The organism is Novosphingobium sp. BL-52-GroH (assembly GCF_044813085.1).
Taxonomy (GTDB): Bacteria; Pseudomonadota; Alphaproteobacteria; order Sphingomonadales; family Sphingomonadaceae; genus Novosphingobium.
Genome location: NZ_CP171151.1, coordinates 170,993 through 228,663 on the forward strand (window position 1 = coordinate 170,993; position 57,671 = coordinate 228,663).

A 57,671-nucleotide genomic window follows, 5' to 3' on the forward strand; every position below is an offset into this window, starting at 1 on the left:
CGGATGCGCGAACGGCCGAAGTCGCCCGGCTGATCCTGCATCCGGTCGCAACGAACCGGCTCGCCGCGATGCCCGGCAGGCTTGCCGGGCAGGCCGGCGTCGATCTGCTGCCACGCTGGGCACGCGCGCTCCATGGCCTGTCCCCCTCGCCGCTTCGGACGCCGCTGGTGCGGGCGGGCACGCTGGGGTCGCGCAGGCGCTGCGCTGGGCGTTCAAGTGATGGAACGTCACGAGCAGCAGCTACGCGACCTTCACTGCGCGATGCACGAACATGACGTAATCGCGGGAGCGCCGGCCACGGGCCAGATGCACGGGATTGCTCGAAGGTTGGTTGCCCCCCGATAAGATGAAGAACGGGCTCACGACTTTGAACCGGGCCCAGCATCAATGGAGGACAACCGTGGATCAGCATATAGGACTCGATGTTTCACTGAAAGACACTTCGATTTCGGTTCGTCAGGATGGCAAACGCGTTTGGCGCGGCAAGTGTCCGTCCGATCCAAAACTGCTTGCAGAAGTGATCCGCAAACGCGCCCCGAATGCAAAGCGTGTGGTATTTGAGACAGGGCCTCTTTCGGTGTGGTTTTTTCATGCGCTGACTGGGGAAGGTTTGCCAGCGATTTGCATAGACGCTCGCCATGCCAAGGCGGCTCTCGACATGGCTGCGAACAAGACCGATGCGAACGATGCCGACGGTTTAGCGCATTTGGCCGAGGTGGGTTTCTATCGGGAGGTCCGCGTCAAAGGCTTCGACAGCATGCTCATGAGGACGCTGATCTCCGCCCGGCGCCAACTTATGAAGATGCGGGCGCAAATGTCGAACCAGATACGCGGGCTGCTGAAGACTTTCGGCCCTGTGGTTCCCAAAGGCGCCGGCAGCGTCGTTGAACGAAACGTCATTTCGCTTCTGGAAGACGACGACAATCTGGCGCGTATCATCCTGCCGCTTCTTAAGGCCTGGGGTGACATTCGGCTTCGCGTGACGGAGTTGACGAAGCAATTGGTCGTCATGGCTGGTGCAGACCAGCGCTGCCGCTTGCTCACCTCGGTGCCTGGAGTGGGCACGGTCACAGCCACGGCCTTTGCAGCTGCGGTCGAGGATTCCATCAATTTCAAGAACTCGCGCGCCGTAGGCGCCTGGGTCGGGCTAACACCGAAGCGATATCAATCTGGCGAGGTTGATTACGAAGGTCACATCTCGCGGCGTGGCGCCGCCAGACTACGCACGCTGCTGTACGAGGCAGCGTCTGTAATCTTGAACAGGTCGTCCGAGACCAATGCGTTGCGAACGTGGGCCTTGGCGCTGAAAGAGCGGCTAGGATTCAAACGAGCAGCCGTTTCCGTAAACTGGCAGTGATCATGCACTCGATGCTGAAGACCGGCGAGTTGTTTGATCCGAATGCAGGAGCCGCAGTGACCGCCTGATCAGCGGAACACCAAAGCCATCATCCGCTACCCATTTATCCGTTAGCGCCCTGTCGGGCGTGTCGAGCCGTCCCTGCCGGGACGCAGTTGAGATCATTCCGCGAAGCGGGAAGCAACTGCATTGCAGCAGATTGCGTCACGAACATAGGAAGATCTCGGCTACGGAACCCATCCTGCGGCGATCGAGATTGTGTCGACCGCGTAGACGACCCTGTTCCCGGCACACGCATGGCATCACGTTTGAACGATTTGTGGGCAGGCCTTGGCGGAGGGGCGATTAGACGGCCCGCGTCTCAAGGCGATTTCGAGAAGGCCGCGCGGCTGCGCGGCCGGATCAGCCTGTGCGCGGCACGCCTGCCGGCACGCCGGCACAGGACGTCGATCCCTCCGGTCTCGTTCGGTAACAACTGGGAGCGATGGGGCTGGGCACGAGCCGGCAGCACGTAAAGCCTCCTGCGGGATAGACACCGCCGAAGAAACCGGACCTGATGACGAAGGGGCGCCGGCGGGCTAGAAAGGTCCGGGACTGATCTGCGGGGCCGTACGAAGGATAACTTCTATAGGTCTTCCGGGAACGCGCATGCTGCTGGAGGCTTGTTTCCTCGATAACGGAACCGGCCATCCGCGCCCGATGTTCTTCATGATAAAGGAAACGAACATGTCCAGAAGCGATCCGGAAACCCCTCGCGGCCCCCTGGGAGACGCGCGCCCAGACTCGTTTGATCCGCACGAGCAGAACGAGAGTGGCCAGAAGCCCGAGAACCTGAAAGACCGACCGTCGGAAAGCACTGTGACGCCCGAAGACTACCCGGAGGACCAGCGCGCCAAGGGAGCTTGACGAAGGCGGCGTCACCCGGCCCAGCCGCCCGGTGACGTCGGCCTTTCGCGATGCCACCATCAACACAGATCAATCAAATTTAGCCGGCGCCCCCCTTTCTTTCGCTTTCTCCATGCGTTGTGAAGTCAGCATAGCCGCCGAATTGCGCAGGCGGCGGACTTGATAGGCAAGGAGCGCACTTTGATTGACATAACCAAGCGAGTTGGGCCCCGTCACTGGACGATGCGCGCCGCAACCGACGATCGGCCCGCCCGCGTCTCAGGTGCGGCGTGAATCTGGCGTTCACCGCAGTCCGCATCGCGCAAACCCTTGCCGAGTCGTCCATTGCATTCCTGGCAGACGACGAGCAGCAGGCCGAGGCGCTGGCCGACGCCGTCCGGGCGCTGGCGCCGCAAGGGCATGTCGTCCACGTGCCCTCAAGCGACGCACTTCCGGGGGAGGCGGCTCCCGCGACGCCGGCGAACGCGGGGCGGCGCGTGTCAGCTCTGCGGGCACTTCGACTGGCGCAAAGCACCTCCATCGCCTGCATCCTGAGCGGAGAAGCCGCAGCGCGGCGCTATCCCGCGCCTGACGCGTTCGACAGCGCCCCGCCCATGCTGCACCCTGGTGACGAGGCGGACACCCGATCGTTCGCGATACAACTCGAAGAGCTGGGGTATTTCGCGGACGACCGCGTCGACGAGCCGGGCGAAATGGCGGTGCGCGGCGAGGTCATAGATATCTTTCCCGCAGACGCCAGCGGCCCGGCACGTATCGAAGTGGTAGCAGGAAGGATTGCCGCGATCCGGTCGTATGACCCGGTGACCCAGCGCACAGTCGGCGATTTGGAGCATCTGGAGATCGGCCGTGCCGCCGAACCGGCGATCGGCGAGCCTACGTCTATTCTCGCCCACCTGACTCCGGGCATACTTGCTCTGTCCGGCCACGCCGACCATCGCCGCAGGCGTTTCATCCAACTTGCCCGCGACGCCGCCGGCAGCGCGCCCCATCGCCTGGATGCGATAGACGATGCCGCGTGGAAGATGGCTGGCAAAGCTTGGACGCGGCAATCGTTCGACGCGGAATTCGAGCCGGTACCACGCTTCGCTAGTGGCCGCTCACCGCTTTCCGCCATGGTGCGTTTCGTGAAGCCGCTTCTAGCGGAGGGACGCGCGTTCGTGCTGGCAGGCAGCACCCGAGACCTGCGTTTCCTTCACCCCAAGGTGGCCCTGCGCCTGTCGCTGGAATTCGTGGAACTCGACGGATTGTCGGCGCTGCAAGAACTGCCCACCGGCTGCGGCGGCAGCCTTACGGCCCCGATCGACGCCGGATACGTCGACGAGCAAATCGTCCTGGTCGCGGCGGCGGACCTGATGGGCAGTCGCGCTCTGATCGGCGATGGCGGTCCGACGGCTGTAAATTCCTGGCATGGTGGCATCGCAGTGCGCAGCGGCGACGTGGTGATCCACGAGGACCATGGGGTCGGGCGTGTGCTGGGCCTGGAGTCTTCGTCGGTTGGCGGCGAGAGCGGCGAACAGCCTGCGGTCGAGCGGATCGTGCTCGAGTACGCAAGTGGTGGCCGACGTCTTGTCCCTGTCGATGAGGCCGACCGGATTTGGCGTTACGGCGGCGACGGCGACGTCGTGGCTCTGGACAAGCTCGATGGCCCGTCCTGGCACGAGCGCCGGGCGGCGATCAATGCTGCGATCGACGAGAGCGCGGAGGCTCTGACGCTTTTGGCGCGTGAACGCGAGACGCTTATCGCGCCGGTCTTAAAGCCCGACCCTGCCGCCTACGAGCGCTTCGCGGGCGGCTTCCCCTTCAACGAAACGGCTGACCAGGCGCGAGCCATCGTAGCCGTCCGCGACGATCTGGCCAGTGGGCGGCCGATGAACAGGCTGGTCATCGGTGATGTTGGCTATGGCAAGACCGAGGTTGCCCTGCGGGCCGCCGCGCTGGCTGCGCTGGCCGGCTTCCAGGTCGTGGTCGCCGCGCCGACCACCGTGCTGGTGCGGCAGCACCTTGAGACGTTCCGCCGCCGCTTCGAGGGGACGAAGATCGAGGTCGCCGGCCTGTCGCGGCTAAGCACCGCCGCAGAACGGAAGGCTACGAGGGCGGGGCTCGAAGATGGCGCGATCGGTATTGTCGTCGGCACGGGGGCGGTAATGGCAAAGGGTGTTAACTACGCCCGGCTGGGTCTGGTGGTGATCGACGAGGAGCAACGCTTCGGCGCCGCCGACAAGGCTCGCCTCCGCGGCCTCGGCACCGTCCATATCCTCAGCCTCAGCGCGACGCCGATCCCGCGCACGTTGCAGGCGGCTCTGGTGGGTCTTCAGAAGATGTCGGTCATCGCCACGCCTCCCGCCCGGCGCCAGCCTATCCGCACCAGCATCACCCAGTACGACGACGTGCTTGTCCGCACCGCGCTCGCCCGCGAAAAGGGTCGGGGAGGGCAAAGTTTCGTGGTCGTGCCGCGTATTGAGGACATGGCGAAAGTCGCCGAAAAGATCCGACGCGCGGCTCCCGACCTGACCCTGATCCAGGCGCACGGCAAGATGTCGCCCGGCGAAATCGACGAGGTCATGGTCGGCTTCGGCGCTGGCCGGGGGGACATCCTGCTGGCGACCAACATCATCGAAGCCGGTCTCGACGTGCCGCGCGCCAACACCATGATCGTGTGGCGCGCCGATCGCTTCGGCCTGGCACAACTGCACCAGCTGCGCGGTCGCGTCGGGCGCGGCAACCGGCGCGGGCAGGCCATCCTGCTGATCGAAAGCGAGAACGCGATCGGCGCGCGCACGCTCAAGCGGCTGCGTACGCTCGCCGCCTTCGACCGGATGGGCGCGGGCTTTGCGATCAGCGGCCAGGACCTGGACATGCGCGGCGCGGGCGACCTAGTCGGCGAGGACCAGGCCGGCCACATGAAGCTGATCGGCGTCGATCTCTACCAGCATCTGCTTCGCATCGCGCTCCAGGCCGCGCGTGGCGAGAACGCCGAGCGATGGGGCCCCGACCTCAACTTCGGGCGCCCTGCCGGAAAGCTGGATCCCGGAGGCGGACCTGCGGCTGTCGCTCTACGTCCGACTGGCACGGATCGAGACCGACGATGCTCTCGATGCCTTCGAGGAAGAACTGCTCGATCGCTTCGGACCGCTGCCTGCCGAGATGGCCATGCTGCTGGCCCATGCCCACATCCGCCTGGCCGCGCGGGCTTTGCGGATCGCGCGCATAGACGCGGGCCCGGCTGCGATCGCATTCACGCCGCGCCACGATTGCGCGCTTGAAGTCGCGGGTACAGGCCTAGCTGAAAGCAAGGGTCGTTGGATCCTTGCCGAGGTAATATCGAGCGAGGCCGAGCGTGTCGCGCGCGTCGAAAGTCTGCTCGACGGGTTCGGAAGCTGACGGGCGGCCGCGTCCGGCCGTGCCTGAGGTGAGATTATCTTTCGGCCGTGCTGGGTCTTTATACGCGCGGCGATCGTTTCATTTGCAAAAGCGGCCACATCCTACCGGATCGGCAGCACATCCGAAAACATGGAGAGCAGGAATGGCAACGGTGAACGACGACGCGCCATCCACTACGTCGAAATCCCGCGAGACCCACGATGCTGCGGTACAGGCGCTTGCGGAAACGCGGGGCGACACCCTGATCGGGCGGACCGTGACGATCAACCGGCCCCGCGCGGAACTCTACGCCTACTGGCGCGACTTCGCGCAGTTGCCAACGTTCATGGACAACGTCGAGCGGGTCGACGTGCTGTCGCCGACACGCTCGCACTGGGTGGTCAAGGCCCCCGGCGACAGGACCGTCGAATGGGACGCGACCGTAACCGAGGAAGCGGAAGGCGAACTCATCGCTTGGGCCTCGACCGAAGATGCAGACGTTCCCAACAGTGGCCGCATCGAATTCCGCGACGCCGGCGATCGCGGCACCATCGTCACCGCGACGATCGTCTACGACCCACCCGCAGGCGTGGTGGGCAAGCTCATCGCCAAGATGTTTCAGCGCGAACCTGCCATCCAGGCGCGGCGCGACTTGCGGCGGTTCAAGCAGCTGATGGAAACCGGCGAAGTCGCCACTTCGTCGCGCACCCGCGCACAGCTTCAAGAGGAGAAAGCCTGATGCGCGCGCTCACCTGGCACGGCAAGCATGACGTCCGCGTCGACACGGTCGACGATCCCGAGATCCTCAATCCACGCGACGCGATCATCAAGATTACTTCGACCGCGATCTGCGGATCGGACCTTCACCTCTACGACGGGTATATCCCCACGATGAAGGCGGGGGACATCCTCGGCCACGAGTTCATGGGTGAAGTCGTCGAGACCGGCCCAGGATCGACGCTGGTCAAGGGCCAGCGCGTCGTCGTTCCCTTCACCATCGCCTGCGGCAGCTGCTACCACTGCGGCAAGCACCAGTACTCCGCTTGCGACAACGGTAATCCCGCCGACAACCAGGACATCGGCATGGAGCTGTACGGCCAGCCGATGTCGGGTCTGTTCGGCTACAGCCACCTAACAGGCGGCTATGCCGGCGGCCAGGCGGAATACGTGCGCGTGCCGTTCTCCGACGTCGGCCCGATCGTCGTGCCTGACGGGCTGGACGACGACGAGGTGCTGTTCCTGTCTGACATCCTGCCCACGGGCTGGCAGGCGGCCGAGAACGCCGACATCGAGCCAGGCGACACCGTCGCGGTGTGGGGCTGCGGCCCGGTCGGCCTGTTCGCCGTGCAGTCCGCCTTCCTGATGGGCGCGGCTCGCGTGATCGCCATCGATCACTTCCCCCACCGGCTGGAACTGGCGCGCAAGTTCGGGGCAGAGACCATCAACTTCGAGGAAACGAAGACCTACGAAGCGCTGATGGAGATGACCGGTGGCATCGGGCCCGACGCCGTCATCGACGCGGTGGGCCTGGAAGCCCACGGCTTCTTCGTCGATAACGTGGTGGACCAGATCAAGGCTTCGATGTTCCTGGGCACCGATCGCATTCACTCGATCCGCCAGGCGATTGTCGCCTGCCGTAAGGGCGGCCGCGTCTCTATGCCTGCCGTATACGGCGGCATCGTCGACAAGTTCCCGCTCGGCGCCTTCATGGAAAAAGGGCTGACGCTCAAGACCGGCCAGACCAGCGTGCAGCACTACATGCCGGGGCTGCTCAACGCGATCGTCGAGGGGAAGATCGACACGACCTTCCTGATCTCGCACCGCATGAGTCTGGAGGACGCGCCCAAGGGATACAAGATGTTCCACGACAACCAAAACAAAGTCACCAAGGTCGTGCTCAAGCCCGGCTTCACCCAAACCGCCGTCGCGGCAGAATAGGAAAAGCATCATGGCGGACAAATTTGCGATCGTGACCGGCGCCTCCACCGGCATCGGCTTCGAACTGGCGAGCCTCGCCGCCGAAAACGGTTACGACCTGCTGGTCGTCGCGGACGAAGGACTGATCGAGGCGGCCGCGCGGGACTTTCGGCTGCACGGCGTTCAGGTAGATGCGCTTCAGGCGGATCTGTCTACGACGGAAGGCGTCGATATCCTGCTGGCCGCCACTTCCGGCCGCCGCATCGATGTGCTCTGCGCCAATGCGGGCCGTGGCCTGGGACACGGTTTCCTCGACCAGGGTCTTGCCGACTGGCGCCGGGTGATCGATACCAACATCACCGGCACGCTCTATCTGCTGCAGCAGGTGCTCAAGGGAATGGTAGCGCGCGACGATGGCAAGGTGCTGATCACCGGGTCCATCGCCGGGTTCATTCCGGGCAGCTTCCAGGCGGTCTACAACGGCACCAAGGCCTTCGTGGACAGCTTTGCGGATGCGCTGCGCAACGAGATCAAGGAGGCGAAGGGCGTGACGGTCACCACGCTCATGCCCGGCCCGGTCGAGACCGAGTTCTTCGAACGCGCCGACATGCTCGACACCAGCGTCGGCGCGTCCAAGAGCAAGAGCGATCCCGCCGACGTCGCCCGCGACGGGTGGACTGCGATGATGAACGGCGATGCCCACATCGTTTCGGGCTGGAAAAACAAGATCCAGGCAGCCGTGGCGCACGTCACCCCCGCGGGAATCCTAGCCGAGCAGCATCGCAAGATGGCGCAGCCCGGCTCGGCTCCCAGTGACGATGGCGGACCTCGATAGAATGATGCCGATCTGAGGCATCGCGAACCAAAGGACAGAGACATGAACACCACGATAGAGCGCACATTCGAAAGTCGCCGCGACGCCGAGCTGGCTGTCGAGCGACTGGTCCAGGAATATGGCTTCGAGCGAACCGACGTGTTCGTAACATCGGCAGGCGATGAAAACAGCGCAGGCGAAACGCTCAGCGGCGGCGACACTGCGACCCATCTGGAGTCGGAGCGCATGGACGCACAGCTTTCCGATCCGATATCCGTTTCGGTGGACGTCAACGACGATGCCCGCGCCGCTATAGTGAACCGCTTATTCGACGAAATTACCGCCGGCTAGGAGGTGCCCTTGTCGGTTTTTGGGAACTCCATACAAGGAACGAGGCTCATGCGCCCGCTGAACAAAAGCCGAGCGCCATCGACCCCGCGCCAATTGCCGCCGCTCCCTTCGCACGAGCGGGTGCAGGAACTGCTGTTCGAAGCTGCCAGGTCGGGGCGAGACGACATGATTCCTATCCTGCTGGATGCCGGGGCGGATATCGAGGGCTTTGATACGAAGGGGCACTCCGCTCTGGTCCTTGCCACTTATCATGGTTTAGAGGAAACCGCCGCGCTGCTGCTGGATCGCGGCGCCGACCCGAACGGCGCGACGGCGAGTGGCAGCCCGCTGATGGGGGTCGCCTTCAAAGGACATATGGTCATCGCCAGGCGGCTGCTCGCCGCCGGTGCGGACCCAAACCAGCGCAACGCCGCAGGACAGACCGCGATTATGATGAGCGCCCTGTTCGACCGGCGCGAGGTCATCGAACTCCTCCTGACCGCGGGCGCCGATATCGATGCAGTAGATACGGCAGGCAACGATGCGGTCAGCCTTGCGCGAATGCAGGGCAACGAAAGCCGCGCCCGATGGCTCACCGACCGCCGGGAGGAGCACCTTCCAGCATAAAAGTGGGGCATTGCCCAAACCATTAAGCGACAGGAGCGATATTCATGAGCGACGTTTCGATAGGCACGGGCTCGAGCAAAAAGCAATCCGGGGGGAAGGGCTAGGCGCGCAAGCCGAGACCGAGCACGACATCGACCGGGGCCTAGCAGGTGCCGAAGCCAAGCCATTTGCCCCTCGGCCCGGGACCAGGGAAAATGATTCCAAGGCGTCTGTGTCCAAAGATTGTGAAAACCACTCTGCCGTTGAAGGCGCTGCGAACCTGATCTCCGGGAGACGGAACGCAGGGCGGGAATAGCGAAGCCATACGCACTTGGCTGCAACATCATGAGTCGGTGACCAAGTCAATCGGAACTAAAGTAAGCCTTATTGTATGTTGTTTGTCCGACAAAAGGGCGAAGCATGGCAAATGACAGCGGGCGTCCGACGCTACCGGTGGTTTTGGGTCCTGAAGGACGTGAGTATTTAGGGCGGCAGGTGCGTCGGCGGCGGGTATCCCGCTCGATATCGGAGCGGTGTCGGATCATCCTACGCTGCGCGGACGGCATCCAGAGCAAGGTCGTAGCGGGCAAGTTGGGATTGCATGAGCACACAGTGGGCAAATGCCGCCGGCGCTTTCTTCAGGATCCTCTCGAAGCGCTGCTGGACGAGGCTCGACAAGGAAGGCCTAGAACGATGGAGGATGATCAGGTCGCAGCCGTGGTGAGCGAACATTGCGTTCAAAGCCTGATGACCCGGTTCGCTGGTCGATCCGCCCTATGCCGGGCCCAACCGACTTTTCACATACGACGATCCCGCGCATCTGGACGGCTTTCGGGCTTCAGCCACATCGTTCAGAGACGTTCAGCTGTCGAACGATCCGCCGTTCGTCGACAAGGTTCGCGATATCGTCGGCCTTTATCTATCGCCGCCCACCGTGCGCTGGTGCTCAGCGTGGACGAGAAGGGCCAGATCCAACCGCTCGATCGCGAGCCGCCCATCCTGCCGATGATGCTGGCATGCCCAAGCATCTCACGAGCAGCTATGTCCGCCATGGCACCACCTCGCTCTTCGCGGCGATCGATATCGCCTCGGGCTTTGTCATCGGCAAATGCTGCGAGCAGCATCGCGCCGCTGAGGTTCTCGACTTCCTCAAGCAGCTTCATGCGCAGCTGCCGCCAATCTGGAGGTCACATCATCATGGACAATTAGGCGACCCATAACCGTGCTGGTCCGGGCATGGTTGGCTCGCCGGCGGCACTACCATGTTCATTTCACGCCAACCTCCGCATCCTGGATCAACAGGTCGAACGCTGGTTTGCGGAGCTTACCCGCAAGCAATTACGCCGGGGCGGTCATACGTCCACGAGCAAGCTGGAGAAGGACATCCGAACCTTCATCGAACCCCACAACCAGAACTCAAAGCCGTACCGATTGAGAAAACCGGCTGACTAAATCCTCGCCTGCTAGACGCCAGAACGCACCTTATGGGGCGATTTAGATTCAGATGACTAGGCGCAACAAGCCTAAGAAGCGAGCGTTAATCCTTCATGGAACCCTTTCGCTTAATCATTGGGCCGGATGACAACGCAACCGCGTTGCAGCTGAGTGCGCGCGCGGTCATACTGTTTGCCTTTGGGGTTCTTTGCATACGCATCGCTGGCCGAAGAACCTTCGCACAATATGCTCCGCTTGATATTGTCGTCGCTCTGATCGCATGTTCGAACATCAGCCGGGTCATGACCGGGAAGGCAGCCTTCTTTCCGGCGTTAAGTGCGACACTCGTCCTGGTCATTCTGCATCGGCTTTTAGGGCATGCAACCCTGCATTGGGGCCTTCTGTCGTGGTTGGTGAAGGCAAGGCCGATCAAAATCATCGAGGACGGTGAGGTCGACGACGAGGCTTTGCGACGCGCCGAACTAAGCCGGGAGGACATGCTGGAAGCCATTCGGCTCGAGCAGGTGGAGAACCCTGAAGATGTTGCCGCGGCGAGCGTCGAGGGGAGCGGAAAGGTCAGCGTGGTTCCAAAAAACACTCGCTAAGCGGGGCGGGGAGTGCCTAAAAATGGCCCGGCTCTTAATGGGGCGCGGACCGTGTACGCGAAGGCGCGCCATTAGCAGGTGCTCGTAACCGTGGATGCCCTGACCGTGAATGCCACAAATTCCAAGCCACATAGATCGCCAGGGGAACCGCCATGACCACCATCGTGACCCGGGTGGCGAACTTCCCCTTTCTGGTTCCGGAGTTTTCAAAGGGATCAGTGGGAATGCTCACATCTTTCCTCCAACGCCGTCACTTTGGTCCAGCCAGACAGTTGGGTTCCGGGGTCGATGAGGCCCAAATGGAACTGGACATGGATCCAGGTTCTTGCCCCGGCCGCGTCGTTCATTGAAAAGTAGCCCTCGGCGTCCGGCCGTCGGACCCAACCGATCGGCAGATATCAGAGTACATCCGATGCTGTGCCGCCTTTGATGACACAAGTCTCGCACATCCCACAGACGTCCACGCAGAGCGCGCGTATCGGCCCGACCATACAGAGCACGTCGACCGCCAAACTTCCATCGCCCTTCAAAGCTTCAGCGGCCCATGGAATGGCCGCTATGGATGATTCTGCGCCTTTGATGTACGTGTCAAAGCAATCGCGTTCATCGCTCCTGATTTCCGAAAAAGCGTCGATGCATGAACCGCACACCGCCAGACAGAGCCCGGTCTGCCCCACCTTCCCAGACGGTACGGGCCCCGGAATTCCGGTGGGGATTGCAGGATATCGAAATCCCAGCCTGCGCCGCCTCTCTTCCCTAACGGGGTGCCTGTCGGTCAAAGTTTGTAATGACTCCCCCTTTTCAGCGAGGGACTGCCCACAGACATTACTTTAGGACTACAGTGACCCGAAATCTAGATTATAATTTCTCTTTTTTAATCAATATCGTGATAATAAACGCTCCACTGTCGGAGCAGCCGTATTCTGTTTGCCGTCTTCGTTCTTGATGTCTCCTCCAGAGCTTCGCGAATTTTACCAGTCTAACCGTCCGTAAGATGCTCAATTCCCACAAATTCTACCCGCGCCTTGTCGAGGGCGCGGATAATTTCGTCGAGCTTGGCTTGCATCGCGGCTCCGTCACGGTTCTGGCTGTTCTGAATCAGGAACACCGCCAGGAAGGTCAGCACCGTCGTCGCGGTATTCACGACAAGCTGCCGTGTCTGAATAGTGCAACGGGGGCCCGCTGACCGCCCAAATGAGGATCAACAGTGTCGAGATGATACAGGCCAGCGCCTGTCTCATAAGCTGGGCACATTTGGTGGCAATCTTGGTGAAAATCTGATCCGTCTCCGACCGCGGTTGCGCCCCCGGCCCCCGTTGCCCGATCAATCGCCTGTCTTGGAGTGCGGCGCAGCCACTGGCTTCGATTCAGGTGATTCCCGCTGTCGAAGAAAGATCGACAGAACCACGAGAACGGCTGTGGAGAGGAACTCGCTCTGCCAGTTCTGGAAGGATTCAAACCAAAGCTGTGCGTCGCCGAGATAGGCGATTGGACCGAGGGGTACCTCGCCGTGCTCGACAGCTTCCTCGGCGGCAGCCCGCGCGCTTTGTATCCAGTGCACCGCGAACGATACCAGGAACAGAATGGCCAGAGCCAATCCCAACGAACGCGCATAGATGGCGCGCCAGACGGGCCCCCAGCTCAGGACAGAAGGAGCTCCGGCCTTTGTCGCGTCGCTCTCAAGATGGGCGTCCCGGGGCGGCGCATCGGGATCTTTCGATTCGGCTGAGCCGCGTTGAATCAGAAATGCCGTGAGGACGACATAAGCCGACATCTGGAGGAACTCGCTTTCCCAATTCTCGAACACCGAGGACAGGAACTCGGGGCTGAGTGCGTAGGCAGAAAGTGACAATACCGGCTGTCCATGGCGCCGCGCGTCTTCGACAGCGACATGCCACCCGGTAAGCCACTGTGCCGTAATGCTGGCCAGGAACAGGGCCAAGAGTACGAGCGTGAGACCATTGTCCCGTAAGCGGCGCATCAGGGTCCTCTTTTTCTGCTTCTGGATTGCCATTCTATCAACGCGCCAGACACAAAGAGGTTCTGAAAGCTCGGGCTTCACTCACGATTGTTGAGTTGGGCGAACCATTGGTCCGGGGAAAGGTGCGTGCTCGCTGCCGTCTCTGCAGCCATGCTTTGGGCCATCGTATCGAGCGCCCAGCACCCTTTTTCGTCACTCTGCGCCGCTACCGCGTCCTCGGGAATCCACAACGTGTAATCGCGCATATGGGCGTCCGCAGCCGTGAACAGGACGCAGATGTCGGTGGCGATGCCGGTGATAACAAGGTGGCGAACCCCGAGCTTTGGCAAAAGGACCGGGAGGTTTGTGGCATAGAACCCGGAAAACTGTGGTTTGATTATGAAGAAGTCCTCTGCGGCCGGCCTCAAAAGAGCCGTGACCGGATTATCATGTTCCAGGGCGCGATCGATCAGCAGGGAGCGCTCGGAATGCCATTCCCCGAAATTGTCGTTCACATAAACGATGGGCCAGCCCTTTTGCTCGAAAGCGTCCTTGAGACGTCGCACGGCCGTAGCTGCCTTCAGCGCCTTGGGCTGCAGGATATCCGCGCCCTCGAAGTCGAAGCCATTGATCATGTCGATGATCAGGAGCGCTGCGCGGTCGCCCTCCTGATCCTCGTCCGGGGCTTTGGGAGGGCGATCAGCCGCCATGATCAGACGGATGGGGCAAAGACCGACATCCGCTTGAGCCCAGGCAGACCTCCTCCGGGCGAAAACGCATTGATGCCCTGCACGGCATGGGTCAGCCCTTCAGCTTGGCCGCTGCTGCATCCAGCTTCTGGCGACTGTTTCCGACCCTCTCGATCAAGTTCTGTGCCTGATCCCGCGTGATCCCGTGCTTGCCGGCAAAATGATCGAGTTCGTAGCCTTCCTCCCCCGCAACAGTGCGTCTGTCTGACCCTCCGCGCTTTGTCTTGTCGTCGGTCATGACCTCTTCTCCCATTCACGTTTTACGCATTTTCAATTCTCCATGTGAGGTCTTGTTCCCGAAACGCTTGTGGCGTTTCCAAGCACCCGAATATGGAGGAAAAAGGTAGCTTGCGCCTCCATCCTGACCGGCGAGGCGGCAATTCTTCCGATATCAAGCACGGCCCGCCTTGTATGACGAAACGTTGCGGAGTCTCCGCCATTGCAAAATTCGGGTCGCCGCTAAGCCGGCAAGAAAGAAAAGGACGAACAGATGAAGCACTTGGCAGGCGCTCTTGGCATTCTTGCTGCGAGTGTGTCGCTCGCCGCGACGCCCGTAGAGGCTCAACATTACAACAACCGCGACCATGGGCGTGGCGGGACGAGCCACTCCCAGCGCATCGACAGCCGCCACGAATGGCGCGGTGATCGCGACAAGAATTGGGATCCAGCCCAAAGTTATCATAGCGGCAACCACACGGAACGGCGCCTCGGTCGCAACGACCGCATCTACCGAGGCCGCGACGGACGCGCCTATTGCCGTCGTTCAGACGGTACGACCGGTCTTGTCGTGGGCGCTCTGGGCGGTGCCGCCCTCGCCAAGTTGGTTGGTGGTAATACCTTGGGAACACTTGCAGGCGGCGCGGGCGGCGCCCTGATCGGCCGCGAGGTCGATCGCGGCGGAGTGAAATGTCGCTGAAGCCAATGAGCGCAAATCTATGACAAGGAAGGGGGCGATTCTATGGCGTCCCCTCGCTTTTGGGAGGCTTTCAACATGATCCGGATCAGAGACGAAGATAAGCCGTTCTATGTAGTGTCAGCCGACGAACTGGACGGGATCGTCCGTGCCGCGCAGCGCGGCGCACTTCTCGATCTCGTGTCCATGCAGCGACAGCCTCGCTCCGGGATTCTTGTTAGATTTGCCTCGCGCGACCAAGCCGCGCGTGCGCAGCTTCATTTAGCCCCCGCGCCCGTATCGTCGCGGCCCGCCGCTGTCGTTCTTTTCCGGACTCATAAACGCCGACCACTGCGATCGCAGCGCAGTGGTCAGATTGAACAAGCCGTGAATTGATCAGCAATCTCTGTCTGGAGCATGTGTCACCTGGCATGGGGCGACATCCGCTGGATATGAGAATGGCTTGCGCCAAGCGCTCGAAGGCCCATAGTTGGCCTAGAGCATAATTTACCGCTTCGGACAAATGCACCATGAACGATGATGCTGAGCGCCTCGCGGCCTTGGAAGCGGAGATCGCCCACAAGAGGGCGATCCTGGAAAGCAGCCTCGATTTCGCTATCATCGCTACAGATCGATCGGGCATTGTAACCGACTGGAATAGCGGTGCCAGACATATCTTTGGCTGGCATGCGGAGGAAATGTGGGGCCAGACAGCAGAGCGCATTTTTACGCCAGAGGATGTCGCGGTCGATCGCATCGACACCGAAATGAAATTGGCGCTGAAGGACGGGCGCGCCAGCGACGAGCGTTGGCACCTGCGAAAGGATGGAAGCAGATTCTGGGCATCCGGTGAGATGATGCCCCTTCGCGACGAGGCCGGTGCCCACCTCGGTTTCATCAAGATTGTGCGCGATCGTACCGCAGAGCATCGAGCCGGTCATAAGCTACGCCAGACCGAAGCTAGCTTGCTTCGCGCGCAGGATGTCGGCGGATTGGGCGTGTTCTCCATAACGGATGACGGGATGCTGCGCGCATCTGCGGCCTTTTGTCGTATGTTTGGCGTGCCTGAAAGCGACATTCTACCGACATCCGAGATCGATCAATTGGTGCTGCCGGAAGATCGGGAGATCGCCTCCACGGTGCAGACCCGCGCCGATGGCACCGCTGCCCGCAACGTGACGTATCGAATTTGCCGCGCCGACACCGGCGAGTTGCGCTGGATCGCCCGAACCGGCGAGGTGGAATACGATGTCGACGGGAACCCTGTTAGCTTTGCCGGCACCGTGCGAGATGTAACCCAGGACAGGATCGCCATTCGTAAGTTGGAGGAGAAGGAGCGCCAAGCGCGCGCTTTCGCGGACGAACGCAGGTTCATCACCGACCTCCTGGTGGCTCAGAGGGCCCAGACCGATCCTGACGAGGTGATGCGTCTTTCGGCGGCCGAGCTTGCCAAGCGTCTTCCAGCGAGTCGAATAGGCTTCTACCGCATGGCGGGAGGGCATCAGGTCAATTATGGCCCCAGCGTCACGGATGGAACTCTACGCCCGCTCGCCGGTCTGCGCGCAACCGACGAATTCGGAAAGCGCGTCGAACAACAGCGGCGCTCGGGAGAAACCCTGGTTTTCACTGACAGTCGCAACGACCCCGTAGGCGGGCTGGAGCGTTTTGCCGATCAAGGTGTGCTCTCCGGAATTTGCCTGTCGATCTTTAGCGACCGCCGCTGGCTGGGGGGCTTTTACCTGCATCACCGGGCCGTTCGCGTCTGGACTCAGGCTGAGATTTCTCTTGCCCGCGAAGTGGCGGAACTGACTTGGCTGGCCGTCGAACGGGTTGAGGCGATGATCCGTATGGCCGGTCGTATCGAACATCAGGACGCCGCCCTCGGCCGCGTGGCTACCGAGCTACAGGAAGAGACCGCCCTGCGCGCCGAGGCTGAAACTCAGTTGCGACAGCTGCAGAAAATGGAAGCGATCGGTCAACTCACCGGTGGGATTGCGCACGACTTCAATAATATGCTCGGCGTGGTGATTGGCGGCCTCAATCTCGCAACCCGGCGCCTGGCGCGGGGCGAAACGGATATCTCAAAGTATCTTGATGCGGCGCTGGACGGCGCAACCCGGGCTGCCAGCCTGACCCAGCGCCTGCTGGCGTTTTCCCGTCAGCAGCCGCTGGCGCCTGAGCCCATCGATGCCAATAGACTCGTGTCCGGCCTGTCCGAGTTGTTGGCCCGAACGTTGGGCGAAACTATTGCGCTGGAGACGGTGCTGAGCGCGGGTTTGTGGAAGATCAACGCGGACGCAAACCAGCTTGAGAACGTCCTGGTCAATATGGCGGTCAACGCCCGCGACGCCATGCCAGGTGGCGGCAAGGTTACAATCGAGACGCACAACGCCTATGTCGATGCCGCATATGCCCGCGAGTACGAACTGGAAATCGGCCAGTACGTACTGATATGCGTAACCGACACCGGAACCGGCATGGCTCCCGAGGTTATTACTAAAGCCTTTGAGCCGTTCTATACGACTAAACCGAGTGGAAAGGGTACGGGTCTGGGCCTTAGCCAGGTATTCGGTTTTGTCCGTCAATCCGGCGGACATGTGAAGGTCTATTCGGAACTTGAGCACGGAACCACCTTCAAGATCTATCTTCCGCGATTTTTTGGTGAAGCGACCATTCCGGTAATCAGGTCGGGCAATGGTCCTTTACGCCGAGGCGATGTGACCGAGGTTATCCTGGTGGTGGAAGACGAGCAGCGTCTGCGGGACTTTACGGTGGAGGCCCTGCGCGAACTCGGTTACACCGTTGTGCACGCCGAAAACGGCACCGATGCATTGTCGCTCATGGAGGCGGGCCAGGCGGTCAGCCTGCTGCTTACGGACATCGTCATGCCGGGAATGACGGGCCGACAGTTGGCCGACCACACGCTTGGTTTGCAGCCAGATTTGAAAGTGCTGTTCATGACCGGCTACACCCGAAATGCAGTGGTTCACAACGGTGTGATCGATCCTGGAACCAATTTCCTTTCCAAGCCATTCAGCGTCGATAATCTCGGAAATATCGTGCGGCGCGTACTCGAAAGCTAGCTCAGGATCCAAACTTCTTCGCTTCGACGATTCACCTATGTCTTCATAAGGGGACGGCCTCGGTCTTATTGCGGCCTTTAACCGCAGCGCAGATGGACCTCCTTTGGAGTCTCTTTCTGGACTCCAGAAAGAGGCCAAGCGAGGATCGCGTGGAGATGATCGCGCCAAACGAACGGCGCCGGAATCGCGATCATAAAGGCGGAGCCTGTCGCTGCGCCGGCGGTGCCCGGGCCCCAGAAGGGGCATCAACCCGTTTCGTCGCCGCTGCCGGCTGCGCTGGAGGGACTGATCCGCCTGCATCCACGCGACCGCCCCGAGGGGAACGACATGGCGGCATATAAAGTTGCGCGATGCTAACCCATGCAGCCAACGCGGCCCCTCTTCGTCATCGTGGATCGATGCCCGTGGCGCGATAATCGTCGCGCACGATATCGGTGGAGCTGGCGATTTCGCAACCGGCGTGCGATGGGCGCTTCAAGTTTGGCCTCTAGCACTCTAACCCTGGCTGCCGTAAGTCCTCGATAACATTAGGCGAGAAAGCAGATGGCGCTGGTTAAGAAATCCACACTTGCATCCCGGACCAACCTGCCGGCGGCACCAGCGAACCCGTCACCTATGGCGCAAGCGCCCAAGACCGTTGGTCGCAAGACATCGCCGGCGAACGAAACTTCGGCCGCACAGCGTGTCGATGCAGCGACTCAGGAGCTGGCGAGCGGCTTGGGCGAGGCATCCGCTGCCGCGGCGGAACTGCAGCGGACGATGGACCAGATTTCGAGCGGCGCCGAAGAAGCAGCAGGGGCCGCGCAGGAATCTCTCGGCCTCATCGCTGCGCTCGGCGTGAGCTTTCGGGAAGCCCGTGCCCGCGCCGAGGATTCACGCCGCCAGACCGACGCGACCGCGAGCAATTTCGCCGAGATCGGTGCGCAGATCGAAGTGTCGGTGGCTGCCATCGAGCTGAGCGCGCAGCGTCAGCTGGCGACAGTCGAACTGGTCGCCTCCCTGGAACATTCGGCCAGCCGCATCGACGAAATCGGTGCTAGCGTGGCCGACGTCGCCGACCAGACCAGCTTGCTCGCGCTCAACGCCACAATCGAGGCCGCGCGAGCCGGTGAAAGTGGCGCAGGCTTCTCCATCGTCGCCGATGAAGTGCGCCTGCTGGCCGAAAGCTCAGAGGCTGGCGCGGGCGTCATTCGGCGACTGGCCGGCAGCATCGGAGAAGAGATCAAGCGGATCGCGGAAAAGATCCGCGCTGCGTCCGCTTTGGCGACCAGCGAAGCGCAAGCGGGGCACGGCGTCGTCGCCCGACTTGTGGCGGACCGCGAGGCACTTAGCGGACTTGGCCGTAGTGCCGAGGAAATTCTACAAACGGCTGTGGAAGCCGAAAGCGCGATGCGAGAAGCGGAAAAGGGTGCCGAACAGGTCGCCAGCGCCGCAGAGGAGCAGTCAGCCGCCGCCGCCGAGGCCCAGCAAGCGATCGAACAGCAAGGCGCCTCTCTCGAGGAAAGCCAGCAGACCGCTGAGGCCCTCAGTACTCTTACCGAGGAGTTGCAGGACGCTGACGTATCTGCCGTGATCGTCGAGCAAGTGGCCGCGGCGGCCGAGCAGCTTTCGGCGACTGTGCAGGAACTGTCCGGAGCCTCGGGCCAGATTCTCGTCGCGATTGAGCAGATAAGCCGTGGCACACACGTTCAAGCTTCGGCCACGGGGCAGGCCAATATCGCAATGGTGCAGATCGAAAAGTCGGCGCAGCTCGCACAATCACACTCGGAAGCCGCCCGCGGGCAGATCGGCACGATAGTCACGTCCGTTAGCGAGAGCCAAGTTCAGATCGAAGAACTCGTGACGGGAGTCGTTGCAGCTATTGCAGAGATCAACGAGGTGCTCGCACATTTATCGGCGCTCAACGAGACCAGCCGACAAATCGAGAAGATCGCGGACACCCTGACCCTCATTTCTGTGCAGACCAACATGCTTGCAGTGAGCGGGGCCGTGGAGGCGACCCGCGCCGGGGCCTCGGGACGAGGCTTTGCAATCGTGACAACCGACATCCGCAAGCTTTCGCGGGAATCCGCAGAAAGCGCCGCCCAAGCCAAGGATGGCGTACGGTTGATCCAGGACCAGATCGCATCAATCCGCCGCGACCTCGATCAGGTGGTAGGGGCCGCCGAAGCGGAGATTGCACGCAACCGTGCGATGCTAGAGCGCTTTGGATTTGTCGCAAAGGAACTCCAGGCGGCGCAGGCGTTGAACGCCGTTATAGTCTCCAGCGCCGACGACATGCTTCGCTCAGCCCGCGAAGTTCAGAGCGGCACTAACCAGATCGCCGAGGCCGCGGACTTGGCGGCCGCCGCCACGCGTGAGGCGGGCGCCGCCGCGCGCCAGCAGGCGCAGGGTGCAGAAGCGCTGGCGGCCGCCATCGAGGATATCGCATCGATTGCCACCGTTCTCGCGTCGAACGCGGCCTGATACCTTGGTTAACTCGCTTGAAGCCGATGCTCGAACGCTGACTTTCAGCGTCGGCTCCGAATTGCTGGGCATGGAAGCCTCGCTGGTGCAGGAGATCACTCCCCTCCCCCGCCTCGCCCGCATGCCTCATGCGCCTGAAGCCCTGATGGGCGTGGCGCAGGTCAGCGGTGTTATCGTTCCAGTTCTGTCAGTGGCCAGCCTTCTGGGACGTGAACAGTCGCCCGTCCACCGCATGATCGTAACGGAAATGGACGGGCCAGTGGGGCTCGCCGTGACTGGCGTATCGCAGATAGTCAGCGAAGACCACTCCGCTTCGGTGACCCGAATCGACATCGCCAGTCTGGTCGCTGCCGCAGTTCCAGAGCGGCGGGCGCGGCGCGTTTCGAGCCCGATCATCGCCGCGTCGAGGCAGACCGGCCACCTTCACGCGGAAACGATTACTCTTGTCACTTTAGTCGCCTCTGGCCAGGATTTCGCCCTGCCACTCGCCTCGATCGAAGAGGTGCTGCGCCTCCCTTCCGAGATCGCGCGTATCCCGCTTGCCGATGTTGCCACAATCGGGAGTGTGGCGTGGCGCTGCGCGGTTCTGCCTCTGCTTTCACTTAGCGCGCTGCTGCGGTTGCCGGTCGCACCGATTACACTGCGGTCTCGGGTGGTCGTCGTCCGGATCGGCACCCATCGTGTGGGGCTGGTGGTCGACGCGATGCGCACCATCGAGAGCGTGCCCGAACGGGATGTCGACGCCGTACCTCAGGTCCTCAACCGGACCGGCGGCGAGGCGCGCATTCAAGCAATCTGCCGATTGGACGAAGGCACGCGCCTGTTGTCGGTGCTGTCGCCCGATTACCTCGTTGACGAAGATATCACCATGCGGCTGCTGCAGGGCGATACAGGAGGCAAGGGAGAGATGACTGGCGATATCGACCGACAGGATGAACGGTTCCTGCTCTTCACCATCTCCGGCGAGTGCTTCGGGATGCCAATCGAAGCCGTTCAGGAAGTGGCGCTCCTGCCAACCCGCCTGACTTCTCTGCCCAAGGCGCCCGCGTTCGTGCAGGGCGTCATGAACGTGCGCGGCGAAGCCATTCCGGTGATCGATCAGGCACGGCGTTTCAACGGGATTTCATTCGCGGGCGCCAAGCCGCGCGTGATTGTCGTGCGTATCGGCGAATTGACCGCCGGTTTCATCGTCGACGCGGTCTCGCAGGTCGTACGACCGCCAGCAGACGCACTACGTCCGGCACCGGATTTGGGTGGCGGCGGGGCACGTGTGTTCGACCGCGTCTTCACCCTCGACGGTCAGGATAAACTCGTTTTGATCGTCAGCCCGCAAGAGTTGCTCGACCGCGCCGAGAGGGACGTGTTGGTTGCGCTCGGCACGAAGAACAAGGCGGCCGAGGGCAAGCCGTGACGAAACTTTTGATAGTCGACGATTCGGCGCTGATGCGGCGCCTGCTAACAGACATCTTCGAGGCGGCAGACGATTTTGAGGTTGCTGTAGCGCGCAACGGTGTCGAAGCGCTCGGCATGCTGGCCAGTTTCGCGCCGGACGTCGTCACGCTGGACATTCACATGCCCGAGATGGACGGGCTTGCCTGCCTCGACCGGATCATGGTGGTCCGCCCCTGTCCGGTCGTGATGGTATCCTCGCTCACCGCCGACGGCGCAGAAGAGACGCTTGAAGCCATGGCGCTCGGTGCCGTGGACTTCGTGCCAAAGCCCAAAGGCGCAGTCTCGTTGGAGATCGACAAGATCGCCGAGCATCTCGTGGACAAAGTCCGGGCAGCTTCCAAGGCTCGGATTCCGCGTTCGGCCCGTCTGCGAGAGCGCGTTCGCGAGGCCAGCACGGGCGGGCTGGCCCAATCGCGCAAGAGCCGGACGGGATCGGCCGCTCCGTCGTTCCGCGACCAAACCGTCTCACCTGGCAACAGCGAGGGCAACGGCCTCGTCCTTGTCGGCTGTTCGACTGGCGGCCCCCCCGCCCTCGATGCGTTGCTGGGGGAGTTGCCCGCCGATTTTCCCTGGCCGATCCTCGTCGCCCAACACATGCCGGCCAGCTTCACCGGCCCGCTCGCGCGGCGTCTTGATCGACTTTGCGCATTGACCGTTCGAGAAGTCGAGCGGGCCACACCGCTCCTGGCTGGACACGTCTATATCGCTCGGGGTGATGCCGATGTCATCCTTTCCCGCCGATCCGGCAGCCTGATGGCACTGCCCGCTCCAAGCGATCCCGAATTGTTCTGGCACCCCAGCGCTGACCGGATGGTCGAAAGCGCCATGCGCATGGTTGCACCCGCGAAGCTGATTGGCGTGTTGATGACCGGAATGGGTACGGATGGAGCAACGGCAATGACCACATTGAAGCAGCGCGGTGGTCTGACCATCGCCGAGGCCGAGAGTACCGCCGTGGTATGGGGCATGCCCGGCGCGCTCGTCGAACGAGGCGGTGCATCGCTCACCACCCCGCTTCCCCAGATCGCCGGAACCCTCATGAACTTTTTCGTACGGTGAGCCAACAGCCAACGCTCACCGTCATTCCGCTCACCACCGAAGAGATTCTCGGCGTCGGCGAACTCCTTTATCGCTGCACCGGTATGATATTTGGCGAGAACAAGCGTTATTATATCGAGCGACGCATCACCGAGCGCATGCGGCGCACTGGCATAGCCACCGTGCCCGCCTATCTCGGGTTGGTGCGCAGCCATGTCGGCGAACGTGAGGCGTTCATCAACGCATTCACGATTAACGAAACGTATTTCTATCGCGAAGAACATCAGCTTGCAGCGCTCTCTCAAAGCCTGCTGCCGGACATCGTCCGCAACCGTCGGCCCGGCGATCTCGTGCGCATCTGGTCGATGCCCTGCTCGAGCGGAGAAGAGGCTTATTCGATCGCGATCTGGCTGCTGGAGAATTGGCAGCTGGTTGATGCCTACAACATCGAGATCGTCGGCTCCGACATCGATACCGCCGCGCTCGGCCGCGCGCGAGAGGGTCAGTTCACCCAGCGCTCGCTCGCTCGCCTGCCCCCAGCCCTGCGCGACGCATATTTTGAGCCCGAGCATGGCCACCACCGACGCATTATCCAGGACCTGCGGGAATCCGTGCGCTTCACGCACGCCAACATAATCGATCCGGCCAGCATGACGGGTATCGGCAAATTTGACGTTATTTTGTGCCGCAACGTGCTCATCTACTTCGACGACCCGGCGCGATTGGCTGCTGCGAACGCGCTCTACGATAGCCTCAACCCCGGAGGCTACGTATGCCTTGGGCACAGCGAATCGATGGGTCGGATAACGGATCGTTTCGAGCTGGCTCGCCTTGCCGACGCAATCGTATATCGTCGACCGTGATGGACGAGCTGCTCGAACAATTTCTGATCGAAGGCCGCGAACTGGTGGCCGAAGCGTCGAATGATCTGTCGGTACTCGCGGGCGATTTGCGGGCAGCGGGCGCGATCGACAGCGCGTTCCGTGCGATCCATACGTTGAAAGGCTCTTTCGCAGTGTTCGCGCTCGCACCGGCCGAACGGCTGCTCCACGCAGCCGAAGACGTGCTCGATCGCGCTCGACAGCAGGCGGACCTATTGGACATCGCTGCAGTCGGAGCGCTTGTCTCCTGCCTCGACCAGACAGACCGCTGGATCGACGAGATGGAGATCGGCGGCGTGCTATCGCCCGATGCCGAGCAGGCGGCCGCCCGGATCATCGCCCTGTTGGCACGATCGGGGGGCTCGAAAAAGCCTGAGCCTGTGGCTGCAGTTCAGCGGCAGGCGGACTGGCTTGTCTTGCTGACTGATCGCGAAGCCGCCGCGATCGCGCAGGCGGCCGGGCCACTCGTCGCGTTTCGATACACGCCGGATTCCGACTGTTTCTTTCGTGGCGAAGACCCACTTGCGGTGGTCGAACATGTCCCGGCACTCGCCGCGCTGGCGATACTTCCAGTCGACGGTAAATGGCCAGCGATCGACGCTCTCGAACCGTTTGCCTGTATCTCTGTCATCGAGGGATTAAGCACAGCGCCCGAGGCAGAAGTGCGAGCTGCCTTTCGTTTCCAGCTCAGCGAGGTCGAAATCGCTGCAATCCAGCCCCCGCCTACGCCACCGGATATCGGCGAAACGGCGCGCGGCAAGTCGATCCTGAGGGTTGAGGCCAAGCGTATCGACGCATTGGCGGATGGCCTGGGCGACCTGATCGTGGCAATCAACAACCTCCAGCCGCTGGTGAACGAACTGGAACCCGTGGACCGCGCTCTGTCGGCTAGGCTGCGTGCGGCGCAGGCGAGCATCGAGCGGGCAAGCGGAACGCTGGGCCGCAGCCTCGCGCGCGTTCGTCTCGTACCGCTTGAGCCCATGGTTCGACGCCTGCCTCGCGTGGCGAGAGAGATCGCGCAAAATCTCGGCAAGGACGTCGTCTTCACGTTCTCGGGCGAGACGATCGAAGTCGACAAGCAGGTCGCCGATGGGCTGTTCGAACCTCTCATGCACCTCGTGCGCAACGCCATCGACCACGGAATTGAACAGCAGGGCGCGCGGCGGGCGGCGGGAAAGAGCGGGCAAGCGGTGGTCGCTCTCGCCTTCCAGCGCGACGGCGATGTAATCACCGCGACGGTAAGCGACGATGGGGCCGGAATCGACCCGGCACGCGTTCGCACCGCTGCCGTGGATCGTGGAATGCTTTCTCAGGACGCTGCCGATGCCCTCGACGATGCCACCGCGTTGCGGCTCATCTTCCGCGCTGGATTTTCGACAGCCTCTAGCGTGACCGAAATATCGGGACGTGGCGTCGGCATGGACGCTGTGCAGGTCGCTATTACCCGGCTGCGTGGTTCGATCGAGATCGACAGCGAGCCTGGCATCGGCACGCGATTTCGCATTCGCTTGCCCGTCACCGCGCTGACGACACGCCTGCTGATCATAGAAGTGGCAGGTGAGCGCTATGGCATCCCACTCGAGCAGGTCGCCGAAACCTTCCGCATTGACACTACCGCGCTCATTCCGGTCGGGCTTGGCCTCGCTTGTGTGCTGCGCAACAGGACGATCCCCGTGCTAGACCTTGCGACTCTGCTGAACGGACGGCCAACGCAAGGCCCGTACGCCAAACTGGTGGTAACGCAAGTCGACGGAACCCCCGTCGCGATGCGCGTGGACGGGTTTGGCGAACGTCTCGACACCGTCGTACGCCCGCCTCGCGGCATCCTTGCGTCGGCGCCGGGCGTGATTGGCTCTGCAGTGCTGGGCGACGGCGGCGTGCTGATAGTGCTCGATCTGCCGGAACTTGCGGGATGACTGTCCGCGTTGTAGACGGCAATATAATGTTGGAAGGGCGCTGCCCTGCAAGCGATGCCGAGGACCTGCTTGCCGCCCTAAACGATCTTCCCGGCGCCTCGGTCGATATGGGCGGGGCGTTAAAGCTGCACATGGCAGTGCTTCAGGTCCTGCTGGCGATCCGCCCTACGGTCAACGGCCGTCCGTCGACGGGCGTGCTGTCCCAAGTTATCTTCCGCCCCATCATTTCCGATAGCGACAGCAACGCTGAAAGTTTCTAATAGAAATTTGCAAGGAGGGCCGCGATCCACGACGGCCGGAGTATCTGAATGTTCGTTACCGTTCTGATCGTCGATGACAGCAAGCTTGCCCGTATCGTAGCGGGGAAGGCCCTCGCGGAATTGCAGCCCGAATGGCGCAAGCTGGAGGCCAGCGGCGGCGCCCAGGCTCTTGAAGTGATTGCGGAACAAAGGCCGGATATCGCGCTCATCGACTTCAACATGGCCGACAAGGACGGCCTTGAACTGGCCGCCGAATTGCGGATTGCCCTGCCCGAAATGCCCATCGCCATTATCACGGCGAATATCCAAGACGAGATCATAGCCCGCGCCCGCGAGATTGGTGCCGCCTTCGTTGCCAAACCAGTCACCGCGGATGCGCTTGAGCCTTTCCTGTCGGGCGCGGCGCTCCGCCTTCGGTCGCAGCGCTCGTGACCTTTGAGAACATTACTCTCGCCGAGCTTGAACGCGATGCTCTGACGGAAATCGTCAACATCGGGGTGGGTAGGGCTGCGTCCAGCCTCCGCAAGATGATCGGCGATCAGGTCTTGCTCTCGATACCCTCAATCGAAGTGGTCAATCAGCAGCGCGCCGCCCGCCTCATCAGCGAACGCGAAGTGAGTGACCTCGTTGCCGTTCGACAGGACTTCGCGGGCCCATTCTCGGGGCGGGCCCTGCTGATCTTCCCCGAGACGAACAGCCTCGAACTCGTGCGGGCGGTTACTGGCGGCGAACTCACGGCTCAGGAAGTCGTCGAAATGGAAGGCGAAGCGCTGTGCGAGACGGGCAACGTCATTCTGAACGCCTGCCTCGCTACCATGGCGAACATGCTTAAGCGTTCGCTGACGATGACGCTTCCCGAAATCATCCGCGGAAGCAGCGCCAGCCTTTTCGAGGTCGATTCCAGGAACGCCAGCAGCGGTCTGGTGCTCTTCCTCTATATAGACTTCGCCGTACGCAGCCGGGATATCCGCGGGTATATTGCAATGATAATGGACATTCCCTCGCTCGAGACCCTGAAGGAACTGCTTGGCGAATTCATCCAGCGCGTTGTCGGCGACGATGTCTGACCGGACGGTCGTGCAGGCCGACAGCGCCGGACCTATACTGGCCGCTCTCGGCACTAGCGGAACTTGGGACTGGGATATCCTCGCGGATCGCCTGTATATTGACGAACACTTTGCCGACCTATACGGCATTTCTCCAGAGGAGACTGCATGCGGTCTTCCTACTGAAAAATTTTTTCAGGCCATTCATGCAGCTGATCGCCCCCGCATCCGCATCGCTGTGGCCGGTATCCTGGCCGGTGCCGAATTGTTCTCCAAGGAATTTCGTGTGCTCACTTCAGCGGGTGTCACTTTGTGGATGCTCGGGCGTGGGCAATGCCACCTGAACGCGAACGAACAGCCGGTACGCTTCACCGGCCTGTTAGTGGACGTCACCGAACGCAAACGCGCCGAAGAACGGCTTCGTATCGCGCAGACCGCAGGCGGTGTCGGTACGTTCGAATATATCGACGGCTTTGCGACCGTGTCCGTTTCCGAACAGTTTTGTCGTGTGTTGGGACTGCATCCCGCCACAGTGCTTCCGGTCCAGACCATTAATGGTGTCCTCGCGGAGAGCTCTGCCCTGTTGGTGCCGGAGCCGCGCGACGGAGACATTCCCACAAGCCTCGAGGCAGAATTCCTCATCACGCGCCAGGATGACGGCACGTCGCGATGGGTTGCGCGTCGAGGAGAGATTATCCGGGAAGGCGCTGGCTATAGGCTGATCGGGGTCATTTACGATGTGACGGCTACCAAACAGCAGGAAGCCACGCTGCGTGAACTGAACGACACGTTGGAAAGCCGGGTCGAGCAGGAAGTCGAAATTCGACAGAAGGCCGAAGAAGCTCTTAGGCAAGCGCAGAAGATGGAAGCGATCGGGCAGCTGACCGGCGGCATCGCACACGATTTCAACAACCTGCTCATGGCGATCATGAGTAGCCTCACCCTCTTGCAGAAGCGGTTGGCCGCCGATCCAGCCGTCGACCGCCTGATCGACAACGCGATGCAGGGAGCCGAGCGGGGTGCCGCCCTCACGCAACGCATGCTGGCGTTCGCGCGCCGGCAGGATCTCAGCGCGGAGCGTCTGATGGTTCCTGAACTAGTCGAGGGAATGCGCGAGCTGGTGGAGCGAACGCTCGGCCCAGCATGGTCACTCGAGCTTGCCTTTCCGGATGACCTGCCGCCGGTGCTGGCGGATGCCAATCAGCTTGAGATGGCCATCTTGAACCTGACCGTGAACGCGCGCGATGCCATGCCCGGCGGCGGGCTCATTCATATAGCCGCCGAGCAACGCGAGGCCGACGACGCGGGCCTGGAGGGGCTTACTGCCGGCTCATACATTGCCTTGTCCGTTGTCGACACCGGAGAGGGCATGGACGCGGATACCTTATCCAAAGCCACCGAGCCTTTCTTCACCACGAAGGGCATAGGCAAGGGAACCGGCCTCGGGCTTTCGATGATCCATGGCCTGGCGAAGCAGTTGGGTGGCAGCTTCACCTTGCGCAGCACGTTGGGTCAAGGAACGCAGGCGACGTTATGGCTGCCGATCGACCACTCCGCCGAAATCGAGGGCGTCACTTTGTCGCCGCGAGTTGAAGCTGAGCCGAGACCAGACAATCTCAAAATTCTCGTAGTCGATGACGATGCCCTGATCCTGATGAACACGGCGGCTTTGCTTGAAGATCTGGGGCATGAGGTGCTCGAGGCCAGTTCCGGCGAGATGGCTATCGCAATTCTTCGCCAGAATACGAACGTTGATGTGCTTATCACCGACCAGGCAATGCCGCAGATGACTGGTACTCAGCTCGCCGATCTTGCAACGGAACTGCGCGGTGACTTGCCGATCATTCTTGCCAGCGGATACGGCGATGTCCCATCTGGTTCGCAACAGCGCATTGTGAAGCTAGGAAAACCATTTACGCAAGGGATGCTCGAAACTGCTCTCGTGCAGGCGTTGAAGCCACATTCGCGGGTTTAAATATGCCCACGCGTTTGTGTCGGCTTGGCTAGGTTGCCGACCCTTCCCGTCGAGCTTTCAAGAGTTTTTGGGGTCGAAGCAGCACGAACTGATATTGTGCTCGAAGCTCAAATCTATCGCCTACAGAAAGGACAATTCGGCTGAGATAAATTGTCACCGGCCACAAACACATAATTATGCGAGTATTGGCCCGTAGAGAAGAGGCGCAACTGCACCGTTGCTCAAGATGGGCGCACGGGACAAACTCGGCATTCACAGCTCGCTAGGCACGGGCACGCTGTTGATGGTCATTTTCATTAAGATAGGACTCATGCATCACATGGCGATTAGCAGCGCCGGAAGCTTGAGTGGCTACTCGATGATCGACCGCCGCCCGCCTTGCCGCCAAAATCGCCGGAACGATCTTCAACGGCGCACTAGTGGGCGACATCATCGAGACAGTCGGGGCACGTTGATCTCGGTCAACCATATACACTTATCCGGACGGAACCCTCCCGTTTGGTCAGGAGCTGCAGCAGCGATGCAAACCTCGACAACGCCTCCCCGTCAACTTGCTTATCGCCCTCGACCGAGTGGCGCAGCGATGGGTATATCGAAGGTGCTCCAGAGCGACACCCTAGCGTAGCCCAGATGCCCGTCGAAGAGCATCCACAGGACCGAAAGCGATAAGCTCAGCTAGGTGTGGCCGGGGCGGAACTGTTCACCGGCTCGGGTGTGGGCACTGCACGGAGACGTTGTTCCTGTTCTTCCGGATCAATGCGCCGCGTACGTGCGAGACGCTCAACCTTGACCGGCCCGCCAGTGCGCAGCGCCGCGACGATAGCCTCGATCACGAGAACATCGGCAAGACCCTCCTCCCCGTCCGGCTCGACGCTGCGACCTTCGAGGATGCATTTTGAAAAATACTGCAGCTCGCCGCCGAACTGGTCGGTCGCCTTGAACGTCTGGTGCTCCTGGTCCCCGTCGAACGTGCGATGCTGTTCCAGTCCGGGGCCAAAGCCATAGGCGGGGCTCATCTGGATCGAGCCCTTGGTGCCCGCGATGATAAGGCTGTCCACCGCATCGGTGACATAGCTGACGGTGAACTGGGCGAGCCGGTCCCCCGGCATGCGCAGCGTCACGGCGAACGTGTCGTCGAGATCGCCCAGCGCCGCCCCGGGCTGGCGGACCGCGATGGCGGACACGACCTCGACAGGTTCCGCGCCGAAAAGGAAGCGGATGGCGTTTATCGGATAGGGCCCCATGTCGTAAAGCGGCCCCGCCTCGACCCCGTGCTTAGCGCGGTGGTTGGCGGGATCGAGCCGCTGCCCGAAACACGACGTGAAGGCGACCAGATCGCCAAGTTCGCCCGCGCGAATGCGCGAGATCGCGTCAAGATTGGCGGGCTCGAAATGCAGGCGATAGGCCGCCATTAGCAACGCACCGCCGCGCTCTGCCGCAGCGATCATCGCGCGGCATTTTTCCGAATTGACCTCAAGGGGCTTTTCGCAAAGGACGTGGATGCCGGCCTCGAGCGCGGGGATCGTAAACTCCGCGTGTCGCCAGTTCGGCGTGGCGAGATAGATCGCGTCGACCTTGCCCGAGGCGATGAGCTTGGGAAAATCCTCGTAGCCGTAGCGATGTTCGACGTCGTAACGCTCGCCCAGCGCGCCCAGCTTCTCGCGGTCGCCGGAGACGAGCGCGGTGATCCGCGAGTTGCCGGTGTGCTTCACGCCGGGCATCAGCGCCTCCTGCGCGATGTCTCCGAGGCCGACGATGCCGTAACGCACCTTGCGGCCGCCCAGGCCAAGTGCCGAAGCGATGCTCATTCGCGATCTCCATGATGGGGGATGTGGGGTTTGCCTGAAGTAACCGTGCTGCGACGCGGAAGGTTCCACGCATCGGCCCGCTCGCCGCCGCCAACGGTCGAGGGGCGAAGCAATTCCCCGGCAGTTTTCCCAGGTTGCTGCGAACCTTTTGGCGGCCCGTCGATTAGGTAAGCGAACTCATTATCGACCTTGAGGCGCCATGCGTCGCGCCCTGGATTGCTCGTCGCCGCCGGCTCGCCGCCGCCACCCCCAACGCCCGCCGGAGACTTGCATGACTATCTCAGCTAGGCGATACGCACTTGCCGGAACCCGTATCCGTTGACCCGATCCTCCGAAGAGCCGCCCCGCATGGGCAGGCGCACCGATGGGCACCTGCCGCTCGAAGACTATGCCGCGCTCGGTGAAGGGCGCTCAATCGCGCTGTCCGGGGCGGACGGGTCGATCGATTGGTGGTGCGTACCGAATATGGATTCGCCGCCGCTGTTCGATCGCCTGCTCGATGCCGAGCAAGGCGGCTGCTTCGCGCTGACGCCTGATGCGCCATTCACTGTGGAGCGCGCCTATCGCCGCGACAGCAACGTGCTGGAGACGACCTTCACCACCGCGCAGGGACGCGCGCGCATCGTCGAATCCACCAACAGCGGCCACGCCGGCCGCCTGCCCTGGGCGGAACTTGCGCGCCGGGTCGAAGGGCTCGAAGGCACGGTGCGCTTCGAACTGACGATGAGGCCGGGACGGCGGGGCGACACCGTCAATCCCTATCATTCGACAATCGGCCGGCAGACGGTGTTCCACGTCGAGCGCGTGCTCGGCCTGTTCCTGCACACCGAAGGCGTGGACCATACCTGGGCCGACGAGGGCGTGACCGGGCACGTGACCGTCGCTGCGGGCGAGCGGCAGGTCGTGGCGATCGTCGCCGGCCGCGACGAGCCGCTGGTTGTGCCCGGCATCGAGGAGATCGATGCGCGGATTGACGTGTCCGACAAGGAGTGGCGCACCTGGGCGGACGGCATAACGTACCGGGGCGCGGACCGCCCCGGCTTCATCCGCTCCGCCCTCGCGCTCAAGCTGCTGCTCTATTCGCCGTCCGGGGCCATCGCCGCCGCGGCCACCACCTCGCTGCCCGAAAAGATCGGCGGACCGAAGAACTACGACTACCGCTACGCCTGGGTGCGCGATGCGGGATACACCATCAAGGCCTTCCTCGCCGCCGGCGCACAGGCCGAAGCCAAGGCCGCGTTCACCTGGCTGCTCGAACAGTTGCGACAGGTAGGCTCGCGCGTTTGCTACACGCTCGGGGGCGAAAAGGTGCCCGAACTGCGACACTGGGAACTGCCGGGATACCGCAGATCGCAGCCGGTGGTCACGGGCAATGTTGCAACCGATCAGGTGCAGCATGGCGTTTATGGTGACATCTTCGAAACCGCCTCGTGCTTCGTCGAGAGCGGCAACATCCTCGACAGCGCGAGCGCGGAATTGCTGTCGCATCTTGCCGATCGCTGCGCCGACGTGTGGCGCACGCCCGATTCCGGCATCTGGGAACTCGAACAGGCCGAGCATTACACCATGTCCAAGATCAGCTGCTGGCAGGCGCTCGCCCGCGCGGTGGAGCTTGCTGACGGCGGACAGTTGCCGACCACCTGCCGCGAACGCTGGCTGCGCGAGCGCGACCGGATCGCCAGCTGGATTGAGGCGCATTGCTGGAGCGAGGAAAAGCAGGCCTTCGTGATGTTTCCCGGCAGCGACCGTCTCGATGCCTCGCTCACGCTGGCGGTCCGTTTCGGATTCGACGGCGTCGAACGGCTGGAGAAGACACTCGACGCCATCGACCGCGAACTCGGCGCGGGGCCATTCCATTATCGTTACAGCGGCGCCGATGCGGAGGAAGGCTGCTTCCTCGCATGCTCGTTCTGGATGACTGAGGCCCGCGCGGTGATGGGCGACCAGCGCGATGCCCGGGCGCGGCTGGATGACCTGACCGCGGCGCTCGATCGCGGCGTCGGCATCTATCCCGAGATGGTCGACCCCGACACGGGATCGTTCCTTGGCAACTTGCCCCAAGGCTTGACCCACTTGGCTCACATCGCGGCGCTTTCGGCGCTGGATCAGGAACTTCGGTCGGCTGAGGGCCTTCCAAACCCATTCCCACCTTCCACAACGGAGCCCCCCGTATGACCGATCGTCTGACGATGCAGGACCCGCGCGACCAGTATGCCAAGCCCCCCTTCCCCCGCCAGCCCCAGCCCGCTCCCGGCCTTGCTACCAAGATGGAGCCGACGCCCGATCATGGCGAGACGAGCTACCAGGGCTCGGGCAAGCTTTCCGGCCGCAAGGCGCTCATCACCGGCGGCGACAGCGGCATTGGCCGCGCCGTGGCCATCGCCTATGCCCGCGAAGGCGCGGACGTCGCGATCGCCTATCTGCCCAGCGAAGAAGCCGACGCCGCCCAAGTGATCGCGCTGATCGAGGCCGAGGGCCGCAAGGCGCTCGCCTTGCCCGGCGACGTGACCGACGAGGAATGGTGCCGAACCCTCGTCGCCCAGGCGATCGATGGGCTTGGCGGGCTTGACGTGCTCGTCGTCAACGCCGGGTGCCAGCAGTATCGCGAGGACATTTCCAAGCTGACGTCCGAAGATTTCGACAGGACGCTCAAGACCAACCTTTACGCGCTGCACTGGATCGCACAGGCGGCGGTGCCGCACCTGCCCACAGGGAGCGCGGTCATCACAACTGCTTCGATCCAGGCTTACGATCCGTCCGATATCCTGCTCGACTATGCCACCACCAAGGCCGGTATCGCCGCCTACACCAAGGCGCTCGCCAAGCAGTTGATCGAAAGGGGCATTCGCGCTAACGTCGTGGCGCCGGGCCCGTTTTGGACCGTGCTCCAGTCGAGCGGCGGCCAGCCACAGGAAAAGGTCACGAAGTTCGGCGAACAGAGCCAGTTCGGCCGCCCCGGCCAGCCAGTCGAGATCGCACCTGTCTACGTGCTCCTCGCGTCGCAGGAGGGCAGCTACATCACTGGCGAAGTCTATGGCGTAACCGGCGGCGTCGGCATAGCCTGATCGGCGGCACCCTCTCTCGAGCCGGCTACGCGCTTTGCCGTCGCTGTCTCGAGGAGATACCTTCGATTTTCAATCGCAGAAAACGATGCGCGACCACTAGGGTTGGGAGCGCTTGCCTCCTATCTAGGCGCAATCATGGCCCCCACAGCGCAAGTGCCGAAAATAACTGCCTAATGAGCGATTGGCATAAGCTAGTACCGTCACCGGCCACTAATTTATTCACCCGGTATGCAGCGCAGCATAAGAAGCGAACTCAATGAGGCCTTTTAGGTTGTTTTATATAACTGACAGGATGCTCACGGCCTCATATTCAGCTAGAGGCGCTTCGCCATATTGAGATGCGCGGTCACAGTCGGCACGAGCCCGGTGGCGAACGCCTTGAGCGATGATACCTCGCCGCTTGTGGAATAAGCTTTGAGAACGTCAAGCGTCTTTTGATGAGCCGTAACTTGCGCCTGCGCGTAAGCATGGTCGAACTCCGCCCCCGATTTTGTCCCTAACATATCGAGCGTACTTTGCTGCGCCGCAGTCACGGTGGAAACTGGCATAATCGCCGGGCTCGCTGCCGCAGCGGCGGTTTTCAATTTCGCGGTGGATTCGCTGTGAGCGTCAATCATCTGGTTCGCGAACGTCTTGACGGCTGACGAATTACTCTTGGCGATAGCGAGTTTGGACGCTTCAATCTCGAACGTATCGCTGGCTGCGGCCGTATTGGCGAAAGTTTGGTCTGGCGTCTGCTCGGCAGTGGGGATCGTGGCAACCTCGGAAGGCGCAACGGTCGCAGTCTTGTCGGCTGCAGGGTCGGCTTGCTTGCTGCAACCGGCAAGACTGACGGCGGTGAGCGATGCTGCCAACAGCAAAGGGTACTTCATGGTTTTGGCTCCGCGTTGGAAAGGGCCAGCTACCGGATGAACGGACCGCACTGCGAAATCGTTCCGGAAGACTTTTCTTGCCGCCGTGCGTTTCGAGCGTGCAGATGGCTGCCTGAGGCGCCATGGATCCGCAGGAGCACGAGATGAGCATATTCGGCAATATTGTGAAAAAGATTTTCCATCACGGCGATGCGACAAAAGCGTCCCCTTCATCGCCCGCCACCCCTGCTCCAACGCCTACGCAATCCTCGCCCACGCCTACACCGGTGCCCGCTGTAGCACCTACAGCGCCTGCGGCCCGCCAAGCTGCCGTTGACGTGGGCGCGGTGCTCGAGGCGATGGCCGGGATGACACCGGACCATGGTGGTAACTACAAGACGTCCATCATTGACCTTCTCAAACTGCTGGCCCTCGATTCCAGCCTCGCCGCCCGCAAGGAACTGGCTACGGAACTTGACGTGCATGCCGGTGCGGACGGCTCGGCCGAACAGAACATAGCCCTGCACCGCGCGGTCATGGCCAAGCTCGCGGAAAGCGGTGGCGTGGTACCGGACAGTCTGCGCCACTGATCTGGCAGCGCAATCATCGCATCGGCGCGGCGACTCCCGGTTCGTCGTCGCGCCAGGGAACATGCCCATCAACCTTGCGTTTTGACGGCCATGAAAAGACTATTGCTCGCAGGTTTCGCATTGGTGTCCGCGTGCAATGCGCTGCCGCGCGATCCGGCGGACACATCGGGTCGCATAGCACGCGACCACTCGTTCAAAATCGGCTTTGCCGACGCAAATGCGGCAGTCGATCCGCAGTCCGCATCTCTCGTAAAAAAGCTCGAAGCGGCTACGCACGCAAAAGCAATCATAGTCGATGCTGCGGGCGAAGTCTTGCTCAAGCACCTCGCGGATGGCGAAGTCGATGTTGCCCTTGGCGACTTCCCCGCGAACACCCCGTGGCAGACCGAAATCGCGTTTGCCCCGCCTCTGCGGACCCGCGGCAAATCGGACGCACTTGAACTCAAGGCAGCGATGCGCAATGGCGAGAACCGATGGATCATGACCGTCGAGCGAGCCAGTCGCGCAGTTGCCGGGCCGGGAGCAGACGAATGAGTAACCCGCACCTGCCCGCCGAACTTGAAGAAACGATGCGCAAAGCGGTGCGCCTCGAATACTGGAACCTGTTCTGGAGCGCCACAATCATCATCGTCATGGGGATGGTCTTGGGCCAGAGCCAGACGATGAAAACCGCGTGGGTCGAGGATACGCTCGGCCTCGTGCCGCCGCTGATGTTCCTCCTCGCAGCCCGCATCGAGCGCAAGGGGCTGCCGTCGAAACGCTTTCCCTTCGGTTTTCACCGCGTCAATGGCCTTGGCTTCTTCGTGGCCGCGGCGGCGTTGGCGGCGGTTGGCGCGATCCTACTTTACGAAGCAATCAGCGCAATCGTTGCTGCAGAGCACCCCACCGTCGCATCAATGGTCATCTTCGGGCACGAAATCTGGCTGGGCTGGCTTATGATCGCGGCCCAGCTCTATTCGCTGGTGCCGCCGATGATCATCGGTCGCAAGGAACTGCCGCTTGCCCAGGCTCTCAATGACAAGTTGCTGCATACCGATGCGCTGATGAACAAGGCCAACTGGCTGACAGGCGCAGCTGGACTGTTCGGCGTGATCGGCCTTGGGATGGGCTGGTGGTGGGCGGATTCACTGGCGGCTGCGATCATTTCGGTCGATATCATAGACGATGGAATAAAAGCATTGCGCTCCGCGACTGCCGAACTTGTCGACGGTGCTCCGCGTGCTTTGTCCGGTCCAGAGCTCTCTGATGATGCGCAAGCACTGTGCGATCGGATACGTGCTGAGTTCCCGGGCGCTACAGTCCGTCTACGTGAGACAGGACGCTTGATCCACGTGGAGGTGCACGACCGCCACCCTCCCTCCGAACCACGTCACCCGCGCCATTACTGGCCAGGAGACATCGGACGATCGTGGCGCATTGCGCAGATCAGTTTCGTGCCACCGACCGAAGAATCCGCATAAGTTAGCTGGTGCAAAACCGCGACCAATCACTCGACCTTCGCTGAGTGTTTCGCTTCTCCAGGAGCCGCTACGCCCGCATACAGCTGACCCGGTGCCTGCGCGCCGCCTGATCGACGAAGGCACTGGCGACGTCCTGCCCTTGAAAACATCGGTGCAGCCGCTGTCTTTTATTCCATAGCCATTGCAGCGGACGAATACCCGGCGGAATGAAGCCCTCTCCTCGCCCGCTAAGGGTGCGGTGGGCTGCGTATGATCGGCCCTGACGGGCACGTGCGAACGTTCGCATTTCACCTAGAGCATTGGTTGATCCGGAATTTCGGATCCTCCCGCGCTTGACGGTGAATACGACGGTGCAGACGAAGGCGATTGCCCATCCCACCGGCAGTCACCTGCTGATGCGCGGCACTGGATGGTTGAAGCGGCTTGCCCGAAAGCACGAGCTCAAGCTGCGGCAGTCGTTCCTGCGCGTGGGACGCTAGGCGCGGCGCGATGTCTCGAGGCTGATCCACGGTCATCGACACAAGCAGGCCATGCGCTGAGTGCGAAAGCTGCGGACTTGGTTGGATCGCGATATCGGCCGCAAGATCGTCGGCAATGGGGAACCCGAGGCCGCCTTCGCCATCGCGCGTGAGCGGGTGGCGAAAATCCTCATCCAGAAGGCGGACAGTATAGACAAGCTCTACGCCTTGCATGCGCCCGAGGTGGCATGCATCGCCAAGGGCAAGGCGAGGACGCGCTATGAGTTGGGGGTAGAGACATCGATCGCGGTCACCAACGCGCGCACCGGGGCGCTACCAGTTTATCCCTGGAATGCAAGCGTTGCCTGGCCCCCCTATGGCGGCCACCCGCTCTCCGGGCAGATCGAGCAAATCGAGCGCCTGACCGGCATCACCGTTGAGCGGACTTACGTCGATTGCGGCTACGAGGGCACAAGCATGGCGGAAAGGCCAGGGCCAACATCGCCCACACCCGCGGCATCGCCTCACCTACGATCAAGCGCGAACTCAGACGCCGGAATGCCATCGAGCCGATCATCGGCGACACCAAGTCCGAGAGTTCGATCAAACGCAATCACCTTGCCGGTTCCACCGGCGATGCCATAAACGCCATCCTAGTCGCCGCCGGACATAATCCGAGGGCGCTCGCCGCATGGCTGACCGCGCTTTTGCGCGCTCTGCTCATGGACTGGCTTCCCGCAGCTTCCCTGGAAAGGGCCCTTACATGAAGGTCCAGGGCAGATCAGCGGTCCAATCTATCCCAATCCCAAACGCAAATCGCGTTCTTCACGGCCGATGCTTTGCAGCGCACGAACGATTACCACACCCGCACCATCCATCATCCGCATCTGAATGACGGTGTGTTCGCGGCCCTCGACATTTTTCTCCCGAGATCTGATTTCATGACTGGGGAGGCTGAGGAATACCGATACGTCTGCTAACGTTTTTCAGGCAACCGACGCAGCCTAATCTCTGACGTAGCGCTGAGCAACTATGTCATCACCGATACGTTGACGGCGGGGAGAGGAGACTTTTATGAAATTTGCTATCCTTACAGCCGTCGCGGCGATGCTGCTTGCCCCAAGCGCCTATGCTAACTCTCATAACCCGACGGTGAAGGACCCCAGAGCGGCGACCACCCGGCACGCAGCCAAGGGGCATAATTCCTTTACGGAGGATCAGGCTCGGGGGCGAATCGCGAAAGCGGGATATACCAAGATCGGCAAGCTGGTGAAGAACCGGAACGGGATGTGGCAAGGCAAGGCTTTCAAGGGAGCCCGGCAAATCAACGTTGCCTTGGATTATAAGGGCAACGTCACCGTCCATTAACCTCGAAACTTTCGGAGATTCACCATGTCCAAAACCATCACACGCCTCTTTGACAGCTACTCAGATGCCGCTGCTGCGGTCCGGGAACTGGAAAATATCGGAGTTCCCAATGATGACATCAGCATCATCGCGAACAATGTCCATGGGGAACATTCCAATGATCACGAGGGCGTAAACGACCACGGCGACGTCACGCGTGGAACCTCCACTGGCGCCGTTCTGGGCGGGGCAGGCGGTCTCCTTGCCGGCCTAGGACTGCTTGCTATTCCCGGCCTCGGTCCGATAGTGGCGGCGGGTTGGCTCGCCGCAACTGCCGTGGGCGCTGGAATTGGAGCTGCCGGCGGCGCGGCTACGGGAGGCATTGTTGGAGCATTAAAGAATGCAGGGCACTCCGAGGAGGATGCCCACGTGTATTCCGAGGGCGTACGCCGCGGCGGAAAACTGGTCAGCGCGAAGGTGGCCGATGCCGATGTCGCACGCGCGGAAGCGGTGCTTGATCGAGTTTCTTCGGTCGACATAACACAGCGCGGCGCGAGCTATCGCAGTTCCGGTTGGAATGGCTTCGATGAGAACGCTGCCGCATACACGCCAGAGGAAATTGGACGGGATCGCGAGATTCACGGGCTACCCCGCCGCTGACATCTCGCTGAGGGCCACGATAATCTGACATCGTCCTGTCCACGCGGTTTGCCCCTTCGCTCGTATCTTCCGAGCGAAGGGGATTTTAAGATAACCTCGCGATATGGTGGCGTGCGACCGAGGAATAGGCGGCATCTCTTCCTTCGGCTCGGCACAAGCGTGATCAACGAGGTGGTGGCTTAACATCTCGGATAGCCATCATCGCCTCGAATGTTTAAGCTCAATAGGCCATACATTGCCCGCGCATGTTAGCCCGGAAAGTCGGCACATTGGATACGGACGGCAACGATAGTTACCGCAGCACCACTCCGGCGGCACGCCACAGGGGAAGTCCTGCAATAGGCGCCGGCCGCCGCCGCCGCAATCTTGACGTTCGTGCTCACAACCGGCGTGGTGTGGGGTCGGCGGAAAGGCTCTCAAGCGGCAGGCCACGGATCCCGGCGTAAACGGTGCTATAGTCCATCTTGCGGGGCTGAAGCGCAGCGCCGAATCTCTGCGCCCTGATCGGGTGGAGGTCGGTGTTGCTATGGCGATGCCATGTGATGATGCTGGCTAGCCGGGCGACGAGCTTTGAGGTGTTCACCGGCATGGGGCGGCGGCAGGATATGGCGCCGCAGGTCTGCTCGTTCGGGTCGTAGACTTAGATGAGAAGGCTTGCCCCTGTTGCGGCGGCGCATTCCACCACATCGGCGAGGACGTGGCTGAGCGTCTCGACGTCGTGCCGACCACCTTCCGCGTGTTGCTCAGGCGCAGCCCGCGGTAAGGGCCGTTGGCGGGCTCATGCCGCGGACCGTCGTGGCGTGAGCACCGCGCTTATATCTCGGCGCCGCCTCATCAAATTATACTCCTGCCGTGAACACCGCCCACCCCCGAACCGTAAGCAACTCGCTGCCCCACGGCCTTTAATGGCGGTTAATCGTCTGCAAGGGGCTGGCCGCAATCATCGGTGGCGTGTCGCCGCTTTCGGGTCTTAGGCCGGAACTGAAGAATCGGCTGAATGCCCGAAATCGAATAGGAATGGCTCAGGGCGCCAAGGCAACTCTCGAACGTCGTAAAAGACTTTAAGTTTCAGGCGAAAATTTTATTTATTATCAAGTCGATCGGGATCGAAAGAGCGCCCTCGTAGTATCACCATTGCTTGACCGAAAAATCGGGCGAGTGGTGCTGAGCGTAGGCGAAACCGCGCAACAGTTACGAGATGCGACGAAACGGTTTCGCCCAGGGAGCAGGTCATGAAATCGACGAATTCACGAAACGGCGCGTCAGCGTCCGTTGGCGCTCGCCTCAAGCTTGGCAGCGCTCTTGCGCCGATTGCCATGGGGTTGGCGGGTCTTTCATCCCCGGCTTTTGCCGACAACGAATGCGGTGTCCCTGCAGCAGGTGGCGGGACCGTGGTCTGCGCGGCGGGAAATCTCTACGCGTCGGGTATTTCATATCCTGCACAAACCGATGGTTTGACTGTCCAATTGGATGACGACGTTTCGGTCTCCACTACTGCTTCTGGAACACGCGGTGTGTTCATCAACGCCTCGGGCGCAGAAGCGATCGCTCTCGATGGAGGCTCCGCGACCGTCACGACTTCTGGCGCGAATGCGAACGCGGTCGAACTCACGAGCACCGTAGGCCCCGTTTCGGTGACGATCGGCGATATTTCGACGTCGGGCTCGCTCGCGGGCGGTGTCCGCGCGATCGGCGGTCTTGATGGCGATGTCACGGTCACTACCGGCAACGTCACGACCACTGGCATCGACGGCAGCAGCTTCTTCTTCCTGCCCAATTCCACCGGCATCACCGCGACCGCTGCAGGGACCGGCAATGTCTCGGTGACCTCCGGGTCGATCAACACTGCCGGTCTTGGCGCACGCGGCGTGAATGCGAGTGCAATCGCAGGCGACGTGACCGTCACCACCGGCCCGGTCACCACGACCGGCGGCGACGCGATAGCCGTTGCCGCCAACAGCGACACCGGCAATGTCAGCGTCACCACCACCGGCGCCGTCAACGCCACTGGCGATGGCGCACAGGGCATCTATGCCATCGCGCGTAACGGCAGTGCTGCGGTCTCGGCTACCACTGTCGCCACCAGCGGCTTCAACGCCGCCGGCATCCAGGCGATCTCCGGCGAGGGCGGCAGCACCATCGACTTCGACGAGGTCTCGACCTCTGGCACCTTCTCGACCGGTGTGATCGCAGGCTCGACCGGAGGGGACGTGAACGTCACCGGCGCCGATGTCACGGCGACTGGGGCCGTCTCCTCGGCGATCTACGGTTATTCGGATACCGGCGCGGTGAACGTGACCACCACCGGCGATGTCGTCTCGACGGGGCGCGGCGGCTTTGGCATCTACGCCACTTCGGCAACCGGCGACGTCGCGGTCTCGGCCAACAACGTCTCGACTGTCGCAGCCGATGCTGCTGATACCGCCACCAGCCGCAGCGCGATCTATGCCCAGGGCGCCAACGCCAGCGTCGTCGTGACCGGCACGGCCGCGATGGCCGGCCAGGCGCTTTACGGCGGCCCTGCCGACGCCGTTACCGTCATCGCCACCAATGGCGATGCCAGCGCCGACGTGAACAATGTCACTTCCACCGGAACCGACAGCGATGCTGTGAATGTCTCGGCGACCGGCGGCATGGCCATGATCAACGTCGATGGCGCCGTAGCGACCACGGGGGACGACAGCTTCGGGCTCTATGCTCGCGGCGACCAAGGCGTCATTGTGACCGGCGCAGGGAGCGTCACGACCAGCGGCGCAAACGCGAATGCCGTGGATGCGCTCAGCACCACCGGTCCCATCTCGGTGACGATCGGTGACATTTCGACCTCAGGTTCGCTCGCCGGCGGCGTCCGTGCGATCGGTGGCCTTGATGGTGATGTCACGGTTGCAACCGGCAACGTCACGACCACTGGCCTCGACGGCGGCAGCTTCTTCTTCCTGCCCAATTCCACCGCCATCACCGCGACCGCCGCAGGTACCGGAAATGTCTCTGTGACCTCCGGGTCAATCAGCACTGCGGGGCTCGGCGCACGCGGCGTGAACGCCAGTGCGGCCGCAGGCGACGTGATCGTCACCACCGGTCCTGTCACCACCACCGGCAGCAATGCCATTGCCGTCGCCGCCAACAGTGACACCGGCAATGTCAGCGTCACCACCACCGGCGCCGTCAACACCAACGGTGATGGCGCACAGGGCATCTATGCCACCGCGCGTAACGGCAGTGCTGCGGTCTCGGCTACCACCGTGGCCACCAGCGGCTTCAACGCCGCCAGCATCCAGGCGATCTCCGGCGCGGGCGGCAGCACCGTCGATTTCGATGAGGTCTCGACCTCGGGCACCTTCTCGACGGGCGTGATCGCAGGCTCGACTGGCGGGGACGTCAACATTACCGGCGGCGATGTCACGGCGACGGGGGCCATCTCCTCGGCGATCTACGGCTATTCCGACACCGGCGCCGTGAATGTGACCACCACCGGGGATGTCGCCTCCACGGGGCGTGGCGGCTTTGGCATCTACGCCACTTCGGCAACCGGCGACGTCGCGGTCTCGGCCAACAACGTCTCGACAGTAGCGGCCGATGCGGCTGATACTGCAACGAGCCGCAGCGCGATCTATGCGCAGGGTGCCAACGCCAGCGTCGTCGTGACCGGCACGGCCGCGATGGCCGGCCAGGCGCTTTACGGCGGCCCTGCCGACGCCGTCGTCGTCATCGCCACGGGCGGCGATGCCAGCGCGGACGTCCGCAACGTCACGTCCACGGGCGCAACGTCGCGCGCAGTCAACGTGACGGCTACCGGCGATGCATCTGCGACCGTACGCGGCGCAGTGTCGACCACCGGAACCGGTGCCGACGCCGTGTTCGTCAGTGCCGGCGACAGGGCTAACGTCAACGTAACCGCCAACGGCACGATCGCGTCGGTCAATGGCAACCTGATCACCGGAAACTCCGTCAACGGCGCCACGATCAACAATGCAGGCGTGCTGGGCGGGGCCCAGAAGGGCTACACGATCGCCGTCACCGGCGGGCCCGCGACCATCAACAACAGCGGCACCCTGCGCAGCGACATCATGCTTACTGCAGGAAATGACGTTGTGAACAACAGCGGTCGTTTCGTCCTGGCTGAAAACCCGGACTTCGGCGCCGGCACCGACGTGTTCAACAACACCGGCACGGTGGCACTCTCCACCGGCCGTACGACCGCCGGAACGGTGACGCTGACCGGGCTGGAACAGGTCAACAACTCTGGTCTCGTCGATCTTCGCAATGGCGTCATCGGCGACAGGCTGGTCGTTCCGGGTGCCTTCACCGGCACTGGCGCTTCCCAGCTCGGACTGGACGCCAACCTTGGAACCGGCGCCTCGGATCGTCTGGTTCTGGGCGCTGGCGCAACCGGTAGCACCACCATCCTTCTGCGTCAGACCGGAACCGAGGCTCTGTTCAATCCCGGTACGATCGTCGTTCAGGCCGGCGCCGCATCTTCGGCGAACGCCTTCAACCTCGGCGGTGCCGGTGGCGGAATGGACGCTGGTCTCGTTCGCTACGATGTCGTCTACAACTCAACCGACTTTTCCTACAGCCTCGTAGGTGGACCGAGCGATGCGGCCTTCCGCACCCTGAACTATGTCGAAGGCGTCCGCAGCCTCTGGCTGAAGTCGGCGGATGTCGTCAGTGCGCAACTGCAGGCTCGCCGCGACCAGCTCTGGGCTGAAGGCGAGGGTGAGACCACCGGCAAGATCTGGGTCCAGATGCATGGCTCCGTCGAAGATCGTGGCAATGGCGGCAACTTCACCGCGTTCGGCGCCACACGTGCGGTGAACACGGGCTACAAGCAGGACTACTTCGGCGGGCAGGTCGGCCTCGACATCGGCGGAGGCAGCGGCGAGCGTGGCGGTTTCGCCTTCGGCGTGACCGGCGGCTACATCTCGTCGTCGATGCAGTTCGATGGTTCGGCTGATCGCGTCAGCTTCGATGTCGTGAACGCGGGTATCTATGGCAGCTTCACCAGCGGCAACGTCTTCATCAACGGCTTGGCGAAGTATGACTATTACTGGGCCGATGCACGCAGCACCGGCGGTGGCTTCCGGGACAAGTCGAAGGGCGATGCCTACGGCGGTCGTGTCGAAGCTGGGCTCCGCTTCGGTAACGACAGCTTCTTCGCCGAACCGGCGGTGAGCGTGTCCTACGTCAAATCCGACTTCGACAGCTTTGCCTCGCAGGGCGTTGCCGTCGACTTCAACGATGCCGATGGACTTCGCGGGCGCGCCGGCGCACGTCTCGGCACCCAGATCGACATGTTCGGCGCGAAGGCGTCGATCTATGCTGGCGGCAACTACGTTCACGAGTTCAAGGGACGCGACAGCGTCACTTTCGTGAGCGGCGGCCAGACCCTCACCTATCGCAACAATCGGGTGGGCGACTATGGTGAGGCTAAGCTGGGCGTGGAAATCGCCCAGGTCGGCGGGGTCAGCGGGTTCATCGAAGGGACCTATATCAAGTCCTTCAGCGATAACAGCGCTCGCCGTTCGGACATCGAAGGTGCCGGCGGCCGCGCCGGTCTTCGAATTCGCTTCTGATAAATTCCGGGATTGCGCATAACCTGCGCAATCCCGTTAAAGGATTGTGCCAGTGGCCCATGCCGAAAATGCAGGGGCCACGCCCCCGAACACAGAATTCATCGTATCGCCAGGGCTTCCCGACTGGATGCGACGGCACAGAATGTCGTTCGGCTTCACATCCTACCAGACAGGGCAACTGTTTCTGGTAGGATTGATGCCGGATGGCGGGATATCTCTGAACCAGCAGAATTACTCTCAGGCCATGGGCCTGTGCTGGGACCAAGGGCGATTGTATCTCGCGAGCAAATTCCAGTTATGGCGCCTGGAGAACATGCTCCGGCCAGGTCAAGTCGGCAACGATCGCTTCGATGCCGTTTTCGTTCCTCGCAATGCCCACACCACCGGTGATCTCGATATTCATGAATTGGGGGTCGATGCTGCCGGGCAGGTGATCTTCGCGAACACCAGTTACTCGTGCCTTGCAACGCTCGATCCCGTCGACAGCTTCCGCCCTTTATGGATGCCCGGCTTCATATCGGAACTTGCTGCTGGGGATCGATGCCATCTGAACGGGCTGGCCATGCTCGATGGAACACCGGCATATGTGACGGTAGTTGCCGCGACGAATGAACCTGGAAAGTGGCGCGAGCATCGCGCGGATGGCGGGCTACTTATCGATGTCAAGACGGGAGGCGTCGTCGCCGATGGCTTCTCGATGCCGCACTCTCCCAGAGCGGTAGGCGATAAGGTCGTTGTACTGGATTCAGGCCGCGGCTATATCGTTGAAGTCGATCCGAATGACGGATCATGCACCGACCTGGCCTTCGTTCCCGGCTTTATGCGCGGCCTTGAAATTCACGACGGGTTCGCTTTGATTACTCTTTCCAAACCCCGGTATGGAACATTCGCGGGATTGCCACTCGACGCTGAACTTCAGTCACGCGGGCTGGCCCCATGGTGCGGCGTGATGATCATTGATCTGTCTACAGGGCAACTTGTTGAGTGGTTTCGCCTGGAAGGCGACATCACCGAGCTCTTTGACGTGGCAATGCTACCATTGATAGCAGCTCCGATGTCCCTTGGAACCACGTCCAGGGAATTGATGGAAACGATATGCTTTAACCCACGAATAGCGTTGCCGACCTTCGGACGCCCCTCTCGCTAAAAGGTCGAATAAGCGTAAGACCGTATGTCCGTCTGCGCGCCTTGAGTGGCTCGCCCTACACTGCGCATCCGAGGGTTCCTCGGACGGGCCGAGTCGATCCTCATCACAGGAGGACGAGCCGTGGAACATTCTACAGAAGTCTTCGTCGGTATCGATGTCGCAAAAGCACGGAATGCCGTCGCTGTGGCGGATGGGGAGCGCGGAGGCGAGGTGCGCTATCTGGGTGAGCTGGCTGCTACCCCCGAAGCGATGCGGCGAATGGTGCAGCGCCTCGCAAGCCGGCATCAGCAATTGCATTTCTGCTATGAGGCGGGACCGACTGGCTACGGGCTATACAGGCAGATTACATCGATGGGCTATCCATGCACGGTGATCGCACCTTCATTGATACCCAAACGCGCCGGGGACAGAGTGAAAACGAACCGGCGCGACGCCATTGAACTGGCGAAGCTGCTGCGCGCTGGGGAACTTACGGCAGTCTGGGTGCCGGATGAAGCCCATGAAGCGATCCGCGATCTGATACGTGCCCGCACCGCAGCAGTTGAGATTTTACGCGTACATCGCCAGCAGGTCAGCGCATTGCTTCTGAAGCACGGGACGAGCTACCCGGGCAAGAAAACATGGGGCGCACGGCACCTCAAATGGCTGCAAGAGCAACGGTTTGACCACCCTGCGCATCAGATTCCGCTTCAGGAAATGGTTGATGCCGTGCGCGTCGCCAAGGAGCGTGTGGCTCGCCTTGAGCACGCAATCGAGGAGTTTCTCCCCCAGTGGGAATTGGAGCCGGTCGTGCGCGCCCTGCAAGCGCTGCGGGGCGTCGATCTCATCGTGGCGATCACCTTCGTCACCGAGATCGGTGACATGCGGCGTTTCGACAATCCCCGGTAGCTCATCCTACATCGGGCTGGTGCCAAGCGAGCGCTCAACCGGTGATACGGTGAGACGAGGAGGCATAACCAAGGCCGGCAATACCCGGATGCGCCAGTTGTTGGTCGAGAGCGCCTGGAGCTATCGCTATGCCCCCAAGGTTGGAGCGAGGAAGCTCTACCTGCTGGAGAAAACGACGCCTGCCGTCCGTGAAATCGCTTGGAAAGCCCAGAGCCGCCTCTCCGCGCGATACCGCGCCCTCACGGCCAAGGGCAAGAAGAGCACTGTTGTGTGTACTGCGGTCGCAAGGGAACTGGTTGGCTTCATGTGGGCAGCAGCCCGCGAAGCCCAACCAGCCTGACATCTGCCACCGACCCCGCGTACAGGCGGGGGTGGGATCATCGGCAGGGGAACATCCGACGGACGTTTTGTGGCCGGCCTAGCCGACGCCCGCAGTAAGAACGGATCAGCCCCGGACGCATACTCGGAACTGCGGTATCCAATCCGCGCATCAGAGCTTGATCACCCACGGTCTAACGATCCCACCTCCACCTGTACGCGGCCACATTCAGCCGCCACAACCCGTGGCCCAATCCTCGCGTCTACCGAGTTGACAACGGACATCAGAGCGTCCGCCCTCGGGCGTGTTGCGGCATTTCGGCTCGGCGCTGATGGACCTCCGCTAAGGAGTCTCTTTCTGGACTCTAGAAGGAGGCCAAGTGAAGGATCGGGTGGAGATCATCGCACGCACCGAACGGCGCAGGAAGTTTTCGGATGCCGAGAAGGCGGCGATCCTTGCCGAGGCAGATGCGGACGGCGTATCGGTCCGTCAGGTGGCTGAGCGCCATGAGATTGCCGAGAGCCTGATCTATAACTGGCGGTCGGCGCGCCGCCAGGCAGCAGCCATTGCCAGTGAGGCGCTTGAGTTCATTCCCTACGGCGCAATCATAACGACGGAGGCCTCAGCTGCGCCAGCGGTGCCCGAGACCCAGAAGGCGCCGCGACCTGCTTCGTCGCCGCTGCCGTCAGCGCCGGAGGAACTGATCCGCCCACACCCCGGTGCCCGCCCCGGCGCGATAGACATAGACCTGCCCAGCGGCGTTCGCCTGTCAGTGGACAGCTATGTCAACGAGAAGGCGCTGGCCCGCGTGCTGCGCGCATTCCGGGATGTCTCGTGATCTCGCTGGCGCCAGGAACGAAGGTCTATCTCGCGAGCAAGCCGGTCAGCATGCGGCTCGGCTTCGACGGTCTGGCGGCGCTGGTCCGCCCCCTGTTCGCGGTCGAGCCCTACGGCGGGCATGTCTTCCTGTTTCGCAGCAAGAGCGGCAACTACCTGAAGGCGCTGCATTGGGATGGGACCGGGCTTTGCCTGTTCGCCAAGCGTTTGGAACGCAGCCGTTTCGTCTGGCCGCCGCTCATCGAAGGCGGGGTCGTGCTGACCCCGGCGCAGTTTGCGCTGCTGATTGAAGCAATGGATTGGCGGCGCACAGTGCCCCCTGATCCGCCCCGCCTGCCGGTGCAGATTTGACGCGATAATCGCCGCATTTCCGGGGCTTTCTGCTTGGGCAGAAGGACGGATTTTGCTATCGGGAAGCGTGTCTCCCGACGATCTCGAACTTCCTGTTGATCCCGCAGAACTGCGCGCTTTTGCCGAGGCGATGCGCGCACGTCTGGCGGCTTCAGAGCAAGCGCTTGAGGCTGAAAGGGCGGCCCATGACGAGACCCGCGAGAAGCTCGAGACGGCCCAGAACTCGATTCTGCTGACGGCATTGCAGATCGAGAAGTTCAAGGTCCAACTGGCCCGCCTCCGGCGCATGAAGTTCGGTCAGTCGTCGGAACGCCTTACTCTTCAGGCCGATCAGCTCGAACTGACGCTGGAGGATCTCGAGGCCGAGCATGCCCACGCCGAGTGTGTGATCGAGGGCCATGCGCCCGAAGATTCCCCGACCAAGGCTGCCCCTCGCAAGCCTCGCCGTGCACCACTGCCCGACCACCTTCCTCGCGATGAGGTTATGCACGCAGCGCCGGATGCCGACGGCTGCTCCGCCTGTGGGGGCACGATGGGCAAGCTTGGCGAAGACGTGACCGAAGTGCTGGAATATGTCCCCGTGTTGCGCGGCGTTCTGGACGAGAAAGCGCGACAATCAAGATGAGAATCCGGTGTGTCGGGATCGGCGTAGGGCGTAGCCCGTAGCCGGTCCCGACACACCGGAGGCACTCTTTGCCGGGTGCCTGTGATGGTCGTGGTGGCCGCTATGCATCGGTTTTCCGGGGAGGAGGACTGGGCGTGTGGCCGGCCGACACATCAACGATCAGCAAGTGAGACTTTTCATGACCAACAGACGTTATGACCCCGTCGCCCTGGCGGCGGCGAAGGCCGGGTTCAGTCCGGCGACGGGCTATCGGGTTCTGCAGGCCACCCAGCTGCCATCCCAGCGGCAAACACCGCGCAGCCGGCGCCGACCCGATCCCCTAGCCGGTATTTTCGATGAAGTTGTCGTGCCGATGTTAGAGGCTGCTCCGGGCCTTCGGCCCATAGCGATCTTCGAGGAGCTGCGGCGCCGATATCCCGAGACGGAGTTCGGCTCCCGGCGAACCCTGGAGAGGCGCATTCGCGACTGGCGCGCCGTCAACGGGCAAGATCGCGAAGTCATTTTCCGGCAAGTGCACGAGGCCGGGCGGCTCGGCCTGTCCGATTTTACGTGCATGGACGATCTGGGAGTTTCCATCGCCGGACAGCCCCTGGACCATCTGCTCTATCACTTCCGGCTTCCATGTGGCGGCTTCGAACACGGGCACATCATCCTGGGCGGCGAGAGCTTCGTCGCCTTGGCCGAAGGGCTGCAGAACGCGCTCTGGTCCGCAGGCGGCGCGCCGAAGCTTCATCGTACCGACAGCCTCTCGGCCGCCTTCCGCAATCTGGACGCGGATGCCAGGATCGACCTGACCAAGCGTTATGACGCGCTTTGTGACCATTATGGAATGGAGCCCACGAGGAACAACCGGGGCGTTGCCCATGAGAATGGCGCGATCGAGAGTGCCCATGGCCATATCAAGGCTGCCATAAGGGATGCGCTGCTGCTGCGCGGGAGCGCCGACTTCTCCGACCTTGCCGACTATCGCCGCTTCATCGACGAGGTCGTGAATGCGCGCAACCGGCGGCACGGCCCCGGGATCGATGCCGAACGCAAGTTCCTGCAGCCGCTGCCGGACGTGCGCACCACCGATTACGAGGAGATCCTCGTGACGGTCACATCCTCGGGCGGCTTCACTTTGCGCAAGGTGTTCTACACGGTCCCATCCCGCCTGATCGGGCACCGTTTGCGGGCTCGCCTTTATGATGACCGCCTCGACCTCTTCATCGGCGGCACGAGACTCATGACCCTGCCGCGCGGACGCGCAGGCATGAACGGGAAGCACGGCCACGTTGTCGATTACCGTCACGTGATCCATTCTCTGCGCCGTAAGCCCATGGCACTGCTAGGGCTGGTCTATCGCGATAGCCTGTTCCCGCGAGAGGCCTATCGCCTGATGTTCGACCACCTGCTGGAATTTCAGGGCGAGCGGGAAGCCTGCCGCACCACCGTCGAACTTCTGGCCATGGCTCACGAGCGTGCATGCGAGGCCGAACTCGCGGGGCTCCTGACTGAGGACCTGGCGGCGCGCCGAACGCCCTGCCTGACAACCTTGCGGGCCCGGTTCTGTCCGGACCCTGCCGATCTGCCCGAAGTCGTGGTCGAACTGGTGCCGCTCTCGATCTACGACGGACTTATCGAACAGGGAGAAGCCGCATGAACGCAAATCCCATGATTGATGCACAGCGTCTCAGCCTCATGCTCAACGAACTGCGCTTGCCCACCATCAAGCACATCTGGGGGGACTTCGCCGCCCAGGCAGACAAGGAAGGATGGCCCGCCAGCAGATTCCTCGCCGCGCTGGCCGAGCACGAACTTGCCGAACGCGATCGGCGTCGGATCGAACGCCATCTGGCAGAGGCACATCTACCCGCAGGCAAGACCCTCGACTGCTTCGCCTTCGATGCCGTGCCGATGATCTCCAAAGCCCAGGTCATGGCCCTGTGCGCTGGCGATGGTTGGCTCGAGCAAGGTGCGAACCTCATCCTGTTCGGTCCGCCCGGCGGCGGCAAAACCCATCTCGCCGCAGCAATCGGCCTGGCGCTGGTAGAGCGGGGCTGGAGGGTTTTGTTCACCCGGACCTCCGACCTCGTGCAACGCCTGCAGGTCGCGCGGCGCGAACTCGCGCTCGAATCCGCGATGGCCAAGCTCGACAAATACCACCTGCTGGTTCTCGACGACTTCGCCTACATCTCGCGCGACCAAGCCGAGACGTCGGTGCTCTTCGAGTTGATAAGCGCGCGCTACGAGCGACGGTCGTTGCTTATCACCGCCAACCAGCCCTTCGGCGAGTGGAACAGGGTCTTCCCAGATCCCGCGATGACGCTCGCCGCTGTCGATAGGCTCGTCCACCACGCCACCATCTTCGAGATGAACGTCGAAAGTTACAGGCGGCGCACCGCTCAGGCCAGACGCGCCGGTGCCGGGCGGCCCGCCGCATACACCACGCCAAAGGTTCTGGAGACCATCCGCGACAATCAGGATGAGAACGACGAACTTGCCAGCGACAATCTAAACAGGCACTGATCGACGCGCCGCGACAATCACATTCTCATCCTGATTGACGCGCGATCATCATCCAGTTTGTCGCGCTACATCCCCGGCCGCTTCCGCGTCGTCCGCAATGTCCGACCCAAGCTGTCCTGCAACCGCTGCGATGCAATCAGCCAGGCACCGGCCCCGGCGCTTCCTGTGCCGCGCGGCCGTGCTGGTCCCGGCCTGCTGGCCAACGTCATCGTTTCCAAGTTCGCTGATCACCTGCCCCTGTATCGCCAATCGCAAATCTACGCGCGAGAGGGTGTCGATATCAGTCGCTCGACGATGGCGGACTGGCTCGGCCAGGCAAGCTGGTTGCTGCAGCCGCTGGTCGATCGGATCGCCAACCACGTCATGGCCAGCGTGAAGATCCATGCCGATGACACACCCGTCCCGGTGTTGGCGCCAGGGACCGGCAAGACGGCAACCGGCAGACTATGGGTCTACCTTCGCGACAACCGACGATGGAGCCATCTGGACAAGCCGGCAGCGTTGCTTCGCTACAGCCCCGATCGCAAGGGCGAGCGACCTCGCGAGCATCTCAAGACCTTTGCAGGCTTCTTGCAGGCCGATGCCTACGCCGGTTTCGAGCGCCTCTACGCGAGTGACCGCCAGCCTGCGCCGATCACGCCCGTTGCCTGCTGGGCGCACGCCCGGCGCAAGCTGAACGATGTCTACAAGGCAGACCCGAACTCGGCCGCGCTCGATGGGCTGCAGATGATCGGTGAGCTTTACGACGTTGAGCGGCAGATCGTGCGTGAGCCCACTGATTTCCGCCGCAAAGCTCGCAAGCTCTCGAAGCTCAAGGCGCTGGATTTCTTCGCCTGGGCTGATGATGTGCTGTCCAGGGCATCGGTCCGTTCACCGCTGGCCGAGGCGCTGCGCTATGCAGTGAAGCTAAAGCCGCAACTGCTCGCCTACACCGACGACGGCAGACTGGAGATCGACAACAACCCGGCAGAGAATGCTCTCAGGGGCATAGCGAAGCGTGTTTCATTATGCACTCCATATTCAAGTATCTGTAAACATTGGAAGCATGTCCGCGTCAACAGCGCGACACGGGCGACCCTTTCGGGCCATCGCAGATTTTACTGCTTCCGACATCAGATCGGCGGAGCGGATTTGATGCGGCGCGCGCGGTACGACCTGCACCGCCGGAAGCACGCCGGTTTTGATGAGAAGTCTTACCGTATGGCTTGAGGTGCCAAGTGCTTTGGCCGCCTCAGTCATGGTGAGCCATTCGCCGTCTTTCACCGCAGACCGGTAGGCGTCGATCCCTCGCACGCGCCGAACAGAGTAGACCCGGTGCGCCGTCCAGGTTTTGCCCTGGCCTGTAGGAAAGCCCATCCGATTGAGCGTCGCGGCGATATGCTCGTCGGACCAACGGCCCGCCATGCTGCGCATCACCTCCAGCGCATCCTCCGCTGTTGCACAACCGTGCTCGCCGGCTTTCGGCTTGCGAACCCGCAGCTCCGAGTGCTGACCGCCCCGCCAATGGATTGTTAGCACGACGTCACGCACGGCATCATCGACATCGACGACGATGTCGGCGATCAATGTGCGTAGCAGTTGCTGGCGAGCGCGCATCGTCACATCCGGAGCGTTCCACGCCGCCGACAGGTTTTCCGCCAGATTGGCGAACGCACCCTGATCGACCTCGATGGTTGTCGGGTTTTCTGCGGGCTGGCGCGCCTCCAGATCACGGATGCGCCGCAATGCGGCTTCCCAGTTTTTCTCCAGCTGCGCCGCTATCAGGCGATTATCGGGATCACAGGCAGCGTAGCGGCGCTCGGCAAGGTGGGCCTCGTAACGCGCCTGCTGGAGTTCCAGGTCGAGAAACTGGCGCTGCTCTTCTTGTCGTTCCCTTTGCATCCGCTCCGCCTCGAACGCGGCCTCGATCGCCAAGGGTTCTACCGCGCGTAGCAGTTCGCGCGCAACTGCTGCATCCACCCGTGGACCGCCGAAGGTCATGCATCGGGGCAAGCCCATCATCAGGTTTGGTTTGTCGCAGCGATACACCGGTCGGCTCTGCGGGTTTCCGGTATAGGTGACCGTCAGTCGTCGTCCACACCGTCGACACGTCATGATGCCCGAAAGTAGCGCTCGGCCTCCTCGGCCGGATTTCACACCGCCGGCGCTGCCATAGTTGTTGAGTGCCAGCTGCTTCTGGTTGCGCTCGTATTCTTCCCAGCTGATGTACCCCTCATGGTGATCCTTGATGAAGACTTCCCAGGTCCCCACCGGCTTACCATGCCCGTAGCTCCGCCGGGCTCGCCCATCGACAATGGAGGTTCGCTTCTCGCTTTTTCCGTAAACGTAAACGCCTGCGTAGAAGGGGTTTTTGAGAACGGCGATGACGTTGCGATATCGGATCGGCAACCATGTGAAGCTGGTCATGCGGCCTTCGTCCGACGGTCGCGGGAAGTGGATTTGATCGGCCTTCATTGACAACAGCACCTGACGCGCACTGCCCAGCTCTCGGAAGCGCGCAAAGATGAGCCTGATACCTCTTGCAGGCGTAGATCGGGATCGAGGCCCAAGCCCGCTTCGCGGTGCCAAATGTAGCCGAACGGGACAGACAAGCGCAATTCGCCGCGGCGCGCCTTCGACCTTGCTGCATCGAGCATTCGCGTCCTGAGAACGCCGAGCTCGAACTCGCTGATGCTCCCCTTCATTCCCAACAGCAGGCGGTCGTTGGGCTGGCAAGGATTGTACACGCCATCATGATCGATGACACGGGCTTCAACGAGCCCGCACAGTTCCAGCAGATGGTGCCAGTGATCTGCCCCCTTCTGAGTGGCCCATCGACTATCGTAGTCTGGACCACGAAGGAGGAATGGAATGGCTCGGAAGCACAAGCCCGAGGAGATCATCGGCAAGCTGCGTGAGGCGGAGATCGTGTTGGCGCAGGGCGGGACGATGGCCGACGCCTGCCGGCGGATCGGCGTCACCGAACAGAGCTATTACCGCTGGCGCAAGGAGTACGGCGGGCTGAAGATGGATCAGGCACGGCGGATGAAGGATCTCGAGCGAGAGAACGCCCGACTGCGGCAGGCGGTGTCGGATCTGACGCTCGATAAAATGATTCTGCAGGAGGCGGCGCGGGGAAACTATTGAGCCCCGCCAGACGCCGACGCTGTGTCGATCACATCCGAGGGATCATGGCTGTCTCCGAGCGGCGGGTGTGCCGTGTGCTCGGGCAGCATCGATCGACGCAGCGCAAGGCGCCACGCGGGGCGGACGACGAAGCCGCACTGACGGAGGACATCATCGCTCTCGCCCGGCAATATGGCCGTTACGGCTATCGCCGGGTGACCGCCCTGCTGCGCGATGCGGGGTGGCATGTGAACCGTAAGCGGGTCGAGCGCATCTGGCGCCGCGAGGGGCTCAAGGTGCCGCAAAAGCAGCCAAAGCGCGGAAGGCTCTGGCTCCATGACGGATCGTGCATCCGGCTGCGGCCCGAATATCCGGGGCACGTGTGGTCCTACGACTTCGTCGAGGGCCGCACGCATGATGGTCGCAAGTTCCGCATCTTGTCGATCATCGACGAGGCCAGTCGGGAGTGCCTGGCCTTGCCGGTCGCGCGACGGCTCAGGAGCGAGGATGTGCTGGCGGCGCTGGCCGATCTGTTCGTCACGCGTGGGCCGCCTGCGCATATACGGTCGGACAACGTCCTGGGTAGGGAAGCAACGGCGAGATTTGGCCAGCAGGTCTCTATGCGCCGACAATGATCGGCACGGCATGCATTCTGAGCCAGATGGCTTCCACCGTCAACGGGATCGCTCTCTGCCATAGCAAACACAGGATCCAGCGGCGCCGAAGCAGCCGTGGTCCTCACCGTCCTTAGAATGAGATACGCACCCAGGTGGAAGGCCCGAACATTATCTACAGGGTCGCTTTCGCGCCCTCACGGCACTTGCAGAGAGGGGTCCTTCCACCTGGCACCCGGCCGTTCGACGAACGGCCGGTACTCTGTCCCCGTCTTGACGACGGCGTGAGCCACGCGCGCCATCTTGGCGGTGAGCGCCGTCATCGCCTTGCGGCGGCGATCGGCATCGTCCGCGTGCCCGGCAGTGTATCGTCCGAGCTTGTCGCGGAAGCTGTTGTCGCGCTGACGCGCGGCGACCTGAGCTGCCATCCAGAATGTACGACGCAATCGCGCATTGCCGTACTTGGATAGCTTCGTGCGACCGCGAAACGTGCCGGACTGGCAAGTTGCAAGATCGAGGCCGCAGAACTTGAGGAACTGGCGATGATGGTTGAAGCGGCGAAGGTCGCCTGCCTCAGCCAGGATCGTCAGGGCGTTGATCGGACCGATGCCAGGAATATTGCGCAGCAGCCGGTAATCCACATGCTCGGCAAGCCGGGCATGGGCGAGCCGTTCGATCTCGTCGCGCTGGTGTATGAGGCTGCGACCTTGCGCGATGACCATGCGAAACATGGTGATCGCGATCGAGTCCTCGGGCACCGGCAACGCCGCAGAACTGCGGGCGGTCTCATACACATCGTTGATCAAACGGGCTTTGGAGACCTTGCGCCCGATCAGAGGCCATACCGCGGCAGAGAATTCTTCCCGATCAAGCGAGGTGATGCTGGCTGGGGTCGGGAACCGTTCGATCATCGCCAGGAACCAATCCGACCGACTGTTGCCGGCGAAGCGCGCCATCTCGGGAAAATACAGGGGGAGGTAATGGGTCAAGATGCGATGCCAGGTTTGCGTCTTCATTCTGGAGACGACCTCGTGGGTCTTGGACAGCTCTTGAAGGTCGTTGATCCCAGCGGCGAGCGGATCGACGTAGCGCTGTGTGGCGCCGATCCGCAGCATGTGGAGGATCACCTGCGCGTCCTTGGAATCGTTCTTGTCCCAGCCATTATGGAGCGCTTCGCGGGTTCGAGCGAGCGCGACTGATGAGATGAGGCGCAGTTCGAACCCCGCGGTCAGCAGTCTGTGCGCCAGCGTGCGATGGTAATTTCCAGTCGCTTCAAATCCAACGACGATAGGACGACCGATGGCGGCGAGCTGTTCGGCAAAGCCGTCGTAGTCCTCCTTGGTCGCCATAACGGTCATACGTCGGCGCCGCCCGCCTTCCGGTCGCTCGATGAGAACCTCCTGCCGGTTCTTGGACATATCGATGGCTACCAGCACGGCATCGGCAGGCGTAGGGATGAGCTTGGTCATGGTCGGTTGGCCTCCAAAGTGTTGTCTCGACAACTTCACTTTAGACACATGCTGGCCGGCCATGGCTTGCCCTGATGAAGCCGGCGGCCGCTTCGCGACCTTGTCTTCATCAGGGCCATAGCGGCTCCCGATCCGGCGTTTCCCAATGTGCTACGGCACCGAATTTATCGCCAATGCCGTGCAAGAATGGCTGGGCAGGATCGGTGTGAAGACGCTCTACATCACCCCCGGCAGCCCGTGGGAAAATGGCTACTGCGAGTCCTTCAACGGCTCGATGCGTGACGAGTTACTCAACGGTGAGATCTTCTACACCTTGGCCGAGGCTAAGATCCTGATCGAGGCTTGGCGGCGGCACTACAACACCGTCAGGCCGCACAGCTCGCTGGGCTACCGGCCGCCGGCCCCGGAAGCAGCGACGCCGCCATGGCCGCCCTCCGGCTCCGCTTCGCTCCACCTGCGGCCGGCCATGGCGCCGGAGGCAATCTTACACTAACAAATAACCCGGACCACTCGGTGGGGGCCGATCACCAGTCGCGACCATTTCGCGCGAGCCTCGACGCATCAAGGCACAACACGGCACCGACCTTGCCCGCGCACAATGATGCCACCAAACGATCGAAGCCGGGCCGCGCAACGGTTCCGCTCGCGGATCGTCCGAGATCATCGTCGATGACTTCGATATCGGTGAAGCCGTGCTGACGCGCAATGTCGACGAGGTCGTATTGCCGTCGCTGGCTTTCCAGGTTGGCCATGACCTGGGATTGTGTCGATTGACGCACATAGACGACGGCCTTGCGCTTCAGCAGCTGCGCCGGGATCAGATTAGCGCCGGTCATCGCCGAACTCTTCGACGACGAGGCCGGCGGCCTGCATCAGAATTTGGGCGAGCGTGATTACGGCCTTCGCCCGTTCCGCATCGCTCATCCCGTCCACCCTGCGGGGCTCGAAT

General features: G+C 62.1%; 42 protein-coding genes and 13 pseudogenes (2 of these 55 running past the window's edge). 44 read left to right on the forward strand and 11 right to left on the reverse strand.

Annotated features, from left to right (window positions below; all coding sequences use genetic code 11):
- From ACFFDA_RS10890 to ACFFDA_RS10950, 13 genes and pseudogenes are all read left to right on the forward strand, one after another.
- Positions 1-220: pseudogene (locus ACFFDA_RS10890) on the forward strand (oxygenase MpaB family protein); it begins 624 nt to the left of the window's first position.
- A 180-nt stretch (positions 221-400) separates the two neighbouring features.
- Positions 401-1,425: pseudogene (locus ACFFDA_RS10895) on the forward strand (IS110 family transposase).
- Between the two features lie 580 nt (positions 1,426-2,005).
- The gene (locus tag ACFFDA_RS10900) at positions 2,006-2,263 is read left to right on the forward strand and encodes a hypothetical protein (RefSeq protein ID WP_404479159.1); all 258 of its coding nucleotides are present in this window, start codon (positions 2,006-2,008) and stop codon (positions 2,261-2,263) included.
- A 593-nt stretch (positions 2,264-2,856) separates the two neighbouring features.
- Positions 2,857-4,923: pseudogene (locus ACFFDA_RS10905) on the forward strand (DEAD/DEAH box helicase); the annotation flags it as partial.
- A 301-nt stretch (positions 4,924-5,224) separates the two neighbouring features.
- Positions 5,225-5,644 carry a TRCF domain-containing protein gene (locus ACFFDA_RS10910; RefSeq protein ID WP_404479160.1) on the forward strand — a complete coding sequence of 140 codons (420 nt, stop codon included), beginning with the start codon at positions 5,225-5,227 and terminating at the stop codon, positions 5,642-5,644.
- 142 nt (positions 5,645-5,786) lie between these two features.
- Positions 5,787-6,362 (forward strand): SRPBCC family protein, encoded by a 576-nt coding sequence (locus tag ACFFDA_RS10915; RefSeq protein ID WP_404479161.1) that lies wholly within the window; start codon positions 5,787-5,789, stop codon positions 6,360-6,362.
- On the forward strand, positions 6,362-7,561 hold the full coding sequence (locus ACFFDA_RS10920; protein ID WP_404479162.1) for a zinc-dependent alcohol dehydrogenase: 1,200 nt from the start codon (positions 6,362-6,364) through the stop codon (positions 7,559-7,561). Before ACFFDA_RS10915 ends, ACFFDA_RS10920 begins: the two co-directional genes overlap by 1 nt.
- Before the next feature lie 10 nt (positions 7,562-7,571).
- Complete coding sequence (locus tag ACFFDA_RS10925; RefSeq protein ID WP_404479163.1) at positions 7,572-8,375, forward strand: SDR family NAD(P)-dependent oxidoreductase; 804 nt, start codon at positions 7,572-7,574, stop codon at positions 8,373-8,375.
- A gap of 42 nt (positions 8,376-8,417) precedes the next feature.
- Positions 8,418-8,705, forward strand: a complete 288-nt coding sequence (locus tag ACFFDA_RS10930) for a hypothetical protein (protein ID WP_404479164.1) — start codon at positions 8,418-8,420, stop codon at positions 8,703-8,705.
- A 48-nt stretch (positions 8,706-8,753) separates the two neighbouring features.
- Positions 8,754-9,311, forward strand: coding sequence for an ankyrin repeat domain-containing protein (locus ACFFDA_RS10935; protein ID WP_404479165.1), 558 nt, complete (start codon positions 8,754-8,756; stop codon positions 9,309-9,311).
- Positions 9,312-9,710: 399 nt separating this feature from the next.
- Positions 9,711-10,742: pseudogene (locus ACFFDA_RS10940) on the forward strand (IS630 family transposase).
- 95 nt (positions 10,743-10,837) lie between these two features.
- Positions 10,838-11,329 (forward strand): DUF421 domain-containing protein, encoded by a 492-nt coding sequence (locus tag ACFFDA_RS10945; protein ID WP_404479166.1) that lies wholly within the window; start codon positions 10,838-10,840, stop codon positions 11,327-11,329.
- A gap of 152 nt (positions 11,330-11,481) precedes the next feature.
- Positions 11,482-11,679: a hypothetical protein gene (locus ACFFDA_RS10950; protein WP_404479167.1), complete on the forward strand. Its 198-nt coding sequence runs from the start codon at positions 11,482-11,484 to the stop codon at positions 11,677-11,679.
- 528 nt (positions 11,680-12,207) lie between these two features.
- Here the strand turns inward: ACFFDA_RS10950 and ACFFDA_RS10955 are convergent.
- The 4 genes and pseudogenes from ACFFDA_RS10955 to ACFFDA_RS10970 all read right to left on the reverse strand — a co-directional run bounded on the left by ACFFDA_RS10955 (position 12,208) and on the right by ACFFDA_RS10970 (position 14,276).
- Positions 12,208-12,570 (reverse strand): annotated as a pseudogene (locus ACFFDA_RS10955) (low affinity iron permease family protein).
- 83 nt (positions 12,571-12,653) lie between these two features.
- Positions 12,654-13,310, reverse strand: coding sequence for a DUF6766 family protein (locus ACFFDA_RS10960; protein WP_404479237.1), 657 nt, complete (start codon positions 13,308-13,310; stop codon positions 12,654-12,656).
- Between the two features lie 77 nt (positions 13,311-13,387).
- Positions 13,388-13,999: a cysteine hydrolase family protein gene (locus ACFFDA_RS10965; protein WP_404479168.1), complete on the reverse strand. Its 612-nt coding sequence runs from the start codon at positions 13,997-13,999 to the stop codon at positions 13,388-13,390.
- A 91-nt stretch (positions 14,000-14,090) separates the two neighbouring features.
- Positions 14,091-14,276 carry a DUF3606 domain-containing protein gene (locus ACFFDA_RS10970; protein WP_404479169.1) on the reverse strand — a complete coding sequence of 62 codons (186 nt, stop codon included), beginning with the start codon at positions 14,274-14,276 and terminating at the stop codon, positions 14,091-14,093.
- Positions 14,277-14,528: 252 nt separating this feature from the next.
- On the opposite strand from ACFFDA_RS10970, the gene ACFFDA_RS10975 reads away from it, so the two are divergent.
- Positions 14,529-14,954: a hypothetical protein gene (locus ACFFDA_RS10975; RefSeq protein ID WP_404479170.1), complete on the forward strand. Its 426-nt coding sequence runs from the start codon at positions 14,529-14,531 to the stop codon at positions 14,952-14,954.
- A 117-nt stretch (positions 14,955-15,071) separates the two neighbouring features.
- Here ACFFDA_RS10975 and ACFFDA_RS10980 read toward each other — a convergent pair whose 3' ends face one another.
- Entirely contained in the window at positions 15,072-15,212 is a 141-nt protein-coding gene (locus tag ACFFDA_RS10980) for a hypothetical protein (protein WP_404479171.1), read from the reverse strand.
- A gap of 248 nt (positions 15,213-15,460) precedes the next feature.
- Between ACFFDA_RS10980 and ACFFDA_RS10985 the strand changes: the two genes are divergently transcribed.
- The 10 genes from ACFFDA_RS10985 to ACFFDA_RS11030 all read left to right on the forward strand — a co-directional run bounded on the left by ACFFDA_RS10985 (position 15,461) and on the right by ACFFDA_RS11030 (position 29,047).
- The gene (locus ACFFDA_RS10985; protein ID WP_404479172.1) at positions 15,461-18,013 is read left to right on the forward strand and encodes a PAS domain S-box protein; all 2,553 of its coding nucleotides are present in this window, start codon (positions 15,461-15,463) and stop codon (positions 18,011-18,013) included.
- A 543-nt stretch (positions 18,014-18,556) separates the two neighbouring features.
- Positions 18,557-20,479 (forward strand): methyl-accepting chemotaxis protein, encoded by a 1,923-nt coding sequence (locus ACFFDA_RS10990; RefSeq protein ID WP_404479173.1) that lies wholly within the window; start codon positions 18,557-18,559, stop codon positions 20,477-20,479.
- Positions 20,480-20,483: 4 nt separating this feature from the next.
- On the forward strand, positions 20,484-21,890 hold the full coding sequence (locus ACFFDA_RS10995; RefSeq protein ID WP_404479174.1) for a chemotaxis protein CheW: 1,407 nt from the start codon (positions 20,484-20,486) through the stop codon (positions 21,888-21,890).
- Positions 21,887-22,990 (forward strand): chemotaxis-specific protein-glutamate methyltransferase CheB, encoded by a 1,104-nt coding sequence (gene cheB, locus ACFFDA_RS11000; RefSeq protein ID WP_404479175.1) that lies wholly within the window; start codon positions 21,887-21,889, stop codon positions 22,988-22,990. Before ACFFDA_RS10995 ends, cheB begins: the two co-directional genes overlap by 4 nt.
- Positions 22,987-23,832 (forward strand): CheR family methyltransferase, encoded by an 846-nt coding sequence (locus tag ACFFDA_RS11005; RefSeq protein ID WP_404479176.1) that lies wholly within the window; start codon positions 22,987-22,989, stop codon positions 23,830-23,832. Before cheB ends, ACFFDA_RS11005 begins: the two co-directional genes overlap by 4 nt.
- Positions 23,832-25,766, forward strand: coding sequence for a chemotaxis protein CheA (locus ACFFDA_RS11010; RefSeq protein ID WP_404479177.1), 1,935 nt, complete (start codon positions 23,832-23,834; stop codon positions 25,764-25,766). The genes ACFFDA_RS11005 and ACFFDA_RS11010 overlap by 1 nt, the downstream gene beginning before the upstream one ends.
- Positions 25,763-26,026, forward strand: a complete 264-nt coding sequence (locus ACFFDA_RS11015; protein WP_404479178.1) for a hypothetical protein — start codon at positions 25,763-25,765, stop codon at positions 26,024-26,026. The genes ACFFDA_RS11010 and ACFFDA_RS11015 overlap by 4 nt, the downstream gene beginning before the upstream one ends.
- 48 nt (positions 26,027-26,074) lie before the next feature.
- Positions 26,075-26,458 carry a response regulator gene (locus ACFFDA_RS11020; RefSeq protein WP_404479179.1) on the forward strand — a complete coding sequence of 128 codons (384 nt, stop codon included), beginning with the start codon at positions 26,075-26,077 and terminating at the stop codon, positions 26,456-26,458.
- Complete coding sequence (locus ACFFDA_RS11025) at positions 26,455-27,093, forward strand: chemotaxis protein CheX (protein WP_404479180.1); 639 nt, start codon at positions 26,455-26,457, stop codon at positions 27,091-27,093. Before ACFFDA_RS11020 ends, ACFFDA_RS11025 begins: the two co-directional genes overlap by 4 nt.
- The gene (locus ACFFDA_RS11030; protein WP_404479181.1) at positions 27,053-29,047 is read left to right on the forward strand and encodes an ATP-binding protein; all 1,995 of its coding nucleotides are present in this window, start codon (positions 27,053-27,055) and stop codon (positions 29,045-29,047) included. Before ACFFDA_RS11025 ends, ACFFDA_RS11030 begins: the two co-directional genes overlap by 41 nt.
- A 671-nt stretch (positions 29,048-29,718) precedes the next feature.
- Here ACFFDA_RS11030 and ACFFDA_RS11035 read toward each other — a convergent pair.
- Entirely contained in the window at positions 29,719-30,855 is a 1,137-nt protein-coding gene (locus tag ACFFDA_RS11035) for a Gfo/Idh/MocA family protein (RefSeq protein WP_404479182.1), read from the reverse strand.
- Between the two features lie 348 nt (positions 30,856-31,203).
- On the opposite strand from ACFFDA_RS11035, the gene ACFFDA_RS11040 reads away from it, so the two are divergent.
- Positions 31,204-33,030, forward strand: a complete 1,827-nt coding sequence (locus tag ACFFDA_RS11040; protein ID WP_404479183.1) for a glycoside hydrolase family 15 protein — start codon at positions 31,204-31,206, stop codon at positions 33,028-33,030.
- The gene (locus ACFFDA_RS11045) at positions 33,027-33,920 is read left to right on the forward strand and encodes an SDR family oxidoreductase (protein ID WP_404479184.1); all 894 of its coding nucleotides are present in this window, start codon (positions 33,027-33,029) and stop codon (positions 33,918-33,920) included. Before ACFFDA_RS11040 ends, ACFFDA_RS11045 begins: the two co-directional genes overlap by 4 nt.
- A 314-nt stretch (positions 33,921-34,234) precedes the next feature.
- On the opposite strand, the gene ACFFDA_RS11050 is transcribed toward ACFFDA_RS11045, so the two are convergent.
- Positions 34,235-34,792: a DUF4142 domain-containing protein gene (locus ACFFDA_RS11050; RefSeq protein ID WP_404479185.1), complete on the reverse strand. Its 558-nt coding sequence runs from the start codon at positions 34,790-34,792 to the stop codon at positions 34,235-34,237.
- A gap of 143 nt (positions 34,793-34,935) precedes the next feature.
- On the opposite strand from ACFFDA_RS11050, the gene ACFFDA_RS11055 reads away from it, so the two are divergent.
- The 16 genes and pseudogenes from ACFFDA_RS11055 to tnpC all read left to right on the forward strand — a co-directional run.
- Entirely contained in the window at positions 34,936-35,361 is a 426-nt protein-coding gene (locus ACFFDA_RS11055) for a DUF3597 domain-containing protein (RefSeq protein WP_404479186.1), read from the forward strand.
- 102 nt (positions 35,362-35,463) lie between these two features.
- Positions 35,464-35,895, forward strand: a complete 432-nt coding sequence (locus tag ACFFDA_RS11060; protein ID WP_404479187.1) for a hypothetical protein — start codon at positions 35,464-35,466, stop codon at positions 35,893-35,895.
- The gene (locus tag ACFFDA_RS11065; RefSeq protein WP_404479188.1) at positions 35,892-36,821 is read left to right on the forward strand and encodes a cation transporter; all 930 of its coding nucleotides are present in this window, start codon (positions 35,892-35,894) and stop codon (positions 36,819-36,821) included. Before ACFFDA_RS11060 ends, ACFFDA_RS11065 begins: the two co-directional genes overlap by 4 nt.
- A 560-nt stretch (positions 36,822-37,381) precedes the next feature.
- Positions 37,382-37,924 carry a hypothetical protein gene (locus tag ACFFDA_RS11070; RefSeq protein ID WP_404479189.1) on the forward strand — a complete coding sequence of 181 codons (543 nt, stop codon included), beginning with the start codon at positions 37,382-37,384 and terminating at the stop codon, positions 37,922-37,924.
- 429 nt (positions 37,925-38,353) lie between these two features.
- Positions 38,354-38,647: a hypothetical protein gene (locus ACFFDA_RS11075; RefSeq protein WP_404479190.1), complete on the forward strand. Its 294-nt coding sequence runs from the start codon at positions 38,354-38,356 to the stop codon at positions 38,645-38,647.
- Between the two features lie 24 nt (positions 38,648-38,671).
- Entirely contained in the window at positions 38,672-39,286 is a 615-nt protein-coding gene (locus tag ACFFDA_RS11080; RefSeq protein ID WP_404479191.1) for a hypothetical protein, read from the forward strand.
- A 652-nt stretch (positions 39,287-39,938) separates the two neighbouring features.
- Positions 39,939-40,046: pseudogene (locus tag ACFFDA_RS11085) on the forward strand (IS66 family transposase zinc-finger binding domain-containing protein); the annotation flags it as partial.
- A 754-nt stretch (positions 40,047-40,800) separates the two neighbouring features.
- Complete coding sequence (locus tag ACFFDA_RS11090) at positions 40,801-44,859, forward strand: beta strand repeat-containing protein (protein ID WP_404479192.1); 4,059 nt, start codon at positions 40,801-40,803, stop codon at positions 44,857-44,859.
- A 52-nt stretch (positions 44,860-44,911) separates the two neighbouring features.
- A complete protein-coding gene (locus ACFFDA_RS11095; protein WP_404479193.1) occupies positions 44,912-46,006 on the forward strand; it encodes a TIGR03032 family protein in 1,095 nt (364 codons plus the stop codon).
- A gap of 120 nt (positions 46,007-46,126) precedes the next feature.
- Positions 46,127-47,234 (forward strand): annotated as a pseudogene (locus ACFFDA_RS11100) (IS110 family transposase).
- A 358-nt stretch (positions 47,235-47,592) separates the two neighbouring features.
- Positions 47,593-48,051, forward strand: a complete 459-nt coding sequence (gene tnpA, locus ACFFDA_RS11105; protein WP_404479194.1) for an IS66-like element accessory protein TnpA — start codon at positions 47,593-47,595, stop codon at positions 48,049-48,051.
- Positions 48,048-48,401 carry an IS66 family insertion sequence element accessory protein TnpB gene (gene tnpB / locus ACFFDA_RS11110; RefSeq protein ID WP_404479195.1) on the forward strand — a complete coding sequence of 118 codons (354 nt, stop codon included), beginning with the start codon at positions 48,048-48,050 and terminating at the stop codon, positions 48,399-48,401. The genes tnpA and tnpB overlap by 4 nt, the downstream gene beginning before the upstream one ends.
- A gap of 67 nt (positions 48,402-48,468) precedes the next feature.
- Positions 48,469-49,026 (forward strand): hypothetical protein, encoded by a 558-nt coding sequence (locus tag ACFFDA_RS11115; RefSeq protein ID WP_404479196.1) that lies wholly within the window; start codon positions 48,469-48,471, stop codon positions 49,024-49,026.
- A 166-nt stretch (positions 49,027-49,192) separates the two neighbouring features.
- Positions 49,193-50,668 (forward strand): IS21 family transposase, encoded by a 1,476-nt coding sequence (gene istA / locus ACFFDA_RS11120; protein WP_404479238.1) that lies wholly within the window; start codon positions 49,193-49,195, stop codon positions 50,666-50,668.
- Entirely contained in the window at positions 50,665-51,534 is an 870-nt protein-coding gene (gene istB / locus ACFFDA_RS11125) for an IS21-like element helper ATPase IstB (protein ID WP_404479197.1), read from the forward strand. The genes istA and istB overlap by 4 nt, the downstream gene beginning before the upstream one ends.
- Before the next feature lie 57 nt (positions 51,535-51,591).
- Positions 51,592-52,515 (forward strand): annotated as a pseudogene (gene tnpC, locus ACFFDA_RS11130) (IS66 family transposase); the annotation flags it as partial.
- A 39-nt stretch (positions 52,516-52,554) separates the two neighbouring features.
- Here the strand turns inward: tnpC and ACFFDA_RS11135 are convergent.
- A pseudogene (locus ACFFDA_RS11135) lies at positions 52,555-54,332 on the reverse strand (recombinase family protein); the annotation flags it as partial.
- Between the two features lie 52 nt (positions 54,333-54,384).
- Here ACFFDA_RS11135 and ACFFDA_RS11140 point away from each other — a divergent pair.
- A pseudogene (locus ACFFDA_RS11140) lies at positions 54,385-55,214 on the forward strand (IS3 family transposase); the annotation flags it as partial.
- Positions 55,215-55,428: 214 nt separating this feature from the next.
- On the opposite strand, the pseudogene ACFFDA_RS11145 reads toward ACFFDA_RS11140, so the two are convergent.
- Positions 55,429-56,722 (reverse strand): annotated as a pseudogene (locus tag ACFFDA_RS11145) (IS110 family transposase).
- A 154-nt stretch (positions 56,723-56,876) separates the two neighbouring features.
- Between ACFFDA_RS11145 and ACFFDA_RS11150 the strand changes: the two are divergent.
- Positions 56,877-57,215, forward strand: a pseudogene (locus ACFFDA_RS11150) (integrase core domain-containing protein); the annotation flags it as partial.
- Between the two features lie 34 nt (positions 57,216-57,249).
- Here the strand turns inward: ACFFDA_RS11150 and ACFFDA_RS11155 are convergent.
- Positions 57,250-57,558: pseudogene (locus tag ACFFDA_RS11155) on the reverse strand (recombinase family protein); the annotation flags it as partial.
- Positions 57,545-57,671: the 3' portion of a hypothetical protein gene (locus ACFFDA_RS11160; RefSeq protein WP_404479198.1), read on the reverse strand. Its footprint extends 53 nt past the window's final position; only the last 127 of its 180 coding nucleotides appear in the window; its start codon lies off the right edge, out of view; its stop codon occupies positions 57,545-57,547. The gene ACFFDA_RS11160 and the pseudogene ACFFDA_RS11155, both read right to left, overlap by 14 nt.

Coding starts and splice junctions, on each gene's coding strand:
- ACFFDA_RS10970 (WP_404479169.1), bottom strand. CDS start 14,276: ATGACCGACGACAAGACAAAGCGCGGAGGGTCAGACAGACGCACTGTT.
- ACFFDA_RS11050 (WP_404479185.1), bottom strand. CDS start 34,792: ATGAAGTACCCTTTGCTGTTGGCAGCATCGCTCACCGCCGTCAGTCTT.
- ACFFDA_RS10920 (WP_404479162.1), top strand. CDS start 6,362: ATGCGCGCGCTCACCTGGCACGGCAAGCATGACGTCCGCGTCGACACG.
- ACFFDA_RS10950 (WP_404479167.1), top strand. CDS start 11,482: ATGACCACCATCGTGACCCGGGTGGCGAACTTCCCCTTTCTGGTTCCG.
- ACFFDA_RS10960 (WP_404479237.1), bottom strand. CDS start 13,310: ATGCGCCGCTTACGGGACAATGGTCTCACGCTCGTACTCTTGGCCCTG.
- ACFFDA_RS10915 (WP_404479161.1), top strand. CDS start 5,787: ATGGCAACGGTGAACGACGACGCGCCATCCACTACGTCGAAATCCCGC.
- ACFFDA_RS11045 (WP_404479184.1), top strand. CDS start 33,027: ATGACCGATCGTCTGACGATGCAGGACCCGCGCGACCAGTATGCCAAG.
- ACFFDA_RS11015 (WP_404479178.1), top strand. CDS start 25,763: ATGACTGTCCGCGTTGTAGACGGCAATATAATGTTGGAAGGGCGCTGC.
- ACFFDA_RS11065 (WP_404479188.1), top strand. CDS start 35,892: ATGAGTAACCCGCACCTGCCCGCCGAACTTGAAGAAACGATGCGCAAA.
- ACFFDA_RS11040 (WP_404479183.1), top strand. CDS start 31,204: ATGGGCAGGCGCACCGATGGGCACCTGCCGCTCGAAGACTATGCCGCG.
- ACFFDA_RS10975 (WP_404479170.1), top strand. CDS start 14,529: ATGAAGCACTTGGCAGGCGCTCTTGGCATTCTTGCTGCGAGTGTGTCG.
- ACFFDA_RS10985 (WP_404479172.1), top strand. CDS start 15,461: ATGAACGATGATGCTGAGCGCCTCGCGGCCTTGGAAGCGGAGATCGCC.
- ACFFDA_RS10900 (WP_404479159.1), top strand. CDS start 2,006: ATGCTGCTGGAGGCTTGTTTCCTCGATAACGGAACCGGCCATCCGCGC.
- ACFFDA_RS10965 (WP_404479168.1), bottom strand. CDS start 13,999: ATGGCGGCTGATCGCCCTCCCAAAGCCCCGGACGAGGATCAGGAGGGC.
- ACFFDA_RS11080 (WP_404479191.1), top strand. CDS start 38,672: ATGTCCAAAACCATCACACGCCTCTTTGACAGCTACTCAGATGCCGCT.
- ACFFDA_RS11035 (WP_404479182.1), bottom strand. CDS start 30,855: ATGAGCATCGCTTCGGCACTTGGCCTGGGCGGCCGCAAGGTGCGTTAC.
- ACFFDA_RS10925 (WP_404479163.1), top strand. CDS start 7,572: ATGGCGGACAAATTTGCGATCGTGACCGGCGCCTCCACCGGCATCGGC.
- ACFFDA_RS11010 (WP_404479177.1), top strand. CDS start 23,832: ATGGACGAGCTGCTCGAACAATTTCTGATCGAAGGCCGCGAACTGGTG.
- ACFFDA_RS10930 (WP_404479164.1), top strand. CDS start 8,418: ATGAACACCACGATAGAGCGCACATTCGAAAGTCGCCGCGACGCCGAG.
- ACFFDA_RS10980 (WP_404479171.1), bottom strand. CDS start 15,212: ATGAAGCTGCGCACGCGCGGCTTGGTCGCGCGAGGCAAATCTAACAAG.
- ACFFDA_RS10945 (WP_404479166.1), top strand. CDS start 10,838: ATGGAACCCTTTCGCTTAATCATTGGGCCGGATGACAACGCAACCGCG.
- ACFFDA_RS10935 (WP_404479165.1), top strand. CDS start 8,754: ATGCGCCCGCTGAACAAAAGCCGAGCGCCATCGACCCCGCGCCAATTG.
- istB (WP_404479197.1), top strand. CDS start 50,665: ATGAACGCAAATCCCATGATTGATGCACAGCGTCTCAGCCTCATGCTC.
- ACFFDA_RS11055 (WP_404479186.1), top strand. CDS start 34,936: ATGAGCATATTCGGCAATATTGTGAAAAAGATTTTCCATCACGGCGAT.
- ACFFDA_RS11075 (WP_404479190.1), top strand. CDS start 38,354: ATGAAATTTGCTATCCTTACAGCCGTCGCGGCGATGCTGCTTGCCCCA.
- ACFFDA_RS11020 (WP_404479179.1), top strand. CDS start 26,075: ATGTTCGTTACCGTTCTGATCGTCGATGACAGCAAGCTTGCCCGTATC.
- ACFFDA_RS10990 (WP_404479173.1), top strand. CDS start 18,557: ATGGCGCTGGTTAAGAAATCCACACTTGCATCCCGGACCAACCTGCCG.